The organism is Bacteroides muris (ex Afrizal et al. 2022) (assembly GCF_004793475.1).
GTDB classification, from domain to species: domain Bacteria; phylum Bacteroidota; class Bacteroidia; order Bacteroidales; family Bacteroidaceae; genus Bacteroides; species Bacteroides muris.
In genome coordinates, this window is record NZ_SRYZ01000003.1 from 115,343 (window position 1) to 173,013 (window position 57,671).

Sequence of the window (57,671 nt, forward strand, 5' to 3'; positions counted from 1 at the left end):
CATTGGGTGCCAAACCGCCTTCCATAATTTCATCCCACCCCAACAGTTTGCGGCCATGCTTGTTCAGAAATACCTCCATACGGTGAATGAGGTAACTTTGTAATTCATTCAGATTCTTTAATCCCTCATTCTTCATACGCTGTTGGCACTTAGGACAACTTTTCCAAGCCTGTTTGCCAGCTTCGTCACCGCCCACGTGGATATACTCGGAGGGGAAGAGTGCCATCACCTCTGTCAGCACATCTTGCAGAAAAGCAAATGTCTGTTCGTTGCCGACACAAAAATCCGCACTGGCATAAGGCTTTCCCTGACATGAAAGTTCGGGATAAGCCACCAAAGCTTCTTCCGAATGAGCCGGCATTTCAATTTCAGGTATAATGGTGATATGACGTTCTGCTGCATAACGCACCAGTTCACGAATATCCTCCTGGGTATAATAACCGCCATAAGCTTCAGGATCTGTTCCTTCGCAATATTTACGCCCATCGGGAGCATTCCACCACTTCTTCCAGATACTTTCAGGACGCCATGCGGCCAGTTCCGTAAGCCGGGGATATTTCTTGATTTCGATTCTCCACCCGGCGGCATCCGTCAGATGCAGATGCAAGCGATTGATTTTATAATATGCCAAAGCATCTATCTGCTTCATCAAGAACTCCTTGCTACGAAAATGCCGTGAGACATCAATCATCAAGCCACGATAGTCAAAACGGGGCGCATCTTCTATCCGGACGGCAGCCACTTGCCAAAGGTTCTCTCCGGCAGGTTCAGCCAACTGAAGCAAGGTCTGCAAGCCATAAAACAGTCCGGTATCCGTAGCTGAAGAGATAGTAATTCCCCCAATGTTCACATCCAGCACATACCCCTCTTCAGAAGAGACGCCTGACACCGGGCGTTTTTGGAGGAAAATCGTATTTCCTTCGGCGCGGTTCGCCACATATACTTTTCTGTTCAAAAAAGAAGGCTGGGAAGAGAGATAGGCTATCAGCCGTTCTCTCTCCTCTCCTTTCAGATTGGTATAAAATTTGGTGTCTTTGGTGATACAGAACATGCCGTTCTGTTGCTCCACTTGCCGCGGCACAGGAATGACTCTTTGCGCCGACAAACTTCCACAAAAAAGAAGAGCAGTCAACAGAAAGACACTAATTGTTGTTTTTGTAAAATACATATCAAACATGTTTAGCAAATTATACTATTCCGTCCCCCACTTTGTCGGTTGATTGGTCATCACCACTTGCAGGGTACCTCCCTCCATCAGTTGCTGATGGGTAAAATAAGGTTTCGACAACACCGTTCTGTTCAAAACGGCACTCTCAATATACTTGTTTTCCGCTGAGTTGTTTTGAACTACAATTTTAAACTCCTTACCCTGAGGCAAGCGGATTGTAATCGCATCAAACAAAGGACGACCGATGGAATATTCCGGATTACCAGGACAGAGTTGATAAAAACCCATGGCATTTAGCACATACCAAGCAGACATTTGTCCGCAATCTTCATTGCCGGAAAGTCCATTGGGATTGTTGAAATACTGGCTATGAAGCACACTATCCACCAAAGCTTGAGTTTTCCAAGGCTGCCCTACCTTATTATATAGATGCAGAATGTGATGGCTCGGCTCATTTCCATGAGCATACTGCCCTATCAATCCAGATATATCGGCAGAAGTCTGGTCACCTTCCAAAGTCGAGTCGGCAGTGAACAAGGAATCCAATTTGGCGATAAAGCCCTCACGCCCCCCCATTAGTTCTACCAGTCCTTCTACATCTTGCGGCACAAACCATGTCCATTGCCAAGCTGTACCTTCACAATAGTCATCTTCGCGGTGATTACTGGAACGGGGATTGAACGGAGTACGCCATTTTCCTTCCAGATCTTTTCCGCGCATAAAACGCACCCCCGAATCGAAATAATGACGATAGGAGCGACCGAATTCGGCATAACGATGCTGTGTAGCCGTATCGCCCAAGGCCTCTGCCAACCGGCTGATACACCAATCGTTGTACGCATATTCCAATCCTTTCGCCACCGATTCATTCTCTTTATCGCAAGGCACATACCCCAATGTATTCTTATAATATTTAGAAATAGGCATCAAAGCGGCATGTTTCAGGTAATCGGTGGTGGCGATGGGTGCCAGCGTATCATACTCGGCACTACGTAAACAAGCTTCCAAAGCCAACCGAGCATCAAATCCGCGGTCACCTTTCATATACGCATCTACAATAACCGGCACTGCATGGTAACCGATCATCGTACCAGTATAGTTACCAGCCAGTTCCCACATCGGCAAGATACCTCCATCCTGATACTGTTTCAACAAAGCATTGATGAAACGGACATTTTGCTCCGGCTCAATGATAGTGAGCAATGGATGCAGGGCACGGAATGTATCCCACAGGGAGAAAATGGTGTACATAGGCTTATCTGGCTCAGCAGTATGTATCTCACGATCCAAACCACGATACCGTCCGTCGATGTCGGTAAACAGACTTGGAGAAATACCTGTATGATAAAGTGCCGTATAGAACACGGTCTTCTGGTCAACATTCCCCCCCTCAATATCTATCTTACCCAAATACTCGTTCCAGTCACGACGGGCATCAGCCTTCACTCGCTCAAAGTCCCATCCCGGAATCTCTGCCAAATTTTTCTTTGCTCCTTCCCCATCTACCGAAGAAAGTGCCACCTTCACCAGCACCTGTTCATCCTTGTCTGTGGCGAAATGGAGCAATGCCTTCTTCACCGGCAAAACACGCTTTCCGTCCGGCTGAAGAATAGAATCGGTCAGAATATCGCACGTGAAAGGCTTCGAGAATACCGCTTCAAAATAAACATCGTGTCTCCATGCCCAACTGTTAGTATTCTTATACCCCCGCAACGTAGAATCATTCACCAATTCCAGAGAGAGAGCACGGTTGTACTGCCCTTGCAGGGAATAATCCAGGTCTAGAATAAAACCCGCCTCACTGCTTTCAGGAAAAGTATAGCGATGCAATGCTACCCTCGAAGTGGAAGTCAGTTCCGCTTTCACCCCGTATGTCTCCAAGAACACTGAATAGTAACCGGGAGCAGCCACCTCACTTTGATGACAAAACCGGGAAGCATAAGGTAATGTTTGGGCAGGAGAACCGCCCGTTGCGGCAAAAGAAACATCTGAAGAGACCACCTCTTCAGAAAGGACAGTTTGCTGCTTGCCTACAGTGGGCATCAATAGAATCTCACCATAATCGCCACACCCTGTTCCACTGAGATGAAGATGTGAAAAGCCATTGATTACAGTATCCGTATCATAATAGCCCGAACAAGCATCCCAACCGTAAATACGGGTATCAGGTCCCGGTTGTATCATTCCATTGGGAACAACAGCACCGGGGAACGTGTGTCCATGTCCTCCGGTGCCAATAAACGGATTGACGTAATCCGCATAATCCTTCTGTACGGCATTTGTGCCACAACTTGTAAGGAGTGCCCCGAAAGCCACTCCCCACAAGTATTTATCCACTAATTTCATCTTTCTGTTATCATTATTTCTTTTACTCGATTACAATCTCGTCAACAAACAAGAAACCGAAATTACCCTTTCCACCATGCCAAGCAGGAATAGAGCGTTCTGAAAGTCCCAAAACGTGTACATAACGGGTTTTTACGGGCGCAAAAGTCTGTTTATGCTCATACAATCCGTTACGATCTGTCTCCTTCATCTCCGGATACTCTTCAGAAAAGACTCTCGTAAAATTCTCCCCATCATCGGATACTTCAATAGTAATGCCACGCACATCAAACACCCAATCCCCCTTCTCTACACAAGTAGAGAAAGCCACACTGGATATTTCAGTAGGCTGCTGCAAGTCGATAGTCACATCCATATCATTGCGGTAGAAAGCAATCCAACGACCGGTCTTATAGTTACCATTACCTTTCAATCCGTCAGTTAAAGTAGATACGCCTTTAAACTCGTATTGTTTGTTCACCGGCTGGTTAGCCACGATGGATTTGCAAGTAGATTTGCTGAAAACCACTTTCTCTGAAAAGATGCGACTATTGCCCGAAGGGCGTACAGCTACTGCCTGGAGTATACAGTTTTCTTTGATGGAAAGCACACTATCGGCCACCGGAGAAGCGGAAGTGGGCTCCGTCCCGTCCAATGTATAATGAATGGGAGCATCATCAATCGTCTTCATACGTACCTCTACGACACCGGTCTCCGCATTAGCCTGGAAATCGGCAGTTACGTCGAACACATGCTTGGCATAGTTGTAACCCTCGGTCTGATACAGACTGATGAGTTGCGGCAAACGAGTCAGGAAGTTCTGGTAATCCTTCTTGTCAGCCTGGCTCCACTGTATTTCGCAGAGAGCTGCCCAGCGAGGCAATGCCATGTATTGCAACTGCGAGAATGTAGGAATGTATTCAGTCCAATGATTGGCTTGAACACCTACAATATATTTCTGTTCTTCCTGAGTGAGCGAACGAGGCATCGGCTCATAGCTGTAAACGCGTTCCAACGGCAGGTAACCACCAATGGCCATAGGCTCGTTCTCTGTATCCTTAGTCTGATAATAATCAAAGTAGAGATAAGTGTTCGGAGTCATAATCACATCATGATGTTGCTTGGCAGCTTCGATACCTCCACCTTCGCCACGCCAAGACATCACGGTGGCATTCGGCGCCAGACCACCTTCCAATGTTTCGTCCCAACCTATCATCTGGCGACCATGCGCATTCAGAAACTTTTCACCATGATTAATGATAAAGCTTTGCAGATACTCTTCCTTGCTATGCTTATCATCAGACTTGATGCCCAGAGCTTTGATACGCGCCTGGCACTTGGAACAAGATTTCCATTTCACCTTCGGGCATTCATCACCACCGATGTGTATATATTCCGAGGGAAATATATCTATTATTTCTGCCAAAACATCGTCAATGAAAGTCAGCACACTGTCATTTCCTGCGCAAAGCACGTTATCAGACACTCCCCAGATAGTCCACACGTCATACGGACCACCCGTACATCCCAGTTGCGGATAGGCAGCCAATGCAGCCTGCATGTGTCCTGGAAGGTCTATCTCAGGAACTACCGTAATATAACGTTCGGCAGCGTATGCCACAATTTCCCTTGCCTCCTCCTGCGTATAGAATCCTCCATAAGGCTTGCCGTCATATTCACCTGAATTATGGCCAATAACGGTTTCCTTTCGCTGAGAACCGATTTCAGTAAGCAACGGATATTTTTTAATCTCAATACGCCAGCCTTGGTCATCAGTGATGTGCCAATGCAAACGATTCATGTTGTGCAATGCCATCATATCAATGAAACTTTTCACCTCCTCCACTGTAAAGAAGTGACGGCTTACGTCAAAGTGAGCACCACGATAATCGAAACGGGGAGCATCACTAATTTCCACATAAGACAGCACAGGAGTACTGTTTTCCAATACGGGGATAGACTTACGCAACGTCTGAATACCGTAGAAGACACCCGCCTCGCTTGCACCCGAAATCACAACTCCTTCCGCATTTACTTTCAACTGATAAGCTTCCGGTTTTTCAACATCCGAAACCACCTGAAGCAAGATATTCCCCTTACCTTCAGTACCAGTTTCAATCTGATACACCTTACCAGTAGCCTTTTTCAGATAGCCAGCCAAATACTGAGCATTGCGCTGCATAGCCTCATTTCCTTCCGGATAAATAATTTTAACATTGTTATTCAATGCAAACTCACCATTGGCAGCCATCACTATTTCCTGAGGGATAGGAATCACTTGGTAATTCGCTGCTGTTTTCTCACCGGAACATGAACACAACCATCCGGTCATGGCAATCGCCGTTGCCATCTTCAATAGGTTTTTCATCTTGATATTTTTAAAAAATTAATAAGTTTCCCGTATATGCTTCACAAGAATTTCCGGATTTATACCTTTTTTTATTTCCGGAGAGGTAATCATAATTCGGTGTGTCTCTCCCGGCAATAAATCAAAGAAATTATCTGTAAAACGCGCACCTTGATAAGGTATTTGCACAAAAACGTCCTTCGCCAACTTTGAAGCAGACAGTGTCACTTCACACACACCGTCCTCTACGACCTTTATCTTACTTTTCACCATTGTTTGGGGTAAATCCAACTCTTTAGTGGGCGCAAAATAGTGAACATCACGCGCCACTTCCTTTCCATGCTTATCCTTCAAAGACAAGAGCAGATAGCACTCCTTACGCAGCTTTTCATCGGCCCATTCATCTAAATCCTTACCAAATACTTTCACAGAGCTATTGGCAGGAGCCTCCACTTTGACCGACTCCTGCTGTAGTTTCTTGCCGTTGAAATCCATCAACCGCATTTCTAAAGTCATACCTGCCGAATCTTCCAATTTATCAGAAAGCAGATAGACATTCAGATGCCCGTTCTCATGGACAGGATTAACTATCAACGGAGCAAACGCACGTTTCGCCTGGTAATGCAATGCTTTCCAATTACCATAATAATCAATGCCCGACCACGATACGACCGGCCAGCTATCATTCAGCTGCCAATAGAGCGTTCCCATGCAGTATGGGCGGTTGCGACGGTGCGCTTCAAAGCAATAGCGCATCCCTTGCCCTTGCAATACAAGACCGACATAAACAAAATCCTCAAATTTTTCGGGAACGATGAAATCACGTTCCATATAGGTACGTATCAAGTCATTGCCCAACGAACTCTTCTGATGGGCAGTCATTACTTCAGATTCTATCTCATAATCTTCGGGAGAAGCAAAAGTGGCGATGGTCTTCATTTCGGGGAACGACTCGAAACCGAACTCGCTCTGGAAACGTCCGATTTCCGTATCAGACGATTCAAAAGTTTTCTTGCCATACCAGATACCCCAGTTGTGGCTGTCACCGATATTCCAAGAATCAGGGCGTCCCCAATTGGAGAAATAAGGAGAAGTATGAACATAAGAGCGTCCCTCGTCCCACTCCTTCACTTTGGAAGGAAGCAGTTCGCGGAACAGTTTGTCATAGTTGCGGTAAAACTCCTCATATACCTCGGGAGTATAACGGGATTGCCATCCCCAATATTTCAATCCTTCCAATATTTCGTTGTTACCGCACCACATAGCCAAGCAAGCATGATTGCGCAGACGCTTGATATTGTAATCCACCTCCTCGGAAACGCGTTTCAAGAATACCGGATCAGCCGGATAAACGGTGCATCCGAACATGAAATCCTGCCATATCAAGATGCCGTTTTCATCTGCAAGGTCATAAAAGCGATTATCCTCGTAAGTGCCTCCTCCCCATACGCGGATAACATTCATATTAGCTTCTTTGATGTCACGGAACAGGGTAGCATAACGCTCGTCGGTCATGTTAGGCAGTAGAATGTCATTGGGAATAAAGTTGGCACCTTTGGCAAACATGGGGATACCATTCACTTCAAAGTAATAAGATTCACCATGTTCGTCCTTTTCATTCACCAGACGAATCGTACGGAGTCCGATACGATGATGTCCGGAAGCAACCGTCTTTCCCCGGCAGACCACTTGCGCCGTAAAATCATACAGCACTGGTTCTCCCCAGCCATTGGGCATCCAACGCACCGGATTCTTAATCTCTACAGGAATTTTCACATGGTTGATGCCAGGATTCAGCACTACCGACTGTTTGACGGTAAGGGGCTGTCCGTCCTTCAAAGAACAGGACACGATGATTTCGGCTTCCTCTTTTCCCGATGATATACTGTTTATCTCCAGCTCATTGGAAATCTCTGCCTGCCGGTCGGTCAGCGAAAGCTGTTTCACATGATAGTCATCAATAGTAGCCACATCATAGAAACACAACGTGACGGGACGCCAAATGCCGCTGGTTACCATACGGATTCCCCAGTCCCAGCCGTAGCTGTAAGGAGCCTTTCGGGTAAATACACTGAGCTTCTTATCTGAATGGTCATTGTCTGCCGGATAGTCAAATCCGTTCGACGCCCATTGCGGCAATGTCTCCTTGATAGGTGAACGGAAAAAGACATGCAGTTTGTTTTCTCCCTGACGGAGCACCTCTTTCACCGGAACGGAATAACCGACAAACATATTGTCCGACTTCAACAACAATGCACCGTTGAGATAAACGTCCGCATACGTGTCAAGCCCTTCAAAAGTCATCATGGCAGCTTCCCGCGAAAGCTGTTCTTCCGTCACGGTAAACGTAGTCTTGTATTCCCAGTCCTCATTCTCCACCCACTGAATATTCTTCTCATTCGTCCCGAAAAAAGGGTCGGGAAGCAATTGGTGATTCAGCAAATCTTGATGCACAGTTCCCGGTACAGTGGCCGACCTCCATTTATCGGTGCCCGCCTGAGAAAACATCCATCCCTGATTCAACATCAATACTTCGGAAGTATCATTAGCCTGAGCATTCCATAAGCTAAAACAAGCAATAAAAGTGTACAATAGTTTACTTTTCATATTATCGGATAAAAGATTTTACGCAAATATACTATTTATATATTTAAAAGCCACAGTCAATTAATATATTTTTTTAATTTACTTCTTGTATATAATAAAAACGCCACTTTAATCCAACATTTTCCTATCTTTGCTGAGGAAATATCAATCTTAAAGAAAATGCCATGAAAAAAATCATTCTCTATTCTTTGTTTACATTGCTCGCTTTGTATGCTCCGGCCCAGAAACGTATCAAAGTGGCATGTGTGGGAAACAGTATCACGTATGGCTACACACTGCCCGAACGTGAAACACAAGCTTACCCGTCACAATTACAACAAATGTTGGGTGATACCTATCAGGTAGGAAACTTCGGTAAATCAGGAGCTACCCTGCTTAACAAAGGACATCGCCCCTATATGCAGCAAGAAGAGTATCGACAAGCGATGGAATTTGCCGGCGACATTGTAGTAATTCATCTAGGCATCAACGATACCGACCCTCGTGACTGGCCCCATTATCAAGATGAATTTATCCGCGACTATCTAGCACTGATTGATAGTTTCCGCACCGTCCGTCCAGGCTGCAAAATCATCATTGCCAAACTGACCCCCATTGCTGACCGCCATCCACGGTTCGAATCCGGCACACGCGACTGGCACGGAGAAATCCAGCAGGCGATAGAAACCGTTGCTCGCGTAGCCGACGTACAACTGATGGATTTCGAGCAACCGCTCTACCCCTATCCTTTCCTCTTACCCGATGCCATCCATCCCAACCCCGAAGGTGCCAAGATTCTGGCACAAACCGTCTATTCTGCCATTACAGGCGACTATGGAGGTCTGCAAATGCCTATCACTTATACAAATGGAATGGTTCTGCAACGCGACCGTCCCTTGTTAATCAAAGGAAAAGCAAACGCCCATAGTAAAATAAAAGTAAAAATAGCCGGGCAGAAGAAAACAACCGAAACCAACAGCCAAGGATGCTGGCAGGTGACATTGGCTCCCCTAGCAGCCGGAGGGCCACACACCTTGAGCATCACAGACGGAAAAACCTCCTTATTATATAAGGACGTATTGGCAGGCGAAGTATGGCTTTGCTCAGGACAGTCCAATATGGAATTCATGCTGAAAGCCACCACTACTGCCGCAGAGGATGTCCCTGCCGCAACCGATGACCAGCTACGCCTATTCGACATGAAAGGCCGATGGCTGACATACGCCGTAGAATGGCCGGTGTCCGTACTCGACTCACTGAACCACCTGCAATACTACAAACATGCCCAATGGGAAAACGCCACTCCAGAAACAGCCCGTGACTTCTCTGCCATAGCCTTCTACTTCGGGAAAATGTTACGTGACAGCCTGCAAGTACCGGTCGGATTGATTTGCAATGCCGTAGGAGGTTCGCCCACCGAAGCATGGATAGAACGCAGCACGTTGGAATACCGGTTCCCTGCCATACTGAAACAATGGACTGGCAATGATTTTATCCAGGACTGGGTACGTGGCCGCGCTGCATTGAACATCAAAAAATCCAGCTACAAAGAGCAACGCCATCCCTACGAACCCTGCTACCTCTATGAGGCAGGCATCCGCCCCTTGGAAAGTTTCCCCATAAAAGGCGTCATCTGGTACCAAGGAGAGTCAAACGCACATAATTTCACCACACACGAAAAGCTGTTCCATCTACTTGTAGATAGTTGGCGCAAGAATTGGAACGACAAGCAACTACCTTTCTACTATGTACAACTTTCCAGCATAGACCGCCCTTCATGGCCATGGTTCCGCGATAGCCAGCGGAGAATGATGAATACCATCCCTGCAACAGGCATGGCTGTTTCCAGCGATCTCGGAGATTCGTTGGATGTGCATCCGCGCAACAAAAAGCCTATCGGTGACCGACTGGGACGCTGGGCATTGAACCGCACCTACAACCATACGCAAGTAGTGCCCTCAGGACCTATGTTCCGCAACGTGGAGTTCCGTAATGGTGCAGCATATCTGACATTCGACTATGGTGAAGGATTGCACAGTGCCGACGGTCAGCCTCTGCACACTTTTGAGGTGGCAGAAATTGACGGATTGTTTGAACCCGCCGTTGCCGAGGTAGAAGGAAACCACCTGAAGGTCTATAATAAAAACATCAAGAATCCACGCTACGTGCGCTATGGCTGGCAACCATTTACTCGCGCCAATCTGGTGAACGAAACAGGATTACCGGCTTCTACGTTCCGGACAGAATAGTATATTTATCCCTTTCCGCATCAATAAAGAAAAAGGCTACACTCTCCACACAAAAGGGGGTAGCCTTTTTTCTACCACTGGTATCAAACATTTATAAGCCATCAATTTTTGGGAACAAAAGAGACTCTCTGGCATATATCGACCTTGGTAAAAAGCAACAGGAAAAATATATGATTAACGTGAGTTCGAAATAATACTGGGTGATTCACCCGGCTGACCACTGGTGTCAACTACACGAAGCCCAGTAACTGAACCTTGTAAAGATTGTCCAACATTACTGAAAGCAGCATTTTCCAACACTTTGTTGCCCATTTTCGAGATAGCAGTTGTCAACGCAACACGTTTTTGCGAGTCCCCATAACCTACTACCACCACTTCCTCCAGTAATTCAGAATCCTCCTGCAAACTAATGTTAAGTAGTTTTTCATTCCAAACCTGTTCTACCGTTTTGTAACCCACAAATGAAATTTGGATAATGTCGCCTTCTTTCACACCGGACAAAGAGAAATTACCATCGATGTCGGTAATCACACCATTGGTACTTCCTTTTACTACTACCGAGGCACCGATAACAGGACCGAATGCATCATTTACCACACCTTTACAAACACTGCTCTGTCGCGTGGCATACACCCTGCTACATCAGGGTTTGCAGCATAAACCGCTCCTGTTGAGCCTCCCAACAAAAGCAGCATCATGCTGACTGTTCTGAATTGTCTAAACATAATAATGCAATTTAAGGTTCATAATAGGGTCTATAACCCGTTTTACCTATTCATTATTAACTCAGTTATTAATATTAAACCTAAGTACTTCCAGAACTAAAATCAACTTTACCACCAAGCTTTTCTTAGAGACAGAGTGAGAGGTTGATAATCTGGCAAATTATCAGTGTACTATAGGGTTAGCAAATTGTAGCGTCAATGTATTTGCGAAATATTCATTCAATAATTTAATAGGGAGCCGTCATTTTGTTAAAAACAGTACTTACATCATTATATTTAGAATAGTTTGAGGATTGTTTTCTTTTTGATAATAAAGATAAGATTACCAAACTATTTACTTAAAAAAATATTAACCTCTATTGCAATAGTCTTTTTTGTATAACGAGCAAGTTATTTCCCTCTAAAAACAAAAAAGCATATGGTTAATAAAAAATATTTTTATTAACTAAGCAGTGTTATTAAAATTGTTATTATATTTGCGGCAAATATCAAATACTTCTTTAAATATATAGTTCTGGAAGTACTATGCTTACTTTAATGATATGAATATTTGATATAAGGTCATTTGCAAACTGGTTATTTATATATAAACCTTAAATTACATTATTATGTTTAGACAATTCAGAACAGTCAGCATGATGCTGCTTTTGTTGGGAGGCTCAACAGGAGCGGTTTATGCTGCAAACCCTGATGTAGCAGGGATGTATGACACACAACAGAGCAGTGTTTGCAAAGGTGTGGTAAATGATGCATTCGGTCCTGTTATCGGTGCCTCGGTAGTAGTAAAAGGAAGTACCAATGGTGTGATTACCGACATCGATGGTAATTTCTCTTTGTCCGGTGTGAAAGAAGGCGACATTATCCAAATTTCATTTGTGGGTTACAAAACGGTAGAACAAGCCTGGAACGGAAAACCATTGAACATCACGATGAAGGAAGACGCAGAAATGCTGGAAGAGGTTGTTGTTACTGCCTATGGTGGAAAAACGCTCCGTTCCAAGGTTACCAATTCAATTTCCAAAGTAGATAAAGAAGTGCTAGCAAGCGGTCTCCACTCCAACCCTGCCCAAGCATTATCCGGTGCAGTATCGGGCTTGCAGGTTCGTCAGACTTCCGGTGACCCGAGTGCTACACCTACCTTGATTCTGCGTGGTGGTACAAGTCTGGACGGTTCGGGCTCTCCTTTGGTCATCATTGACGGTGCACAACGTGAGTTGAGTGACATCAACCCTTCTGACATCGAGTCCATGGAAGTAATGAAAGACGCAGGTGCTACCGCCATCTATGGTGCCCGTGCCGCCAACGGTGTGATTCTTGTAACCACCAAACGCGGTAAGGACGGTGTGAGCAACATCGGTGTGAAAGCTAAATTCGGTTTGAATTACTTCAACAACAACTACAACTTTTTAGGTGCAGAAGAGTACATCTATTGGATGCGTAAGTCATATCAGAATGCCTCCCAGATATATAAGAAGTCAGACGGTTCGTGGGCTGGCTGGACCAATCTGAGCAGTTTGAGCGGTGCGCAGCCTTACGGTACGGGTAACATCTATTTCAATGCTGACGGCACTGTAGCCGATGGCAACAAAGTAAGCAATGCCAACTGGAGTGTCATGAAATACAGTGATGACCTAGCATTCTTGCTCAACAAGGGTTGGAAAACCATGATAGACCCTGTGTATGGCGACAAACTTATCTTCAAGGAATTCATGCTGGAAGACACAAATGTCAACTCTCCGGCATTCAGCCAAGATTACACGGTTGATTTCACAGGAGGTAACGAGAAAGGTACGTACTATGCCTCGATAGGTTTCAACAATTCGGAAGGCAATGCTACCAACAACTGGTACAAGCGTTTCACCTTCACCTTCAATGCGGACTACAAAATCAAATCTTGGCTGACCTCCAATTCTTCATTGAACTATTCGCACAACACGTGGGACGGTCTGGTAGGCAATGCCGATGCAGCCAGCTATTTCAGCCGGGTGTTCTCTTTGCCTCCCACCTTCCGTGGCAAGAATGAGGACGGCGAATGGTTGATTGGTGTGCGCGGAACGGGCGATGCCAACGTGCTGGCCTACAAGGATGCCCTGCACAGAGACAACAATACCGACAAATACACCATGACACAAGCCTTTACGGCACATTTGATGAAAGATTTGGACTTGAAGTTCAGCGGAAGTTGGTACTACGAGGACCGCAAGTACGAATACTTCAACTCCGACTATATGACCGGTGTAAACAATTGGAATAGAGACCACTATACGTATGACGATTACAACCGGAAGTTGAACCAAACTTACAACGTCATCGCCACCTACAACCGGAACTTCAGAAAGCACGATGTCAATGCGATGCTCGGTTTCGAGTATTTCATCGCGCAGGAAAAGGGATTCAATGCATACGGTTACGGAGCACCTACAGGCGATTTTCAGGATTTGAACCTGACAGATCCCGAAAGACGCTACATGGATTCATGGCACTACGAAAACCGCATCATGTCGTTCTTCGGCAAAGTGGACTATTCTTTCAATGAAAAATATCTTATATCTGCCGTACTCCGCCGCGACGGTTACTCCCGTCTGAACAAGGATGCCCGCTGGGGTGTCTTCCCAGGTATTTCCGCCGGTTGGATTATCGGTAAAGAAAACTTTATGGAGGGGTTGCGGGACATCATCTCCTTCGCTAAAATCCGTGCAAGCTACGGATCAAACGGTAACGTGGATACCAAATATATCGGTGATTATACCGTGCAGGGTTCTTATGGAAGTGTCGGCAAATACAACGGTGGAGGTACTAACAGCCTGACCGGGCTGCCGAACCCAAACCTAACCTGGGAAAAATCTTATACCTTCGAAGTAGGTGCAGACCTCAGTTTCCTGAACAACCGCTACAACGCAAATGTCACGTTCTACAACCGCCGCACGAAAGACAAGCTGGCTTACATCACGTTGCCTTCGCACTCGGGTATCAGTAGCTACCTGACCAACAATGGCGAAATCCAGAACATTGGTGTCGAAATCGAGCTCAATGCCAAAGTGTTCGAAACGAAAGATTGGAAATGGAACATTGGCGCCAACATCGCCTATAACAAAAACAAGGTCATCTCCTTGCCCAACAACGGTCTGGACAGAAACATGCAGAATGCCTTTGAAGTATACACGGGAAAGAAATCGGCAAACGGCTCATGGGAAAAAATATGGGTAGGTGGCTATCAGGAAGGACAGGAACCGGGTGCCATTTATGGTTTCAAGGCAGAAGGCATTTACCAAAGCTACGATGATATACCAGGTAACTTGAAAGACATCTCTACCGGTAACAACGGTTCAAGCAACAAGACTCTCTACGGTCCCGAAGCATGGGCAAAGCTGAGCGATGCCGAAAAAGCGAACGGCCTACCTATCCAACCGGGCGACGTGAAGTGGAAAGACGTAAACGGAGACGGTGTGATAGACAATTATGACAAGGTGAAACTGGGCAATACCGTTCCTCACTGGACCGGTGGTATTAACACCAACGTGTCTTGGAAAGGACTGACCTTTACCGCACGATTCGACTTCGCGTTGGGTCATAAGATATTCGACTCGAAGACCCCGTGGATTATGGGTAACATGCAAGGTACTTACAATACCATCGACCTGGTGAGCAACACATGGTCTGAAGACAACAAGGGTGCCAGATATCCTACGTATGTATTTGCCGATCAAAATGGAAAACGCAACTATGCCCGCGACAACAACAGCCTGTTCGTTGATAACGCAAGCTACCTGTCTATCCGGGAACTCAGCCTGAGCTACAGCCTGCCGAAATCCTGGATACAGAAAGTGAAAATGGAAAGAGTAGATTTGAACATCACTGCCCAGAACTTAGGCTACATCACCGGAGCCAAATATGTGGCATCTCCTGAATATGGTGCAAACGGCTGGGGAGGATACCCGTTGCCAACAAATCTCGTGTTTGGCGTAAATGTAACATTCTAAACTATTAAAAAACAACAGAATTATGAAGAAATTTATATACGGCATCGCCGGTGCATTATTATTCGGCATGTACAGTTGCGATACCTTAGACTTGAGTCCGGAAGACTATGCGGCTGCCGGCAATTATTGGAAAAATCCAGAACAAGTAAGCACCTACATGAACGGCCTGCATGCTTACCTTAGAGATGATTATTCTTCACCGTTGGTGTTGGGTGAATTGAGAGGCGGAACCATGCGTGAAGGAACTTCTTCCATCAATACATCTTTGAATTCATCTTCCATCATCCGCAACGACTTGCGTACCACCAGCACAGGTATAAGCAATTGGAACAATTATTATGAAAATATTCTGCAAGTGAACCACTTCATCGAGCAAGTGAGAGACGAGTGCGCGTTCCTGAGTGAATCGGCACGCAATACTTTCTTGGGACAAGCTTATGGTATGCGCGCCTACTATTACTTCATGCTGTACAGAACGTATGGTGCCGTGCCCTTGGAAAAAGATATCAAGATATTAGATGGAAAGATTGACGCTGTAAGTTTGTACATGAAACGCTCTTCGGCTGAAGATGTGCTTGCGTTTATCAAGAAAGACATCAACGATTCTGAAACTGCTTTCGGATCAACAACTTCTTTCGACAAATATTATTGGTCGAAGTACGCCACTTTGTTCCTGAAAGCGCAGATTTATCTGTGGTCGGCAAAGGTGACTACCAATGATGACGAAAAACCTCATACAGCTACCGGAACATCGGATTTGGAGATAGCCCAAAAAGCTTTGAACGAAATCATCGGCAGCAACAAGTTTTCCTTGATGAAGAACTATGCCGATATCTTCGATTATGGCAAAAAAGCCAATAACACAGAGTCTATTTTATCCATGTATTTCGACCGTGGTGAAACGACTCACTGGGGAAGCAGCTTTTTATATACTCCGTCTATCGTAGTGGGTTCTTACTATAATCCCGATGGTACCGTCATGCAGGACGTACTTCAGTTGAACACTGCCGGTATCGTAAGATATGAGTGGAAATCTGCTTTCATCAAGTCGTTCGACCAGACTGACAGCCGCCGTGCCGCTACTTTCCTGGAATACTATCAGGACAAGGAACTGACAAAACACGGTTCAAGCATGCTGAAATTGGTGGGTCACGTAGCCGATGGCATCCGCTATTTCGACAATGACATTGTTATGATGAGATATGCAGATGTACTGCTGATGATGGCCGAAGTGGAAAACGGTCTTGGCAAACCGTGTGCTTCTTACATCAACGAGGTGCGCAAACGCGCCTATGGTGAGAACTATACGGAGGACGTGACCTACACAGACGGCACCTATGCCGAAAATGAATTGGCTATTTTGAAAGAACGCGACAAGGAGTTTGCCGGTGAAGGTACACGTTGGTTCGACTTGGTACGTATGCACGATGCTGCCAAGAAGCCTTTGGCATTCTCAGTTGCCGTGGCTTATCTGGAGCCCGGAGAAGAGGCTGCTGCAGTGTTAAGTAACACGGAAGAATATAAGTTACTGTGGCCTATTAATATTGGTGTCATGACAGCCGATCCGGAAATCAAACAGACCTGGGGATATAATCAAGCAGAGAATATCGAAGATTGACGATACTAGCCTTATTTATATATATATCAATCACTTTATGCCCGGGACTAAACACCCGGGCTATTGTGTTTTATATGGAGACGTAGCTTTATATCCATAAATTTGAAAAATTGTACAGAATATTAAGAAAAAGTCCTATCTTTGTTGTATCAATTTACCTAAAGAGTATATTGAAGTTCACCCATTTATTATACAAAAAACATCTATTTATGCCATGAAAAATGTATTTCCTTTTCTACTCAGCCTATTATATTGCCTGATATTTTCTCTTGCTATGCAAGCAGACAGCAGCCACCTGCTGCCCTATCCTCAGAAATTTGTACCTTCCGGAAAAGAATTCAATGCAAACATAGTGAGAATTTCGAGCCCTGTACTTCAAAACGAATGGGAAGCCTTCGTCAAAGAACGTGGTGGCAAAGTCAAAGAGCAAGCAAACACGCTCATCGAAGTGAAACTAGTTGCAGCAATTGAAAGTGCCGCCTTGAATCAAGAAGAGGCATACCGACTGATAGTGGCTCCGAACAAAATTACCGTAGAGGCAGTGACAGAACGGGGGGTATATTGGGCCATGCAGACGCTTGCGCAACTGCAACATTCAAGGAAAAAAGGACTTAGTTTTGAAGGATGCACCATTACCGACTGGCCCTCTTTCCGCATCCGGGGCTTTTTACACGACGTAGGACGGCGATACATGTCCATGCAGGAATTGAAGAAGGAGATTGCCCTTCTGTCGAAGTTCAAAATCAACGTATTCCACTGGCACCTGACGGAAAACCAGTCCTGGCGTCTGCAAAGCAGAATATTTCCGATGCTGAATGACAGTGTAAACACCACCCGCATGCCGGGACAATATTATACCTTGGAAGAAGCACGGGAACTGGTAGATTTCTGTAAAGCACATCAAGTGTTACTGCTTCCCGAAATCGATATGCCGGGACATAGCGAAGCTTTTGTACGCACCTTCCGCCACGACATGCAAAGTCCCGAAGGCATGAAGATATTAAAACTACTATTAGATGAAGTTTGCGAAACATTTGATGTTCCTTATTTGCATATTGGCACGGATGAGGTTCGATTCACCAATCCTCACTTTGTACCCGAAATGGTATCTTATGTTCGCTCTAAAGGAAAAAAAGTAATTTCCTGGAATCCGGGATGGAAGTATCAGCCGGGCGACATAGACATGACCCATCTGTGGAGCTACCGGGGCAAGGCACAGAAAGGCATTCCTGCCATCGATTCCCGCTTCCATTACCTGAACCATTTCGATACTTTCGGAGATGTCGTAGCCCTCTACAACAGCCGCATCTACAACGAAGAGCAGGGAAGCCATGATGTGGCCGGTGCCATCCTCGCCATCTGGAACGACCGTTATGTGGCCGACGAGCAGAATGTGATACTGGAAAACAATTTCTACCCCAACATGCTAGCGATGGCCGAACGAGCGTGGCGCGGAGGAGGCACAGAATATTTCGACAAGCATGGTACCATCCTTCCTCAAGAAGACTCGGAAGAATTCAAGGCATTTGCCGATTTTGAACGCAGGATGTTGTGGCACAAGGAATACACCTTTCAAAGCGAACCCTTCGCCTACGTCAGACAGACGAACGTAAAATGGAACATTACCGACGCTTTTCCAAACGAAGGCGATTTGACTCGTTCCTTCCCACCCGAACAGGAAGAGTGGAAAGATGCCTATCAGTACGAAGGCAAGACGTATGGTGTACGTCCGGCCACCGGTGCAGGCATCTATCTGCGTCATGTGTGGGGAACATTGGTCCCAACCTATTATAAGAATCCGCAGGAGAACCATACTGCATACGCCTACACTTGGGTCTACTCTCCACGCGAACAGCAAGTAGGATTATGGGCCGAAACCCAGAACTACTCGCGTTCGGAACCGGACCTACCGCCTCCCGCAGGCAAATGGGACTACCGGGAAAGCCGTATCTGGATAAACGGTGAGGAGATTGCTCCTCCTGTCTGGACGGCTACCCACCGGAAAAAAAGTAATGAAACGGTGCTGGGCAATGAAAATTGCGTATCGCGTCCACCCATCCCCGTGCACTTGCAGAAAGGCTGGAACAAGGTACTGTTGAAACTACCTGTCGGAAAATTCACTACCCCCGAAGTGCGACTGGTGAAATGGATGTTTACAGCGGTATTCGTGACTCCCGACGGAGAGAAAGCCGTAGAAGAACTCATTTATTCGCCTGAAAAGAAATTAACGAATAAGAAACTGTTTTAATTTCCCTTCAGTTTTCTCTTTCTTCTGAGGAAACTTGAAAAAAGAAAATCAAAACAGTTTCTAAATAAAACACTCAATCGATATGACCATGAAAAAAAGATATGCCCTATTGTTGCTTCTCCTTATAGGCAGTTTGCATACACAGGCTCAAATTAAATGGAGCAATCCTCTAGATCAGCCCTTTCCGGTCATTCGTGGCAGAGCATGGCATAATGAGCAACAAGGAACTTACGCCCGTCTACCCCTGAAAGCGAAAAACTTGGTAAACAAAGCGGTCTGGAACTTGTCCCAACAGAGTGCCGGTCTATCCATAGCTTTTTACAGCAATTCACCGGAAATAAAAATAAAATACACGGTAACTGGAGGACGAAGTATGGCCCACATGCCTGCTACAGGCGTTTCGGGCGTTGACCTTTATGCCACAGACAGAAACGGTGGAAGCCGCTGGTGTGCCGCCAAATACTCTTTGGGCGACACCCTCGTTTATACCTATGACGGACTTACTTACGAAGACGCTTCGAACAAGGGCTACGAATATACATTATTTCTACCTCTTTACAATTCGGTTTCTTTTCTTGAAATCGGAGTAAAAGACAACGCTTCCATCAGTTTCATTCCCGTCTCTGAAGAGAAGCCTTTAGTAGTATACGGCACATCCATCGCCCAAGGCGCTTGTGCCTCGCGCCCAGGCATGGCTTGGATAAACATCATAAACAGAACCATGGAACATCCAGTTGTCAATTTAGGCTTTTCTGGAAGTGGCAAACTCGAGAAAGAACTCTTCGAGCTATTGGCAGAAACGGATGCAAAGCTCTACATCATAGACTGTATGCCTAACATGATTTCTCCCGCTGATACTGCTGTTATCGCAGAACGCATCCTGACAGGAATAAAAACACTCCGTACCCGTAACCAAGCCCCTGTTTTGTTAGTAGAACACAGCGGCTACATGAATGAATATACATCAGACCGCGCAGAAGCATCCTACAGAGCGTCAAATCGCCAACTACGGAAAGCATACAACACGCTGATGCAGCAAGAACCCGACATCTACTACCTGACAAAGGAAGAAATCGGCCTGTCAATGGATGCCATGGTCGAAGGGGTACATCCCAGTGACCTGGGTATGCAACAATACGCTGATAGCTATGTAAAGAAAATCCGTGAAATTTTGAAAGAAGAAACAGGAACAGAATCGACCTGCATTCCTTGTAAACAGCAAAGAGACCCTTATGACTGGCAGGCAAGGCACGAACAGATTTTGAAATTAAACCGTACTGATTCTCCAGAAGCAGTCATTATCGGCAATTCGATAGTCCATTATTGGGCAGGCGAACCGCTTGCCCACCAGCAACGGGGCAAACATGCTTGGAGTCGTCTGTTCAAAGGAACGAAGGTGCATAACCTGGGCTTCGGTTGGGACAAGATTGAGAACGTGCTTTGGCGTATCTATCATGGAGAGTTGGATGGCTACGAGGCAAAAAATATTTTCATGCTGATAGGAACCAATAACTTGCAGTTCAATACAGACCACGAAATCATAGAAGGAATTGTATTCACCGCAAAAGCCATACGTGAAAGACAACCCTCTGCCAAGCTGCATGTGATTGGAATCCTGCCAAGAAAAGGGCAAGAGCAACGAATTGCCCACATCAATACCGAATTGCAGCAAGAATTGGTAAAAAGTAATGCTATTTATATAGACCTTACCCCTTTCCTTACTAAGAGAGACGGACGAATAGATGAATCTTTGTTTGGCGACGGACTGCATCCGAATGAAAAAGGGTATAAAAAAATAGCCGAAGCTCTTTTGAAAGAACGGATGTTATAGAATTACCTGTAGTATGCCTGGTAATGGCACATCAAGCAAATATGCAACAAGGCAGGCTATCCCATTTTTTATGAAAACAGCCTGCCTTGTTATGAAACAAAAAAACATCAAAGCTTTACTTTAGCAATCAGCTTACGTATCTTTCCCTCACCGATAACCGGAGCATGGGGATCCTCAGGATAGACAATCGCAAACTGCCCAGGAAGCAAATCAACGAAAGTGGTTGGTACATCCGAATAGAGTGCACAATCTCCCTCTTCCTCGTAAGGTTTGATTTCGGTTTCCAAATCCTCGATAGCCTTCCAGCCTATTCTCTCCTTGCCCTCGAGCAAGATATGCACATCAATATAAGCACGATGCAACTCAAGCACCTGCTTCTCGGCTGCTACACCTTCCGGATTCACATTGTTAATGAACAAATCATCCCCTTTTATCTCGATGCGACCTAATTCGGCATGCAACAAGTCGTGCGACTTGACATAATCGAAAAGAGTCTTGAACAACGGGTGGAGGGACTCCACCCGTTGACTGTTTTGCAAATTAGATACAATCATACCAGTTATTCCATTATTCCAAATTATCAGTTCTCGGGCGTAAGAAATAGAGCTGAAGAGCCAATGCTACCAATACAACTCCACTCAACATAGCAAATCCCATACCCAAATTACCACCATCGGTCCAGCGTCCCAACAAGTGGGTAACGGCAGCACCGGCAAACACACCCGTCATATTCATGATACCGTATGCCGTTCCGCGGTGTTTAGCCGAAACAAACTGGCAAAGTATAGGCATATTGTTGGCATCAAAGATACCATAACCCACACCGAACAGCAATCCGGCTCCTACTACACTCACAAAGCTGTGCCCCATACCGAGCAGCAACAGTGAAGGAACAGTCATTCCCAAGCCAATAGCACCTGTATAGACACGTCCGCGGATATTCTTCTGTACCCAACGGTCGGACATCACACCACCAACCAATACTCCCACAAAGGAAGAAACGGCAATAGTAATCGTAGAAATAGGTCCTGCTTCAGCCATTGGTATATTCAGGCTCTCTGCAAACAAAGTAGGCAACCAATTCTTGGTAGCCCATCCCGGAAGACTGGGAGCTGCAAAATAAAACAATATGACCCAAAATGCCCAATTAGATAACACTACAGACAAACCGCCCAACAACGAAGTCTTCTTTCCGTTCACAGCAGGTTGCAGCTTGGCAATCTTTATACGTTCAGGATTCTCATGCAAGAACAGCAACAATACAAAGGAATAGATTATTCCGATAATACCGAACCAATGAAACGCTGTATGCCAAGAAAAAGCAGCCGCCACCGTGGCACCGAAACCACCAATGGCCTGTCCTACATAAAGACCGGTCATGTGAATACCGATAGCCAAAGAGCGGGACTTATCCTGATGCCAATCGGCAATCAACGACAGAGCAGAAGGGATATAGAGCGCTTCGCTGATACCCATAAAAGCACGAAGCCAATACAATTCCTGAAAAGAATCGGCATAACCCATCATGTAGGTAACCGCCGACCAGACAAACAGACTGCCGACTACCAACCATTTACGGCTCACGCGATCGGCCACCATCCCTGCCACCGGACTCATAAATCCGTAAATCCACAAGAACACTGCCATCAATGCACCGAAAGCTTCTGCCTTACCCAATTCCACAATATCTACTTTCATAGCCTCCTGCATGGTGGAAAGCATCTGCCGATCCATATAGTTAAGCAGAGCCACCACCCACAAAAGAGCTACCACTATCCAAGGATAGCTTTTTGAATTTTTCATTGTACTATATTTTAATTAAGGTCTTATCATTTTGAAAGTAATTCATTACACAACATACAACCCTTTATCATCATACGGGGGATATGGAAAGGGCCTTTGAATATATTTCCTTTAGCAGGCTGTGCCACAGTACCGTCACGATGAAGATAACCATACCATTCACCGTACTCCTTGTCGGGGAAGCAGGCATACGTCCAGTCACTGATTTGCTTGTGCATCTCCAGATACTTTTCGTCTGCAGTAGCCTGATAAGCATAAAGGGTGGCAATGATGGCTTCGGTCTGCGGCCACCAGAATTTCATGTCCTGCGAATAATCCTGGCAGGGCAGGTTTCGGCAATCGCGGAAGTTAATGATTCCGCCAAATTCCTTATCCCATCCCCACTCCCACGACCAGTCAAGTATAGTGACGGCAAGCTCCACTAACTTTTTGTCCCAGTTGCGGTATTTTGCTTCTTCCAGAAGGAACCAAGAAGTCTCGATACAATGTCCCGGATTGATGGCACGACCGTTGCATGTATCGATAAACTCTCCATTCGGCCCTACCATTTCGAGCAAAGCTTTGAATTCGGGGTGAATGAAATACTTGCTTAATAGCATTATAGAATCATCTATCTGGCTGCTCAACACCGGATCATCAATAGCAACACGAATGCGCGAAGCCGTATTGATGAGAATCATCGTAATGGAATGCCCCTGTGCCTCCAGCGCTTTCAGGTACTTCGGTTCCAAGATGCCCGGGGTGGCAACAAAATGCCGTATGCGCTTGAAAAGAGCAAGTGCTTTTTCTGCATAGCTGCAATCACCGGATGCTATGGCATATTCCGACATAGCTATGGCAGCAAAGCATTCGGAAAAGACATAACGTCGCTTGCGAAGCGGAGTGCCGTCTTCCTTCACTTCAAAATACATACGACCATCTTCGTCGAAACAATATTTTTCGATAAAGTCTATGCAACTTTTGGAAGCCGCCAGCCATTCGGCATTCTTCTCGACATTATTATATGCAAAAGCAGCAATAAAGCCGAAACGCCCCTGAAACCAAACGGACTTAGTAGTATCAATCAGCGAACCATCCCGATTGATACACGTATAAACTCCACCATGTTTGCTGTCTAACCCATGTTTCAACCAAAAAGGCATAATATTACCTATCAGATCTTGCCGATAGGAATCAGCCCACATCTGCAAATAGTGTGTTGTCGAGTCCATAATTATCAGAATTTATTACAATGTTCAAAAAAGTGAATTGCTTCCAACTCGGCTTTCATACGCAATTCCTCTTCGTCAGTCATATTTTGGAACGGAGTACGATTCTTGCCCAAATCCAAGCCTATCAGTTTCATGATGCGCTTGCCACCCACGATATTGCCGCGGAAATGGCATATCACGTTAATGACTTCCTGAGAGAAGTTCTGCAGTTGGCGTGCTTTTTCCAAATCACCCGCTTTCCACGCATCAATGATGCCAACCAGGTTTACTCCATTATAATTGGTAGTACCGCCAATACCGCCTTGTGCTCCCCCCATGGCAAGGCAAGGAAGAATCGTTTCGTCTTGTCCATGCAGCATATCATACTTACCGTTCTTGTACAGACGGCATTGATTATATTCATACATGCTCTCAAAGGTGTATTTTATTCCGGCAAAATTGGGAATACGACCATCTACAGCTTCCAGAAATGCTACCATCGAAAGGAAAGCACCGTTGAATGCCGGAATATGATAATAATAGAAAGGAAGATTGGGAGCACCGCAAGCTATCTCTTCGCAATATTTCACCAACTCTTCTACACGACCTACTTTGGGGAAAGGAGGTGCCATAGCTCCAATGCCCCATGCACCAATCTTCTGTGCATGCTCGGCAAGCTTACGGCTGGACTTCACACAACAGCTACCTACATGTACGATTACCTTAAAGCCTTCCGGAGCCACTTCTACCCATCGTTCAGCCAATTTCATACGCTCCTCATCAGTAAGCATATAGCCTTCGCCAGAGGAACCATTGATAAATACACCTTTCAGTCCATTCTTCACCAACATCCGAGCATACGCCTCAATCGGTTCATAGTTTACTTCACCATTTTCATAGAACGGAGTGAACGGCGCATTGATTAATCCAATAATCTTTTCCATTTTCTATATTTTATTTAAGATTAGTATTTGGATGCAAATATAAACCAAATTTACAAACCACATCGCATTTAATAAAATATTTAACTAATAAAAGCAACATTTTTATAATAGCTTCCACACATACGACTAATAATCATTTGATAATGTGTAATAGTGTATTATAACATAAATTCACAAGCCAAAAGAGAAGTATATCAAAGACATTCCTTATTTTTGTAACAAATTAATAGCCAATAACATCTCTAAATTGACATGAAACCAATTTTGTTAGAAGAAATAAAAGCAGGGACTAAAAATGCCTTAGTCAAAAAGAAGATTATCACTTATTACATATATAATGGCCCATCGACCATTACCAGCCTATCCAAAGAACTAAATTTAAGTGTCCCTACCGTCACGAAATTCATCAATGAGATGTGCGAAGAAGGCTACATACACGAATATGGCAAACAAGGCACCAATAGCGGACGTCGCCCCAGCTTGTACGGACTGGATGCCGAATCTGGCTATTTCATCGGGGTGGATATCAAGCAATTTACCATCAATATAGGGCTGATGAACTTCAAGGGAGATATGGTGGACTTAAAGATGAGCATCCCTTATCACTGTAAAAACACTCCGGACAGCCTGGACGGACTATGCCAGCTGATAACCAGATTCATCAAAAGAGTAAATATCAAAAAAGAGAGAATACTCAATGTCAATATCAACATTTCCGGAAGAGTGAACCCTGAATCGGGCTACAGCTACAGCTGGTTCAACTTTGAAGAACGTCCCCTTACGGAAGTCATGGCTGAAAAACTAGGTTGCACGGTTACTATTGACAATGACACAAGAGCTATGACCTACGGTGAATTCCTGCAAGGAAACGTTGAGGGAAAAAAGAACATACTTTTCATCAACATGAGTTGGGGACTGGGAGTGGGCATCATCATCAACGGTGAAATCTATGCCGGAAAATCCGGTTTTTCCGGTGAATTAGGACACATGCCTGCATACAACAACGAAATAATATGCCATTGCGGGAAAAAGGGTTGCCTTGAAACGGAAACTTCCGGCTCAGCACTGCACCGTATTCTTCTGGAGCGCATCGCCCATGGCGAACAGTCCATACTATCCCATAGAACGCAAGATACAGAAAAACCGCTGACACTGGACGAAATAATAGATGCCATCAACAAAGAAGACCTCTTATGTATTGAGATTATAGAGGAAATCGGCCAGAAATTGGGTAAACAAATAGCAGGGCTGATAAACCTGTTCAATCCGGAATTGGTCATCATCGGAGGGACGATTTCCCAAACGGAGGATTACATATTACAGCCCATAAAGAGCGCCATTCGCAAATATTCACTCAATTTGGTAAATCAGGATTCCACCATTGCCCTTTCCAAACTAAAAAGCAAAGCCGGGGTCATCGGTGCATGTATGCTGGCGCGCAGCAAAACGTTTGAATGCTGACGGGCAGAAAGTTGCCCAATCTCCACGGTGACCGGCCGAAATGACTTCGGTCGCAATCTTTCTGCCAATATTATTGATGCCGACATGCCCCCAGTGCAGATTGTCTTTGTCGAAAGAACTTTCTCGGGCATCTATGACAGACACATTCGGAATGAAGTTTTCATCCTTCGGGTTGACGACAGCATCTTGCGCATCGCGCACCCCTTGCCCATATTGTACCGAAGCTTTGGGATTGCTCACACTCTCACCCGGTTTCACGATGTGACCGATATAAACATGAGCGTCCGGAAATCCAAGCCGGGTGCGACATTTCTCGATGAGCGATTTCAGCAAAGGCAAGTAATGTTCTTTGGAATCTATCCCGTTACCTTCGCCTTGCATCCACCAGATTCCGGCCAAACGCGGTTTTTTGCCTCTGTCCAACAAATCATTAATGGCTGGTTTATAAAGATTTTCATAGAAATAGTCCCAGTTATGGCTGTCGGAAGAAGAAGCCCAAGTTTCAATCCGTGAACCGGAACATCCTAATTTAATAATGTATAGCTCCATGTCCGGAAAAGCTTGCTGAAAGTGCATGCCGAACTCACCCTCCATACCCCGGCGACCAGCCGCACCGGCACTCCACGTACCATAGCCATGAATCATGTTCATCATGGTTTTGCCATTCAGGTTATCGTTCTTATAATAAAGATCAAGCCAGCCGGGAGCCACGTCTTCGGTAGTCCCATCGAAAACCCAGCGGGCACCATCGGTTTGGTTCACGATATGGCAACTGCGATACCATATCTTCATCAGCCCGGGATTGGTGTCCGGATTGTCATACCAGGCAGCCAACCTCCGGTCTTCTCCGGCATCGGCAAAAGCCGAACCATCGGCATTCGACTGTCCTATGGTTATAAATACCGGGACTTCATTTTCCTGAAAAAGAACAGAGTTTACTGCGCAATCCGACTGTTGCGCCATACAGAAAGGAGAAAAACAGAGTGCAATGATACCAACTGCCATCTTCACAATATTCTTCATAATCAGATTCTTTATTTGTTTCAGTTTTTACGAACTAATGGCAAATATATGAAATATTTCAGTTTTTCCTTTCTTACCGGAACTTTTTACCCTTTCCCCAAAAGCAACGGTCTGTATTTCTCCAAAGCTTGTTCAAAAACCTTACGGGCTTCTTCCATCGTTCCATAAAATTCACCACCGGAAGCATTCAGATGGCCACCGCCGCCAAAGAATTCGGCAGCCAGCCGGTTGCAGGGAAAAGTGCCTACCGAACGCAAGGAAATCTTTATCATCGGCTTCTCCGTATCTTCACGCAGGAAGCAGGAGAAAATCACCCCTTTGATGCTTAAAGGAATGTTCACAAAGCCTTCACTATCTCCCCGTATATAGTCGAACCGGCTTTGTTCGGCTTTAGTCAAGGAGATTAAGGCTGCATGATAGTCCGGATAGACCTTCATTTGCGACAAGACATATCCCATCAGGCGCAGACGGCTTTCGGAATAAGTATTGAACACCTTGCGGTAAATCGCATCCTTGTCGATGCCTTTCGACAGCAATTCGCTGATGATGAAATAGATTTCACGGTTGTTGGAGTTGTAGGTAAACCCGCCGGTATCCGTCATCATACCCGTATAGATGCACTCTGCTCCTTCCCTTGAAATGTCACTGAAATAGCCCATACGGCAAATCAGACGGAAAACCAGTTCCGAAGTGGAAGATATCTCCGGGTGGGAAATGACAATCCTGCAGAAATCCTCCGGATGGAGATGATGGTCTATCAATATTTTTCTTGCCGGAGATGCAAGAACGGCGTCACCCATGGCATCTATACGGTGGATGGCATTAAAGTCCAGACAGCAAATCACGTCTGCTTCAGCAATCAGCTTGTTGGCAAAGTCCTTGTAGCGGTCGTACAAAAGGACGTCCTTGCTCCCGGGCATCCATTTCAAGAAGTCGGGGAAAGCGTTCGGCACAATGACATTCGCTGTCTTTCCTTGCGAACTGAAAAAATGCCACAGGCCCAGAGAAGAACCGATGGCATCCCCGTCGGGACTCACATGTGAAACGATTACTATCTTGTCCGCACGGTCAAACCATTTGGTAAAATGATCTATCTTGGATTGTTCTATTACTTTAGTCAACATATATCTTTATTTACTATTCGTTTTACATCTACAACAAATTGAAGGGGCAAAAGTACGAAAAGTTTATGATTTATAACAATATACAGTAAGAACCTTTTTGAGAAAGAAGGAGATAAGCGATACCCAGGCGGACGCAATCATTGGCAATCTTATTCTGATAATAGTCTGAAAGAGAAGCGTCAATCACCACCATTCCTATGGAAAAGAGCGAAGTAAGTTCCTCTACCCCGCCTTGATAGCCTTTGGAGACATACAGATAATCAACCGAAAGGAGACGGGAAGACTTCTTATTCCGCCAACGATCATCGGAAAGCAGGCAGATACGCTTACCGGCATAAGAGACAATCTGGTTGCGCATAGACAAGCCGGGAGTGGTATAATCTCCGGCAATCAGTCGGGGAGCCTCCAGATGCAGGCGGTTCCAATGCGGAGAAAGGGCACGGCAGAGGTGCGACATATCCGGCAAGCTGTCGGTACATGCCAACCAAGAACGACGGTTGTCCGACATGCAATGAACAACGGGACAGCCTCTCACGCTATAAAAAGCAATCCCCTGCCGGGGAGCATTGGACATCATGGAGAAAGAATTCCAGGAGGCCACTGCCAACAACGCCAGCAACGAAAAACAGACGTTACGCACCGTAAAACGTAGAAAGCCATAATATGCCGTCCCCAAGAACAGATAGACGAGCAGAACACCCCATATATCCAGCCAGATGCCATCGACAGCAGCGCCGGGAAGATGCTCTATACAGCGGAGCACTTCATTCTGGACATGTACCAATGCCTCTACTATCCTTGCAAACAGATGTTGCACCAAAGGCAGCGGCGTAAGCATCAACAGAAATACCGCCGAATACAGAACGAGCGACACCATGGGAATGACCCAAAGATTAGTCAGCAGGAAATGAGTGGAAAAACGGGAAAAATAGAAAATGACCAAAGGAGCCGTACCCAGCTGAGCCGCCACAGACACCGTCATAAGCCCCCACAAATACCGCAGGAAACGATTGTCAACCTTCCAAAGGGCATATAACTTAGGTTGTACAAGTACAATAGCCACAACCGCTGAGAATGACAGCTGAAAACCGACATCAAACAACCAGACCGGCTTACACAGCAGCATCAGAAAAGCAGTTGCCGCCACCGTGTTCAGCGTCAGCGGCTTTTCCGGCTGCAAACCGGCAAACGCCAACAAAGAGAACATGACGACCGACCGCACCACCGAAGAGGACAGTCCCGTGAAAAAAGCAAAACTCGCCAGGAAAAGGACAAGACACAAAAGCAACAAAGGTTTCAACCATCGCCATCGCCTCCACAAGGGACGAAGCACAAACAAGAGCAAAGCATACAGAAACCCTACATGCAATCCCGAAAGTGCCAGTACATGGCTGGCTCCCGAGACGGAGTAGGTCTCTACAATATCATCGCTCAGTTCTTCTTTATCACCTACCGTCAACGCAGAAATCACCGCCAACTCATCTGCTTCAAAACCCAAGCTCCGGTATAAGCCAACCACTTTCTCCCTATAATCCAGTGCCACCTGGCTGACAGTGCGGGAAGCATCATGCCCCGTCTTCCGCCAATGTCCGCCAGCCACGTAGGTCGTGCCGCTATAACCTTTCCGCCTCAGGTGGCGGGCATAGTCAAACTCGTCGGGATTACCATTGTTCGCCGGAGGAGCAAGCCGGGCGGATATCAGCAACTCATCACCACGGCGCAAAGTGGCCGTAGCAGAATCTTTAGGCAGATAAGCCAGAAAAAGATGATTCCGGAGACAATCCGTGGCAGTATCCTGCTCTACCTCTCCCAACAGGGCAACCCTGCACAATATGCTGCGTTCCCTCTCTTCCGGATGCTCGCGGATAGAAACCCTATAAACAGCAGTTTTGCCCGAAAAGGGAAATACCGTCTTTCCCTGCTGCCAACTCATCAAGCAGAACCCCGTACTACCCAAGAAAAGGTATACCGCCGCTCCATACACCCATCCGGCATGTTTGTATCTACCTATAATAAAAAGAAAAAGCAGAAAACCTGCCACATACTCCCATACAGAAAACACGTGAGGAAATGTATCTCCACATAAAATTCCAACTACCAACGGCATCAACAGTCGAAGGAAAGGATACCGTTGCCAGCTGTCAATTATCAATCCAGAAGACGGATTACAGGTTCCTTAATGCACGGATAGCCTCTTTCGGGTCGGGAGCCGAGAAAACGGCATTGCCTGCCACCAGTACATCTGCTCCAGCCTCTACCAGACGCGCACCGGTTTCCAAGTTTACGCCACCGTCCACTTCTATCAAGGCCTGCGAACCGGTAACCGTGATCAATTCGCGCAACTCGCGTACTTTGTCAAGAGAATGCTCTATGAACTTTTGTCCGCCAAATCCCGGATTCACACTCATTATCAGCACCATATACACGTCATTGATAATATCCTTCAGCAAGGACACGGGAGTTGCCGGATTAATCGTTACCGCCGGCTGCATCCCCGCTTCACGGATTTGCTGCACCACACGGTGCAGATGCGGACAAGCCTCGTAGTGCACATTCATGACGTGTGCTCCCAGAGCCTTTACCTCCGGAATAAACTTCTCCGGCTGTACAATCATCAGATGTACGTCCAAGGGTTTCTGCGACAGTTTCGCCGCATACTTCAGTACCGGGAATCCGAAAGAAATATTAGGGACAAACACACCGTCCATGATGTCGATATGTACCCATTCCGCCTCACTTTGGTTAATCATTTCAATGTCTCGTGCCAGATAACCGAAATCGGCAGAGAGAATGGAAGGGGATATGATTGGTTTCATAATGTTATATTCTAAAGTTTACGAACTTTGTCATGTACAAATATACGGAAAAGATTTAAATCGGCCTAACATTGAAAGCCAAAACTCTCGCTGCAAACTCACTGCATACCTTTTGCAGCGTCACTGCAAACGTGTTGCAGTAGTACTGCAAAGCAGTTGCAGTCACACTGCATACCAGTTGCAGCAACACTGCAAAGCTGTTTGCAGTGACACTGCAAAATAAGTGCAGTAGTTTTGCAGTAAAAAGCTATTGAATTACAATCAGTTACTTCATCACACATTCTTCTGTCAACCGGAAGCCGCGCAGCAGTTCATCCGTTTTCAGTCTCTTCTTGCCCGGAAGCTGAAGGGAACGGATGCCGACAAAGCCATCTTCGGCAGCCACGCGGATATAGGTCTTCCCGTCTGTCCGCAAGGTTCCGGGAACCAGTTGATGGGATTCCCCGATCTTTTCCGTCTCGAAGATTTTTACCACAACAGATTCTCCACCGGGTTGGAGCAGCTCCGTCCAAGCAGCAGGATAGGGAGAAAGACCGCGTACAAAATCATAAATACGCTTCACAGGGAGGTTCCAGTCAATACGACAAGTGTCTTTGAATATTTTCGGTGCCGGACGCAGTTCACCCACTACGGCCATTTCTTCTTGAGGAATACTTTTCACCGTACCGGCAAGAATGGCATCAACGGTCTCTACCACCAGGCGACCGCCCAACAGCATCAGTTTATCGTGGATGATACCCACATCGTCCGTATCGGCAATGGGCACCCGCACCTGCTGAATAACCTCACCGGTGTCAATCTCATGTTTCAGGAAGAAAGTGGTGATGCCCGTTTCCGTATCACCATTGATTACCGCCCAGTTGATGGGAGCAGCGCCACGATACTGCGGCAGCAGGGAAGCATGCAGGTTGAAGGTGCCCAATCGCGGCATGTTCCATACCACCTCAGGCAACATGCGGAAGGCAACGACTATCTGCAAATCGGCCTTCCATGCACGCAACGCCTCCACAAAAGCCTCATCCTTCAGCTTCTCCGGCTGAAGAAGCGGAAGATTGTTCTCCAGCGCATACTGCTTCACCGGAGAGAACTGGAGCTTATGCCCCCGTCCGGCAGGCTTGTCGGGCATCGTAATGACACCCACCACATTGTAACCTCCTTCTACCAGACAACGAAGAGCCTCCACCGCAAAATCGGGAGTACCCATATATACAATCCTCAAATCTTTCTTTTCCACCATTTCATTTACAATTTACCATTTACAATGTACAATTTGCGAGGCAGCTCATTTGCAATCTACAATTTACCATTTACAATGTACAATTTGCCGTTCGGAATGGCGTGTACATTGCAAATGGTAAATTGTAAATGTCCTCAATCTTCTGAAAAATGCACCAATACTTCACGGTACGAGTTGAATATCTTCGACTTGGACACGAAGCCCAGGTATTTGTTTTCCGCATCCACCACCGGCAGATTCCATGCTTTCGTGTCATCAAAAGTACGCATCACCTGTTCCATGCTGTCCGTATTGTACAAGCGTGCCGGAGCCGAAGTCATGAATTTGCCTACCGTAAAACGATGGTACAACTCCTGACGGAACATAATGTTCCGGATATCGTCCAGTAAGACAACGCCTATCAACACCCCCTCCTTGTCCGTCACGGGAAAGATATTGCGATGCGAGGCGGAAATGGCCTTGACCAGTTCGCCCAAATCCATTTCGGGACGCACGGTCACAAAGTCCTTTTCCACCACATTCTCCATTTTCATCAAGGTAAGGACAGCCTTGTCCTTATGGTGCGTCAGCAGTTCTCCTTTCTTTGCCAAACGCATGGAGTAGATACTATGAGGCTCGAACATGATGATGGTAAGATAGGAACTGACGGAAACAATCATCAGTGGCAGGAACAAGTCGTATCCTCCCGTAAGTTCGGCTATGAGGAACACGCCGGTCAGCGGAGCGTGCATGACCCCACTCATGACCCCCGCCATTCCCATCAAGGCAAAGTTCTTCTCGGGTAGATAAGCCGTCATCTCTATTTCATTGCTGAAATGTGAAAAGACAAAACCGGCAATACACCCCAGATACAATGAAGGCGCGAAAATACCGCCGCAACCGCCACCGCCATTCGTGGCACTCGAAGCAAAAACCTTGAACAGAATAATCAGTATGAGGTATATCAGCAACAGATTGCCGTGCCCGTAGAAGAAGGAATTGTTCATCACCGTATCCCATTCGGCATTGCTCATCCCATTCAGCAACAATTCTATCGTATCGTAACCTTCGCCATACAACGGAGGGAAAAGGAATATCAGGATACTCAGCATGGCACCGCCCATTATCAGCTTCTTATAGGGAGTTCTCAACCTTCCGAACACGCCTTCCACAGAGTTCATGGCCCGAGTGAAATAAAGGGAAACCAATCCGCAGAAGATGCCCAGCATAATAACATACGGAATACGTTCCAGCTCGAAAGCTTGGTCCAGATGAAATTTAAACATAGCGTCCGTGCCCGTCACGATATAGGAAACAGTCGCAGCCGTCACCGCAGATATCAGCAACGGCAACAAGGAGGACATTGTCAAATCTATCATCAGCACCTCCAGCGTAAATACCAGACCGGCAATCGGCGCCTTGAAGATGCCGGCAACCGCACCGGCAGCACCACATCCCACCAACAGCATCAGCGTGCGGTGTTCCATCTTGAATATATTTCCCAGGTTAGAACCGATAGCCGAACCCGTCAACACAATAGGCGCCTCCGCCCCGACCGAACCACCGAAACCGATGGTAATGGAACTGGCTATGATGGACGACCAAGTGTTATGTCGTTTGATACGCCCCTGCCGCCGCGAGATGGCGTATAGGATTCTGGTGACTCCATGACTGATGTCGTCCTTCACCACATAGCGAACAAACAACCCGGTCAGGAAGATACCTACTACCGGATAGACCAGATAAAGGTAGTTGGCCTCCGTCGCATTGAAATTGTCCGTCAGGAAGTTCTGTATCCAGTGTATGATGACTTTCAGTATCAGTGCGGCAAATGCTGTAAAGATACCTACAAGAAAACTGAGAATCAGTATGAACCTCTTCTCCTTAATATTCTTTTCGCGCCATAGGATAAAGCGCTGCAACAAACTTCTCTTGTCCTCTGCCATTTTCCTCTTTATTCGCGAATAATTCTGATGACTCCGCCCTTGCCCAACTTGATGATGCCGGACGGTTTCGGGCACACCGTTTCCTCCTGACGATATCCTACTATATAATCCACTGCTGATTTGATTTCTTCACTTATCTCCCCGAAGTTGCCGGGCGACGGTTGCCCGCTGACATTGGCAGAAGTAGAGACTATCGCTTTGCGGAACTGCTGGCAAAGCCGCTTTGAAAACACCTCACTGGTGACGCGGATACCCACACTGCCATCTTCGGCAAGCAGATTAGGAGCCAGATTACGGGCTCCGGAATAAATAATGGTAAGAGGCTTGTCGGCCAGTTCTATCAAATCCCAGGCAACTTCCGGAACATCCTGCACATAGAAATCCACCTTTACCGGGGAATCTACCAATACCAGCATTGCCTTACTGTCAGAGCGTTGCTTGATTTCATATACACGACGCACCGCTTCTTCATTGGTAGCGTCACAACCTATGCCCCAAATCGTATCTGTCGGATACAGAATTACCCCGCCTTCGCTCATCACTTGGCAGGCTTTTTTAATGTCTTCTATCATTTCCTGATATATAAGGATTAATGCGCAAAAGTAGTATATTTGTTCGAAAGTGAAAAATTTTGTCTTGGATATTCTCAAATGGCTATATATTAATTACCACTATTATTGATCAGAATGCCAAATAAGACCATCCAGTTGTCAAGTTTCACGTATTTCTACCACTTTCGTTGCTACAGCATATTCATCCGGAAAAATTTTGCTCCCCATTTCATTGGCCCATGCTTTAGTAAACTCCGCACCTGCATAGACTATAATAGCAGAATAATAAATCCATGTAATAAAAACAATCATGAATGCCGCTGCACCATAAATAGTCCCTACATTCGCAATCCCGATATAGAAAGATATTCCCCATTGCCCTACCAACAATAATATAGTTGTCACTACAGCTCCAATAAAAACATCCTTACTTTTTATTTTCGCATCAGGAAGAGCTTTGAAAATCAATACAAAAATAATAACCGTAACACCTATATTTAACACTAATCCCACAGCTTTCACAATAACCTCTGCGACATCCGGATAGCTGGCCATAAACTTATTACTCAAATCTCCAATAATATTGGTAATACTAAATGTAACCAGAAGCACGAAAGCAAATACCAAAATTATCGAGAATGAAAGTAGCCGATTCTGGATATATTTCAGCCAGCCCTTTTTGGGCACGGCCTTTATTCCCCAAATCGTATTTAAGGAACTTTGTATCTCTGCAAAAATGGTAGTAGCACCAAATATGGAAATTCCCAAACTAACAATAGCCGCTGGTGTGGAAGAGTCCGTTCTTTCTGCATTTTCTATAATCAAACGAAGTTCACCAACTACCTCTGCTCCTACTATCGGTTTCAACTGCATATACAACTGATCAGCCAAATCTATATGCAAAGCTACCCCAATAGTAACTAAAAGAGAAAGAAAAGGGATGATTGAAAATAGTGTCGCGTAAGCCAACGATCCGCTTAACCTGGTGACACTATCGTCAATAAAACCTTGTCCGGTATCCTTTATAATCTTTATTAATAAGGACAAGCTTAATTTTTTCTTGCCTATCGATTGTTTCGCCATATTATTTTTACCACTGTATGCTATTTCCCTAAACACATCGTTTTACTTCCCGCTTCATCATTCGAAATTAAAAAATCTGAATGTACCACTTCGCTTTCGAACATCATCAAATCCAATCCCGGAAAAATGATAATGATTCAACACAACATCCAGATATACAAATTACTCCATTTACCATAACTTTTTAATTTAACATTGATGAATAAGTGAACAAAGTAAATAACGGGATGGTTTCCACTATCAATGCAAATTATAGTTTAGTAAGAAAAAACAGCATACATCATCACATTAAACATTATAGATACCCTGCCCAATTAAATGGCAAGGCCAAATGTCTTTGGTAACAAGAGAATTACTACCTTTGTGGTGTCCTATAAGTACGAGAAGGGATTTTTCGCATTTAGACACTTGATTTCCAACACATAAATCAAATAATATTTTTGCAGCGATTATAAACAAATTTTAATAGAAAACAATGGAAGAAATTCAATTTAACCACACCCTGCCCATACAACTACGCTTCAATGACGTCGACAAATTCGGCCATGTAAACAACACTGTTTACTTCTCTTTTTATGATTTAGGAAAAACGGAATATTTCGCTTCCGTATGCCCGGATGTAGATTGGGAAAAGGATGGTATCGTTGTCGTCCATATTGAAGCAAATTTCCTTGCGCAGATTTATGGTTCGGACCATATTGCCGTGCAAACTGCCGTTACTGAAATAGGAACCAAGAGTTTCCATCTGGCACAGCGTGTCATCGATACGGAAACCTTAGAAGTAAAATGCGTTTGTACTTCCATCATGGTAGCCTTCGACCTCTCCAAACACGAATCCAAGCCACTGGAAGAAGAATGGATTGAAGCAATCTGCAAATATGAGGGGAAAGATTTGAAAAAAAAGAAATAAAATCCTATATTTGTCAATTAAGCCAACAATTGTATAAGTAACAATCAGTTACATTTACTCTACTGCTATGATTCGATTGATATTATTGACCGATTTTACAGAGTCCTTTTCGTACAATCTGCTAAAGGGAGTATTGGCCTATTCCAAAAGCCATGAGCCATGGGTAGTATGCCGTATGCCACCCTCCTACAAAAATAATCATGGCATAGAAGGAGTCTTGAAATGGGCAAAGACATGGCATGCAGATGCAATTATCGGCAGATTTGACAACGCTGACAATGTAGAGCTATTCCGTGAAAACGGAATTATCGCGTTGGCCCAAGATTATAAATCAAGGTTCAGCAATATTCCAAACATCACCGGCGATTACCGCAAGACCGGCAGAATAGCAGCAGAGTTTTTTCTGAGTAAAGGCTTTCAGAACTTTGCATTCTATGGTTATCGCGATACGGTATGGTCGCAAGAACGTTGTGAAGGTTTTTACGAATGTATAGCTGCCCAAGGGTTTGGCAATAACTTCTACGCCTATCAGGACCAATCCCTTGACGACTTATGGTTTTATGAAGCCCCGCCCCTGCTCAGTTGGTTAAAGTCATTGCCACAACCTACAGCACTCATGGCCTGCGATGACAATCAAGGCAACCGCATTACGGAAATCTGTAAAGTCAACAATATCAGAGTGCCCGACAAGATAGCAATATTAGGAGTCGACAATGATGAGATTATATGCAATCTTTCAGACCCTCCCCTATCCAGTATCAGCCAAAACATTGTAAGAGGCGGATTTGAGGCAGCCGCCCTCATAGAACAGCTATTGAATGATGAAAAGGCTACCTATCAGGATGTAGTAATCCAACCAGTCAATATCATCAACAGGCTTTCGACAGACTTCTATTCCACCACCGATGCCCATATCCAGACAGCCCTGAAATATATCCATCAGAATATAGCTGCTGATATCACTGTATCGGATATAGTGAAGCAAGTACCATTATCACGTCGTTTATTGGAGATTCGTTTCAAACAAGTCACCCAGCAGTCCATCCACAAATATATCTTCAATCTTAGGATGGAACGCTTTGCCCAATTGCTACTGGCCAGTGATGCTCCGATTGCAGATGTGGCGGAACAAGTCGGAATCAATAACCTGAAAAACTTGTCCCGCCAATTCAAAGCTTTGAAGAAAGTCTCCCCAAATGAATATCGGAAAGAGTACCACACAAAGAGTTACCAGCGCTGATTTTAATCCGGCACAAACAACATGGTATCAGGCAACACGGTTTCCAGAATATTCCGTCCCGAATACCCGACTTCCAATTCCTGGCCCATGTAATCTTCAAAATACAGCAGGTGCAGTTCATGGCATCCTGCTTCGAGAGCGACTTTCCCTTCGGCACGGCGTCCGCTGTGGCCGCCGTCGTTATCAACAATCAACTTACCATTTATGTATAATTTAGACCCATCATCGGAAAAAGTATAGAATCGGTAGACTCCCCTTTCAGGAATTTTCACCAACGTACGGAAATCATAAGCAAAATGATCCGAGACGGTTGCTTCCCCAATCGAGAAGTTCTTCATCACCCCTTCCTTCACTTTATTGCAGGCTGCAATATCAGCAACACGCTTACATTTGCCTTCATAATAGGCATATGCCACGCCCTGCTTCTTGGGAGAAGTTCCCGTAGCCGGCAAATAAGCCATGCTCTGCTCCTCATCTGAATTCAAGCCGGAAGGATAATAGTAGGCAGCCTCCCTTCCCGAAGGAGTAGAAATCCACGTATCAAATTTGAACTGCTCTTCGTACAGCTCGATAATACGCGCCCCCCGTTTCAAATCGCCATACGCATCCGCACCGGTCACCCGTCCGTATCCCAATGCAATACCTTTATCTATTCCTATAAAATCGTTATCATGGTCGTGTCCTACAAATACTCCCATTACATCCTTCATGTCAAGGAAGGAAGCAAACATACCGGAATTGATATTAGCAGAGGCAACTCCACCTTCTTTGTCATTTCCATAAGTTTTCCCGTCACCCCTGATTTCATTGTATTCAATCAGCGGAATATGGAAAAAGGCCAAAGCAGGAACAGGATTACCCCCATTCTTCTCTGCAAAGTGTTTACTTTGCTTTCTATACCATTCTACTTGATTGAAATGAATCCAATCATAAGCACCGTAGATTTTATCAGGTTGATAATCATTAGAGTCCATACAATAGAGCAATGCCTCTACCCGATTCCTCTTTTCCGAACTATAAACCGGAATGACACAATTACCACATCCCATGATATCCTCCGGACCTTTCGTACCTACATAGTATGGAGACTTTAGGAGAAAATCATAGATATCATCACGCGTCAAATATTCGGCATCATGATTTCCCATAGTTACCACAAAGGGAACCTTTGCCTCATTAAAAATATCCACAACACTTTCCCATCCCTTGATAGCCGGGTCATCGGTCACCACATCACCACTCAGTATGGCAATGTCCGGATGTTCAGCCGCCAAGACAGCACGGATAGTAGCTGTAGTCTCGGCACATTTTGCAGAACCCGGCATCCAGTGCAAATCTGTAAACTGTGCTACTACAAACTTGCCATCCTTAAAAAAGAATTGCTTCTGCGCAAAAGCCGTTACCGGCATACAGCCCAACAGTACAACTAAAAGAACAACTATTTTCTTCATAATTTCTTGAGATTAATATATTTCTATTTCATCTATTGCCAACTCACTCTGCAACCCTTCATGAAAATATCCTTTCGGGCACAAGCCACCACTCAATAATTCCAAGCGGACAAATGCAGCTTCCGTTTCGGCAAATGAAAGAGATGCCGGGAAACGGGTGCCTTCCGTCAAAGTAAAATCATAGGTCAGCTGTTTAGTGCCCACCGGAATAAAAGTCTGACCATCCATTGAGACAGAAACACTCATCGCTCTTGCCGGCCATATCTCATTTACTGGTCTCCATAAAGAAGAAAAGGCAACTTCCTTGACTTTCTGAGGTTTCTTCAGTTCCACTACAATCTGCACACTATCCTGGTAAAAGCTTATCCAGCGACGCATATCACGGGCATAGCCACGTCGTCCATCAGTCAGCCCAAAGCCTTTATTCAAGTGTTCCCATCCTGCTTCAGGATTACAAGTATAGTCACATCCGGTTGCCTTGTTTACAGCAAAACTCTTGCGAGTCACTTTCCCTAGCGGCTTACCGCTTCTGTAAACTGCCGAATAAATAGTTGCATCCTCGTCCAACGGTATCGGAGTCTCATAAAGAGAAGATGAAGTGTTGACTATCGAATCATTTACCGCATAGTAAATATCGGCATCCGGACAGAAGGTGTTCAAAGTCACCTCATAAGTCTGCCGCGACTTGTTCCACGCACCTGTCTGATTGACTTCATAGAAGTTGCGGCAAGCATTCACTCCGCAATAATCCAATCGTTCAAACTCCTTATCCAGCCTACAGGCAAACGACTCGAAGTCCTTATGTTCAGGCTGTGTCCATTGCACCTCTGACATAGCCAGCAAACGGGGGAAAGCCATATATTCAAAATACTCGGGAGTCTGTATGTACTCTCCCCAGATATTGGCTTGTACACCTATTATATAAGCTTGTTCTTCCGGAGTCAGTTCAGCAGGAAGCGGATTATAATTGTACACCGTATCCAATGGAAGGAAACCGCCGATAGCCAACGGAGCGAATTCCGGACTTTCCTGGTAGTAATCCAAATAACACTTCTTACCGGGTGTCATAATAACCTTGTGCTGCTGACGGGCAGCTTCAATACCTCCCTTCTCACCACGCCACGACATGACTGTAGCATTGGGAGCAAGTCCTCCTTCCAATATTTCGTCCCATCCGATGATGTCACGCCCTTTACTGTTCACAAACTGCTCTATCCGATGAATAAACCAACTCTGCAAAGCTTCTTCATCAGGCAAGCCTTTCCTCTTCATCAAATTCTGGCAATGGGCACACTTCTTCCACGCTTTCTTGGGGCACTCATCCCCACCTATGTGGATATAATGGCTGGGGAAGAGTTCCATAACTTCTGTCAGTACATCTTCCAGGAATTCAAATGTATGCTCTTTGGGACAATAAACCTCATCAAAAACATCAAAATAATCACGTACCACATAAGTCTTTCCCAGTCCGCAAGAAAGTTCCGGATAGGAAGCCAGTGCAGCGGATGCATGTCCCGGCATTTCAATTTCGGGAATGACCGTAATGAAACGGTCGGATGCGTACTTCACAATTTCCTTTATTTCTTCTTGCGTATAATAACCTCTCGTTTCTTTTCCATCATAACGCCGTGGAAAATAATAATCAGAGTGTCCTACCTGAGTCTGTTTACGGTAAGAACCTATTTCAGTCAGTTTCGGATACTTCTTTATCTCTATTCTCCATCCTTGGTCATCCGTCAGATGAAAATGGAATTTATTCAATTTATAGAATGCCATCAAATCAAGAAACTTCAGCACTTCCTCTTTTGGCAGAAAATTACGTCCGACATCCATCATAGCCCCACGATGAGGGAAACGGGGAGCATCTGCAATGCTGACGGCCGGAATCCTAATCCTTCCTTCGTATTTCCGGTCACCATCATAAATGGCTGCTGGCATGAGCTGCAACAAAGACTGAACACCATAAAAAAATCCGGTAGCAGTTTCATTGGAAGATATATTTATCCTATCGGAAGAAACCTCCAATGTATAAGCCTCATCGGGTAAGGAATTATCTATAGATAAACAAATATCAGCCTTTCCCGTTTCCGAAATCCCCTTCAGTGTCACAGAAGTGTTTTTCAACGCATCCTCCAAATAATGAAAAACTTTCATCGCGGTTTCCCCGGAAGGAACAGCCACTGTTTTTTCCCCTTGCAAGACATACACTCCCTGCATTGGAGCTAGTTTATTGGGCATGGGTATAATACCATAGTTTGCCGCTACATCATCAGTCACTCTCCCACAAGAGAGAAAAATGAATGACATAGCCAGTAACCAATATCTTATCTTCATAGCATTTGGGATAACAAGTTGGGATATTCCTTGATTGTCTTAAGTATCAGTTCACCGAACAAAGTATTTGTCCAGGCAAACCAAGAACGAGTAAAGTCTGCAGCATCCTCCGAATGGAAAGATTCATGCATAAAGCCCGTCCCTCCGTCCGTATCACGAAGTTGCTTCAGACAAGCACGTATTTCTTCGGAATCATCCGTTGTAAAAGCCTTCATAATGATGCTCATCGGCCAGATATAATTCAATCCCACATGAGGACCTCCTACCCCTTCACCAGCTTTTCCTTTAAAGAAATAAGGATTATTGCCGCTCCATATCATTTTACGGGTATTCTGATAAATCGCATCTTTAAAAGAACAATAACCCAGATAAGGCGCAGCCAGCAAACTGGGTACATTGGCATCGTCCATACAAAGCGCGTTACCAAAACCGTCGACCTCAAAAGCATAAATACGTCCACAAACCGGATGATTGAAAGTACCATACCTGCGGATAGCTGCATCCACTTCATCTGCCAGTGCTATACATTTGCCAGAGAAGTCCTTGTTTCCATAAACTTTATCCTCTATCTCAGCCAATTGGCGCAATGACACAACCGCAAACATATTAGAAGGAATCAGAAAACCGTATTGTGTAGCATCATCTGACGGACGGAAAGAAGAAACGATTAAGCCGACCGGCTTTACCGGTGCTCCCCATCCGTTGTTAATCTGCGAATCTGTAGGGCGGTCGCAATCGCGCGTAAAGCTATAAGGCCCCAAGCCTTGTTTCCTCTGTTGCTCTTTAAAGGTATTAACCACCAACAGCATAGCTTTATGCCAATTTTCATCGAACACAGACGTGTCTTCCGTGTATTGCCAATAATGATAGGCCAAACGAATGGGATAGCACAAAGAATCTATCTCCCATTTGCGTTCATGCAATTCCTTCACCATATGTTGTGTATGGTCGGTTTCCCAATAGCTACCTAACGGTCCGTCGTTAAAGGCATTGGCATATGGGTCTATCAAGATACATTCAGTCTGTCTGTTGACAAGTCCTGCCACCATCCGCTGCAATTCCTTATCTTTCTTCATCAACGGCAGATAGGGCCAAACTTGTGCAGAAGAGTCGCGCAGCCACATGGCATCTATATCTCCCGTAATGACGAAAGTATCCGGTCTGCCATTCTTCACTCTATATCTGACGGTAGTATCAAGCGTATTGGGAAAACAGTTCTCGAACATCCAGCGCAATTTTTCGTCCTTTATTTTAGGCTTCGCTTCTTCAATGGCGGCATCCACCGCCTTCGAAACAAAGCACCTTTTGCCTACAGCAGGACGTAAAGAAACATATCTCTGGTTCAAAGTCACTGATGAAGATAATACTGAAGCGGGCTGAAAAGTCATAGCAGCCAAAGCAAGTCCGCCAGTCTTCAGAAATTGGCGTCTTGACATATTGTTTTTCATAATCGATGTCTTCTTTAATAGGTATGCTTACCGGATGTCACATGTATCTTTTTCTCTTTTCCACCATAGAGTACACACAGTTCAAAATCGATGTTAGAATCTACTGTAATACGAGGCTCATCACTTGCCGAACGGCGTGCCTCAGCTTTTAAGGAGATAAGCCCTTCGGGACCAAAAGGATAGCGTTCTATACCATTAGTCTCCGTCAAATTCATATCCCAGACAATCTGCTTTTTGGCATAATCTCCCCGAATACCGATAATAAACTCTATCAATTCGGCAATAGGAGGAAGTCCTGCCCAACCCACAAAATTATCCCTTGCCATAAATCCCGGCTCAGCACTTTCCGGAGCGTAATATTCCCAAAAAGTTCCAGTTTTCTTATAGACCTCAAATACTTGGGCATAATGATTCAAACAAATCTCCCGTGCCAGTTTACCGTAACCTTTCTGCACAAGACCCTGCATCACCATGTAATTGGTTCCCGGCCATACACCACCTTGCCAATAACGGCCATTCTCCTTATACTTGGGATTATCGGCAGACAAAGAAGGAATACGGTACTTCCGGTTGAATGTAGCAGAATTATCCAATTCTTTCACCATGCGATCCAATTGTACAGCATCCAATACATCAGTAAACAGAGCCCAATAGGCACCTATTCCCTTAGTTGTACAGAGCGTACCATCAGCATACTGGTCATAAAGGAAACCCGTTTTTTCATCCCAAAGATTGTCATGGATATATTTTCCCAGCATTTTGGCTTCGTCTTCAAACTCTTCTATTTCTTGCCAACGTTCCAGATAGAATCCCATCTCAAGCAGCAAATTAGCCGTAAACAATTGTTGCAAGTTTGTATCCAGCCAAATCATGTGTCCGTGACTATAGATAGGGCTGTATTCCGACAAAACACGGGGCATGTTATCCATGCCAGTTCCCCATCCGCTTGACCAATAGGTTCCATTTCGCCAAGTATGGTTCAACTTCAACCATTTATAATAAGCACAAAGTACCGGAAATATCTTATGCAGACGCTCTGTATCACCAAACTGATGAAAATAGACCATCTCGCACCAAGGCATCAGATTCGGTCCGGTACTCACCGGGTCATAGCGTTCGAAGCAATCGGCACCATCTGCCTTTATCTCACGGCAAATGAAACCGTCGGGATGCTGCTTGGCGTAAAAGTTGTTCAGCGTATTCTGGAAAGGGAAAAAACGGGTGCCATAACGGGCAAACATCAGAATGAAAGAGGAATCCCACATAAAGATATTACCATTATAAGCTGTATCCAAATAGCTTGATACAAAACCCGAGCCCGCCTGAGGAGCCCGAATATTACCAATAGCTATTTCCCATGCCTTCCAATACATTTCAAGTTCCTTGTCATGTCCGTTCCAAATGGGACTAGGAAGAATCTGCCGGGCTTCCTCGAAACTTTTCGGCTCAATGGTTTCCGGTTTGGCCACGCGATATTCGTTCTCCGTAACCAAAGGTTCTTTGACATACGTATTCTTATAAGGCAAATGATACTTCTCGTCATTGCCACAACTCTGAGCTCTCAGCAACGAACCGGCCGAAAGAGACAACAAACCTAGCAGTAAAATATGTTTCAACATGGGAAATAGTTATTTGATTATAATTTTAGCAATTTCTTTATTTTGTCGAAAATAGCCGTATTCTCGTAAATTCCGGTAAATTCCTCCGCTCCGGGTCCAAAAGCATATACAGGCACCATCACACCACTATGGCTACCGGTAGAAAACTTGCATACAATCTTACCTTGTTTCAAGTCACCGTCCACCAGCGTAAGTCCTCCGGTTTCGTGGTCGGCAGTCACCACTACCAACGTTTCCCCATCCTTGGCTGCCCATTCATAGATAGCACCGATAGTCCTATCGAAATCGTGCGTTTCCTGCATCAGCAAATCCAAGTCATTGAAGTGTCCGTAATCATCCAGCTGCGAACCTTCTATCATCATAAAGAATCCTTTCTTGTTCTGGTTCAGTAATTCGATACCTTTCAAGGATGCACGTGCCAGCAAGTCACCCCGCTCTGCCGGAAGAGGCGTATCTTTCGGATAGGGCACTGCAAATACCTTTCCGCTCCCGATAGCAGCCAGTTCATCCCATGTACGGGGTGTCTGGAATCCTTTTTCACGCAATTCTTCAAACAAGTTGCGTCCGTCTTTGCGGTTCTCGAAGAATTGTGCACCTCCACCAAACACATAATCAGCTTTGCAATCCACATATCCTGTCACCACATCTTCCTCTGCATCCCGATCTTTGTTGTGACAGCAAAAGTCAGCAGGAGTGGCATCCCAAAGACGGCAGGTCACTGCAAGTCCGGTCGACTTACCTTTAGCGGAAGCCAAGTCGACTAAAGACTGCAAAGGACGTCCTTCCGGGTCTACCCCTACATAGTGATAGTTGGTTTTCTGCCCGGTAGCAATAGCCGTTCCACCAGCCCCGGAATCAGTAATCAATTTATTGGCACAGTAGGTCTTCGACAATCCCACTGTCTGGCAATTATCCAGAAAAAGTTTTCCCCGATTGGCAGTCCATGCTGAATATACATGCATTAGACTCATACCATCGCCAATCATCAGGACAACATTCTTTATCTTTTTCCCCTGCGGAGATACTATTCGAGTCACCTCATACGGTTGTTCCAACACATAAGTCTGTTCTTTGTCACGACGGCTTTGTGCCGATGTACTGACAGGCAACAGTACAGTTGCCAAAAGTACCCATATACTTATCTTTGCTATTCTTTTCATTGCAATCTTTCTTTTTCTTATTCCACTTATTCCACTGTCACCAGTACCGGTGCATGATCCGACAAGAAAGCTTCATTTTCCGTCTCGGCCAACACTCCATACTTCAAAACCTTCACTCCGTTGCCCACAAACACATAATCTATCAGCGGACGATGTTCGTAGGGAATACTACCGAAATCATGGAAACTCCATGCCGGTCCATAAACCACGGGCGATACCGTACGTGCATCTGTCAGATGTTCCGGACCTTCCGGATTAGTGATATGGTTGATGACATCCGACTCTGGTGTAGAGTTAAAATCCCCGGTAACAACCACCGGCATCCCGTTGCCCAGTTCTTTCACCTTATCCAAAATAAGGCTGATTCCCTCACGACGTGCCACAACACCTACATGATCCAGATGTGTATTCAATGCCAAGCACTCTTTGCCCGAAATCTTATCTTTCAGTTTCGCCCACGAAGCCACACGTTCACAGGCGCCATCCCAGCCTTTGGAACCGGGCACCTCAGGTGTCTCGCTCAACCAGAATGTACCGGAATCAAGTACCTCGAAGCGTTCCTTCTTATACCAAAGTGCACTATATTCTCCTTTTTCCTTACCGTCTTCGCGCCCTACGCCTATCACCCCATATTCCGGAAGACGTTGCTGCAAATCCTGCAACTGATTGTGTAGTACTTCTTGCGTACCTACAATATCCGCATCATAAAAACGGATGGCATTGGCTGCACGGTCTTTACGGTACTGCCAGTTGTTCAGACTGTCTTCCGGATTGTCGTAACGTATATTGAAAGACATCACATTCATAGGTTCCAGCACGGCAGTTGCCGTCTGGTTCCCCTGCCCACACGATGCAAGCAAAATAGGGAAAAGTAATAAAGCTATTTTTTTCATGGTAATCGTAATTTATTATTTCACATACAATACAGAAGCAGGAATCGGCGACAAATCTTGCGCCGAAGGAAGTTTCCATGCCCAACTCAGTTCCTCCCCTTCATAATCTTCAAAGTAATACAGTTTATAAGTATGAAATCCCTTCTGCAAGGCAACAGCCCCAGTAGCTGGAATAGCAGCATGAGAACCATCATTATTCACCACCACCTCATCACCGATATACAATACACTGCCATCGTCCGAACGGGTCATGAAAGTATAGATTCCATCTTCAGGCACTTCTATTAAACCGGAGAAGATATATCCGAAATGGTCTTCTTGTTTAGCCTCCTTGATGGAAGGTTCCGGCATGATTCCGGCATCCACCATAGGAGTCCTTTCTATATCCGCCACTTTCCGATACGTGCCTTCAAAATATTTATAAGAAGTACCATTCTGCACGGGATGCACGGCAAGCGCCGGTTTCATCTCTGCCTTGGTAGCCACGATAGAGAGTGTATTGCTTGAACGGAATCCCTCCTTAAACGCTTTTGCTTTAACAGGCATTGTCCTATCCAGCTCCAACGGCTTCTCATAGAGCAAAGACAGCTCTGTCGGTTCGCTTCCATCCAGTGTATATCTGATTTCTGCTCCTGCAGTTGCCGTAGCCAATGCTACCGTAACCTTATCCATAAACAGATTCAAGTCTCTGTCTACATAAGGTATAGACACCACTTTTTCCTTCGTATAAGAATAAGGCGCCGACTCTTCCGAAACTCCTCGTGTCATATCGGGTTTGTCAGTCAGCGTAAAGCGAAGTTCCCCTCCTTCCATCAATTGATTGTAGGTGATAAAGTTACCTTCTATCAGTTTTCCATTCAGCTCTACTTTGCTGATATAAACATTCTTCTGCGGATTATTGGCAAGCACGGACAGTGTCTTTCCGTTTGTCAGTTTCATCACCGCTTTTTCAAACAGCGGAGTGGTCAATGCAAACTCATTACTACCGGGACATACGGAATAGAATCCCAAACTTGAAAGGATATACCAGGCAGACATCTGTCCGCAATCTTCGTTACCGATGATACCTTCGGGAGTCGGCGCATACATTTCACGAAGCAACCGACGTGTCATCTCCTGAGTCTTCCAAGGCTGCCCAACGTAGTCATACAAATAAGTAATGTGATGACTGGGCTCATTGCCATGTACATACTGACCTATCAAACCTGTGATGTCCGAAAGTTCTCCCTCCAATTTCAAGTCCGAAGAAAATATAGAGTCGAGTGCCACAACAAACTCCTCTTTGCCACCAAACAGTTGCATCATACCGTTTACATCGTGCGGCACAAAGAAACGGTATTGCCAAGCGGTAGCCTCCGTGTAAGCGCGTCCCACCGCCAACGGTCTGAACGGCGTTTCCCAGTTGCCATCCATTCGTTTGGGACGGAAGAACTTGGTAGCTCCGTCAAACACATTCACATAATTCTGCGAACGTGCAATAAATGTTTCATAAATATCTTCTTTTCCCATTTCTTTTGCCATACGAGCTATGCACCAATCATCATATGCAAATTCCAACAAGCAAGAAACTGACTCTCTTTTGATATTTGAAGGAATAAAGCCGTTCCGCACATAGTAATCTGCTCCTTTTTCGTTCTTTTCAGCAGAAACTATCATAGCAGCCAATGCTTTTTCGGCATCAAATCCACGAATGCCTTTCATATAAGCATCCGCAATGGCTGAAACGGCATGATAGCCAATCATCGTTCCCGTCTCCCCGGCCGAAAGGGGCCAGATGGGAAGTTCGCCCGAAGCATCATAAATATCAAGGTAGGAGTTAATCATATCATTCACCAGTTCGGCATTCACCAGTGTCATCAACGGGTTCCATGCCCGGAAAGTATCCCATAAGGAGAAAGTGGAATAGTGTTTCCTGCCTTCCGGCATCCGCCCTATGGTCATATCGTGTCGGCGATACTCACCATTGACATCACTCACCACATTCGGCACCACCATCGCATGATACAAAGCTGTATAAAAATTCCGCAAATCATCCGTATTGCCGCCTTCTACCGTAATGGCAGAGAGGGCTTGTTCCCAAGCGGAACGGGCAGCAGTACGCACGGCATCGAAATCAAACCCCTTCACCTCTGTTTCCAGATTTTTACGGGCATTTTCTTCGCTCACCACAGACAATCCTATCTTAGCTACCACCGGTTCATTGTCATCACCGGCAAATGTAACCACAGCCTGCAAATCGGTACCGGTCAGTCCGGCATCTGCCGGCACTATTTTTCTATCCTGTATAAAGTCTACACTCTTGAAAGGTTTTGAGAATTGTGCTACAAAATAAACATACTGATTATCTGTCCATCCTCTTGTTCTACGCATACCGGCAACTTCATGGTCTGTTGTTTGCTTCAGTGTAGCCTCATAGATATGTTCGTTATCAAGCAAGTGTGCCAAGTCTATGATGACAGATGCTTCCTTTCCTACCGGAAACGTATAGCGGTGCACACCGACATGCGCTGTAGCTGTCAACTCTGCTTTTATGCCTTCTTCCTTCAGGATTACGGAATAATATCCTGCGGATGCCTCTTCCTCTTTATGACTGAAAGTAGCAGGTTGGCAAATTGTTTCAGCCGATAAATCCAGTTGCTGTGTAGTGGGACGGAACAAGACATCCCCCAAGTCGATACAGCCCGTACCGCTGAGGTGGGTATGCGAAAATCCCTTCAATGTAGTATCATCATAATGATAGCCAGCACAAGCATCCCAATTTCCGGCACGCGTATCAGGACTTAGTTGCACTGCCCCAAAAGGCACTGTCGCTCCCGGATAGGTATGCCCATGAAAACCAGTACCAATCAGCGGATTTACATAATCCACCGGCAATAATTGTTTGTCGGAAGTGCATCCCCCGCACATCATACATGCCAAAGTTGCATATAACAGTTTTTTCAGTTTCATCAAGGCAGATTTTAATTATCTCTTTGTTTTTACTCTTTTTGTCCGCAAATATAAAAAAATTCTGCAAGAGCCGATATGCCACGCACACCAACCCTTGCAGATTAGACCAATGGCAATGAGGTCTGTTCTATTTATTATTCTACACCGGCTTCTATCGACAATCGATAAGCATTTAAGTCGCCACTTACCAAAGCATCCGTTGTTTCACGTAATACCCAAGACTTTCTACCCATCATAAAAACAACATAATCAGCAGCCGGATTCTTTGCCACTTCTGTGAAAGCACAACCTTCCAATCCTTCTGCCACATTCTTCAAATCTTCCACCAAATCTTTTTTTACAGTTCCAACCATAATAAAAGCATGCTGATTATCATTCAATGTGGTAAACGCTGTAGAAGCAGCTGCAATCTGCTCTTTGTTACTGAAACGTACTGTACTGAAAGGCACGAGAATATCAATCGGATTTTCGGTAGTAGTCTTAGTCATTACATTGATATACTTAATATAGCAATCATTCGTAATCTTAAAACCTTCTTCTGAATTAATCTTATGATTGAACAACAAAAGTGAACCTTGTGTAGCTATATCTGTTCCATTCATATACACTTTATTCAACGCATAACTGGAGAAACGTGATGTCTTGAAAGCAATTTCGGTAGCAATATTATTGTTGCCCAATACATCCACACGGTCTATTACCCCTAAAGAACAAGCGTTACCCAAACCATTGAAATAATCAATAACCCCCGGAACAGCTCCCATGACTGCATCAGACAAATTAGTAAGGTAATAAATTTCAATGGTTTTATTTTTGTTCCATCCTTCACCACCTTGCATTTCCTGTTTGATATTACCAACACCTAAATTTTCCTCAAGACATGAAGTAGTAAGCATAGAACCAATCCCCAACACTACAATAGTATATAACAAATACTTTTTCATATTCCGATAACTTTATTTTTTTATTAATTCAATCTCTGAAATCATCGCATTATGGTCAGATAAGTTGCCAGATTGTTTCACATATTCACTAATTTTTTTCCAATCGCCCTTAGAAGCAAAAATATAATCAACCCAAGTATTTGAAATAATATCAAACTTAGTTTTCACTGTTTCCATAGCAGAACTGGAAGGACTCGAATTCATGTCACCAGCCAAGATAGTAGGCACATTGTCATTGATTACTTTATCAGAAATCAACAATTGTGCTTGTTCGTCTTGTCCCCCAATATGATCCAAATGGGTGGCTACCACTCTTATCATTTCTCCTGTAGGCATTACCACTTCTGTAACCAATACTCCACGTTGGTCTGCAGATCCTGTCGGCCGAGGTAATTGCATGGCTTGAGAACTCAGAATAGGATACTTACTTAGAATGGCATTACCATATAATTCGTTCATACAATAAGTATAATTCTCCTCCGGATTATCGCCTGTTTTATTACCTAAATTATAAGCGTATCCAAAAATACCGAACATGCCTAACTTTTCAGCCAATTCCTGCACCACATCTCTGTATTTTCCATCTCTTTGCTGACGTGAGCTTCTATTCTCCATTTCGTTCAGAATGATAAAATCAGCATTTTCATCTCTCAGGAAATCAGCAAACGGAGTAACGTCAAAAAGCACTTGGTTACTCATATCCACCATCTCGAAAGATTTAACATTGAAAGTAATGACTTTCAAGCGAGTGTTCTGTGCATTGGCATTAGAGAAACTTCCTCCTAACAATACGGCAAGGAATGCCAACACGATATAAGGACAAATATATGTTTTCATATTATGAGTTTATTAATTAATAGATATTTTGCTTCAAGTTTTTGCTACTTGCCACTTCCTTTGCAGGAATAGGGAACACATGATTTACTTTGGGGTTAAAAGTACGTGCCGGCCATATCTCCACCTCTTCAACGGTATACGTACCATCAGCATGAGTAGTGGTTTTTACCCCATGAAGCGGCTTAGCATACACTTCTTGTGCATCTCCCCATCTCACCAAGTCAATGTGACGACTAGGCTGGAATTCAAATGCCAATTCACAACGACGTTCATTTTTCAACTGAGCTTTGGTAGCCTTACTATCTTCCGGCAAGCCAGCGCGTTTACGAATTTTATTCAGCAATTTTACGGCTTCCGCATCACCTTCGCCCTTGCTCCAAATCAGTGCCTCTGCCTTCATCAACAGCACATCGGCAAAACGTATCAATACAGTACCCAATACATTACTTGCATTATTTCCATTGGTATTTACCTTCTTACCAATACAATCAGCATCTTCCCAAGGAGACATAAACTTGCTCCAAGTCAGACCGGAATCACTCGTTGTACCCCAACGACCTACCGCCCAAGTTACATCCTGCCCCACAAACTGGATGTGATTGCCCGGATAAAGGATAGTAGCTTCGCGTCTCATGTCACCATTCTCATAGGCTTTCCAAAGTTCCAAAGTAGGTTGGAAATATCCCCAGGTATTATAGAGTCCCCACCCGCCATTTTGGAAAGACATTCCATGAAATTTCGGGCCTTCAGTAGCATTACCAAGCAGAGAGAAAAGATATTCAGAACAGAAATTATTTTCCTCACGGAAAAGTTTGGTAAAATCAGGGAACAAATCACGTTTGTCACTACCAGACAAATTAATGACTTTGTCACAGAACTCGATAACAGTATTGTAATATTTAGCATCGTATTGAGCTGCATACAAAGCTGCGCGTGCAGCAAACGCCCATGCGGCAGCCTTATGCGGACGGCCGTAATCCTCACTCTTCAATTCAGAGAGATAAGGTAACAATTCACCAGCCTTACGCATATCGTTTATAATTTGGTCGTAATTTTCCAATACCGATGCTGGACGCGGACTATCCATCTCAGCGCTCGGTGTTTTTTCCGTAATAATAGGCAGACCACCGTTGGGACCATTGTCACCATAGAACGGACAAATCCACAAATAAGCAAATCCACGATAAAAATAGCCCTGACCAATCGCATTATTTTTTACCTCCTGAGAAACAGACATATCAGGTACATTACGCAACACATCATTAGCTTTGGCATTAAGCTGGAACATGGCAGGCCATGTGTCCTTTTGATCGCGACCGTTATCCGGAGTCATCTGAAAATTCTTGATGGATTGCGCTTCTCCTTGGCTACGTCCAGTCACCATATTGTCACTACAATTCTCAAGCCACATGAACCCACGTCCGGTCACGCCCTCATTATAAGTAAATTCATGAAAAGCATTCAATGCTTTTTGTACGTCTTCTTCCGTTTTCCAAAAGTTGGTACTGCCCTCCAATCCATAAGGGTCGAATTCCAAGAAGTCACTGCAACTTACAGTAGAAAATGCCAAGAGGCAAGACAATGCTATACCTTTATATTTTTTCATCATATTCCTGTTGTTTTAAAGTTAGAAACTAAAATTGAATCCTAAGCTGAATGATCGAGCTACCGGATAGGTACCTCCATCCAAACCGAAGTTACCTACTTCGGGATCGATACCACTGTAATCTGTCGCAGTAAAAAGGTTCTCACCATTCAGATAGAAACGTAATGTACTGCCAGGCAAGCCAATGGTTCGCATGGCATTCTTCGGCAAGGTATAACCCAAAGTAACGTTTTTTAAACGGAGATAGCTACCATTCTCCAAAAAGAAATCGTTAAGATTACTATAGTTGTTATTTCCGTCTTCAATCAAAGCCAAATGAGGAATACCGGATGTTTTATTGTAATCCCAAGAATTAAGAACATCAGCAAGCATATTACCACCTTGTCCTCTACCGGTGTAACCCATCTGTTTGAATCCGTTATAAATGGTCGACTTACCTACTCCCTGAAATTGGAAGCTAAAATCAATACCTTTGTATTGCAAGTTACCACCAAATCCAAAAGTAATCTTTGGCATATAGCTGCCTAAATATTGTTTATCGTCATCAGTAATCTGACCATCGTTATTAAAGTCCACATATCTGAAATCACCCGGCTTTGCATTAGGCTGAATAAGCTTTGTCATACCAGTTTCAGGATCTCTCCAAGTAAAATTCTTTACTTCTTCTTCGCTTTGGAAAATACCATCAGTCTTCAATACATAATAAGAATACCAAGGATTACCAACAGATGAACGCAATGGAGTCAAACTGTTCAACACAATATTGTGTTGCATATATCCCATAGCTCCCAAATCAAGAACTTCATTATGTACAGTAGATATATTGGCATTCAAACCAAAAGTAACATCACCGATTGTCTTATTGTAGCTGGCACCTAATTCCCAACCACGATTCACCACATCTCCCACATTTCCGTAAGGGTCTACCTTCACACCAGCCACAGAAGGCATCGGCACTACCTCAATCAGGTCTTTCGTACGTTTGTTGAAATAATCTACCGTCAGGTTCAAACTGTTATCGAACAAGCCCATATCTAAACCTATACCATATTGTTCTGTAGTTTCCCACTTCAAATTTTTGGTACCGATAGAACCGGCATACACACCGTTCTGAACCATGTGATTCAAATTCTGACCATAGATAATAGGCCATTCGACTTCATTCAAAGGAACGTTCCAAGAATAACGAGGCACCAAAGCCACATTACCGACTTGTCCCCAACTACCACGCAACTTTAGCATGCTGACAACCGACTTCAAGGGTTCAAAGAAGGATTCCGAGGATATTTTCCAAGATGCCGATACAGCAGGGAATATACCTGAATTATTATCCTTATACAATTTTGAAGTGGCATCTCTACGCAAACTTCCTGTCAAAAAATAACGGTCGCCATAAGAATAACCGATACGAGCAAAAGCAGAAATCATAGATTCTTCCCAAATGCTTTCTTCCGGCTTGTATTTGCTCCAATTACCGGCCTGTCCATTCGTAATGGAATGTCTATCTTCCAAATTGTATCCGCTGGTATAGTAACGATCCCATTTATATTTTTCATATTTCATAGAATAACCAACCATAGCGCTGACGTGATGTACATCGTTAAATACCTTCGCCCAAGTGGCGATAGTTTCCCATAGGATATTACTATTCCAAGTATTAGACATCTCACGAGTGTTGTCCAAATCCGGACGCCCCACTTCGAGCACCCTTGGTGAGAATATGTCTTCATGTCTTACATCCAAACCTGCCGTAAAATCACTCTTGATTGTCAAAGAAGAGAGAGGCTTCAATTCCAAAGAAGTAGTAGAATAGATTCTTGTAGAAGGTCTTTCCTGATTAAGACGTTGCAATGTAGCCACCGGATTTCTCATTTCACCATAAGGACTACTGATACCTTCGTCAATAGCCCAGCGAGGAACCGTTCCGTGATAAAGCGGCTTACCTTGATCATCAGTCATCAAGTTACCGGATTTATCATAATCATACACTGTTGCCGAACGAGGGAAAAAGACAGCCTGATTCAATACACCTTCATGTCCTGTACCGATATTACCTTGGCCATTTTTATATTCATAAGTAACACGTTCACTCAATTTCAGCCATTTGGCTATTTGGAAATCCATGTTCCCCTTAGCAGAGAATTTGCGTGAATATGTGTTCAGCATAATACCTTTATCATTGTCGTAAGCAAAAGATGCAAAACCTTTCATAACCTCACTACCTCCGGATAAAGACAAAGCATAGTGTTCCAACGAACCTGTACGGAAAATAGCATCCATCCAATCTGTGCGTGTCACATTACCATAAGCAAACACATTGGGATTTCTTGATGGATTAGCTATACCGCCATACGTTTTCACCGCATCTGCCCATACCTGATTATATTGTTCAGCTGTCAGGGTTTCGGGCAAATTCATCGCATTTTTAAAACTCTTGGAAATATTGATATTCACCTTCACCTTACCGACAGCAGCTTGCTTAGTAGTTACCACCACTACACCACCAGAACCTACACTTGCTCCATAGATAGCAGCTGAAGCAGCATCCTTCAATACGGTAATGGTTTCTACATCTTCCATGCTGAAAGGTGCACCGGGTACGCCATCCACTACATAAAGCACACCATCACCACTATTGTAGTTATCGTCCGTACCACGAGAACCGCGACCACGGATAGACAAAGAAACATCAGACATCGGGTCTCCACCATTAGACTGAATCATAACACCGGGCATTTGTCCTTGCAGATAAGACCCCAAATTAGCCGGGCGGCTTTTCAATTTATCATCTATTTTAACGGTAGAAACTGCCGTAGACAAGTCTTCCTTTCGACTAGTCCCATAACCTATAACAACGACTTCATCAAGCAGTTCCGTATCTTCCTGCAAAATAGCAGCAATCGGTTCTGACGAAGCCTTTACTTCCAATGTTTTATATCCCATGAAACTTATTTGCAAAATATCTTTTTCCATAGTTTGCAGCACAAATTTCCCATCAACGTCCGTAATCACTCCATTCGTCGTTCCTTTTACCAACACATTAGCACCAATCACAGGTTCACCAGTCTGATCTTTTACTGTTCCTTTCACAGAAATCTGCTGTGCATAAGCACCTGCCGACAAGAACAGCCCTAACAGTAGGGTCAGAATCGTTCGATAGATTCTAAGATTTACTTGTTTCATCCAATTAAAATTTAAAGTTTATAATATAGAAAATTATAATTCCGCCACAAAGGTCAGAAAGCAGAATTACATAGTTATTACAAAAGAAGCAATTCTCTAACAGTCCTTATTTATGCGCAAAATAATACAACTGTAAACATTTATTATCTTTCAATCAAACCGTATAGGGATTATTACTCAAGAAGAGCGGCAGCACCCAATAAACTGGAATCCTTTTGATGCGAAGCCACCACACTCACATTATCCGATATAATCTTGTAGGGAAAACTTTGCATTGTTTGTTCCATAGCATTTTTAAAGAAAGGAAAAGCCGACACAATACCGCCTCCTAAAACTATAGCCTGCGGCGCATAAGTATAAAGGACTGCTTTCATAAGATTCCCCAGATGCTTGCCAAATTCTTTCCAAAGCTCCAGAGCGGTTTGCTCTCCTTGCGCTGCTTTTTCGGCAGCCAGCAGACCGGTAGTATCATAACGCTTAAAGAAAAAACTGCTGCAATAATGTTCAAAATCACTGTCCAGATAAGGAAGCGAGCCTATTTCTCCCGCACCTACATATTGCCCGCAATACAAACGACGGCCTACAATCACACCAGCTCCGATACCCGTCCCGATAGTAATACCCACCATGTGGGAAAATGAGCGTCCCTCGCCAAACAAGCATTCACCCAGAGCGAAACAGTTGGAGTCGTTATTAACAGCAACTGCCACTTTGAACTCTTCCTCCAGCACCTCCTTCAAGTGTATCTCTTTCCAGGAAGATATGTTCGCAACATTATATACAATCCCCTTTTGGGGGTCAACGATTGAGGGAACTCCGATACCAATTCCATCCACTTCTTCAGTCATCACACTACGAATGAG

General features: G+C 44.7%; 35 protein-coding genes and 2 pseudogenes (2 of these 37 running past the window's edge). 8 read left to right on the forward strand and 29 right to left on the reverse strand.

What is annotated here, in order from left to right:
- The 4 genes and pseudogenes from E5355_RS19775 to E5355_RS02550 all read right to left on the reverse strand — a co-directional run.
- Nucleotides 1–1,177: pseudogene (locus E5355_RS19775) on the reverse strand (beta-N-acetylhexosaminidase) (its annotated part extends 311 nt beyond the left edge of the window); the annotation flags it as partial.
- Between the two features lie 15 nt (nt 1,178–1,192).
- A complete protein-coding gene (locus E5355_RS02540) occupies nt 1,193–3,514 on the reverse strand; it encodes a GH92 family glycosyl hydrolase (RefSeq protein WP_136009052.1) in 2,322 nt (773 codons plus the stop codon).
- Nucleotides 3,515–3,536: 22 nt separating this feature from the next.
- Nucleotides 3,537–5,861 (reverse strand): glycoside hydrolase family 20 protein, encoded by a 2,325-nt coding sequence (locus E5355_RS02545; protein ID WP_136009053.1) that lies wholly within the window; start codon nt 5,859–5,861, stop codon nt 3,537–3,539.
- Between the two features lie 18 nt (nt 5,862–5,879).
- Nucleotides 5,880–8,447 (reverse strand): beta-mannosidase, encoded by a 2,568-nt coding sequence (locus E5355_RS02550; protein WP_136009054.1) that lies wholly within the window; start codon nt 8,445–8,447, stop codon nt 5,880–5,882.
- A gap of 164 nt (nt 8,448–8,611) precedes the next feature.
- On the opposite strand from E5355_RS02550, the gene E5355_RS02555 reads away from it, so the two are divergent.
- Nucleotides 8,612–10,675 carry a GDSL-type esterase/lipase family protein gene (locus tag E5355_RS02555; RefSeq protein ID WP_136009055.1) on the forward strand — a complete coding sequence of 688 codons (2,064 nt, stop codon included), beginning with the start codon at nt 8,612–8,614 and terminating at the stop codon, nt 10,673–10,675.
- A gap of 192 nt (nt 10,676–10,867) precedes the next feature.
- Here the strand turns inward: E5355_RS02555 and E5355_RS02560 are convergent.
- Nucleotides 10,868–11,400, reverse strand: a pseudogene (locus tag E5355_RS02560) (carboxypeptidase-like regulatory domain-containing protein); the annotation flags it as partial.
- A gap of 701 nt (nt 11,401–12,101) precedes the next feature.
- Here E5355_RS02560 and E5355_RS02565 point away from each other — a divergent pair.
- The 4 genes from E5355_RS02565 to E5355_RS02580 all read left to right on the forward strand — a co-directional run bounded on the left by E5355_RS02565 (nt 12,102) and on the right by E5355_RS02580 (nt 21,077).
- Complete coding sequence (locus tag E5355_RS02565) at nt 12,102–15,380, forward strand: SusC/RagA family TonB-linked outer membrane protein (protein ID WP_288838404.1); 3,279 nt, start codon at nt 12,102–12,104, stop codon at nt 15,378–15,380.
- Between the two features lie 22 nt (nt 15,381–15,402).
- Complete coding sequence (locus E5355_RS02570; protein ID WP_136009056.1) at nt 15,403–16,998, forward strand: RagB/SusD family nutrient uptake outer membrane protein; 1,596 nt, start codon at nt 15,403–15,405, stop codon at nt 16,996–16,998.
- A gap of 214 nt (nt 16,999–17,212) precedes the next feature.
- Nucleotides 17,213–19,246, forward strand: a complete 2,034-nt coding sequence (locus E5355_RS02575; protein ID WP_136009057.1) for a family 20 glycosylhydrolase — start codon at nt 17,213–17,215, stop codon at nt 19,244–19,246.
- Nucleotides 19,247–19,334: 88 nt separating this feature from the next.
- A complete protein-coding gene (locus E5355_RS02580; protein ID WP_136009058.1) occupies nt 19,335–21,077 on the forward strand; it encodes an SGNH/GDSL hydrolase family protein in 1,743 nt (580 codons plus the stop codon).
- A 107-nt stretch (nt 21,078–21,184) separates the two neighbouring features.
- Here E5355_RS02580 and E5355_RS02585 read toward each other — a convergent pair whose 3' ends face one another.
- The 4 genes from E5355_RS02585 to E5355_RS02600 are packed head-to-tail and all read right to left on the reverse strand — an operon-like array spanning nt 21,185 to nt 25,014.
- Nucleotides 21,185–21,631, reverse strand: a complete 447-nt coding sequence (locus E5355_RS02585; RefSeq protein WP_136009059.1) for a YhcH/YjgK/YiaL family protein — start codon at nt 21,629–21,631, stop codon at nt 21,185–21,187.
- A 13-nt stretch (nt 21,632–21,644) separates the two neighbouring features.
- Nucleotides 21,645–22,880 (reverse strand): MFS transporter, encoded by a 1,236-nt coding sequence (locus E5355_RS02590; RefSeq protein ID WP_136009060.1) that lies wholly within the window; start codon nt 22,878–22,880, stop codon nt 21,645–21,647.
- Nucleotides 22,881–22,906: 26 nt separating this feature from the next.
- The gene (locus tag E5355_RS02595) at nt 22,907–24,091 is read right to left on the reverse strand and encodes an AGE family epimerase/isomerase (RefSeq protein ID WP_136009061.1); all 1,185 of its coding nucleotides are present in this window, start codon (nt 24,089–24,091) and stop codon (nt 22,907–22,909) included.
- 5 nt (nt 24,092–24,096) lie between these two features.
- Complete coding sequence (locus E5355_RS02600; protein WP_136009062.1) at nt 24,097–25,014, reverse strand: dihydrodipicolinate synthase family protein; 918 nt, start codon at nt 25,012–25,014, stop codon at nt 24,097–24,099.
- A 252-nt stretch (nt 25,015–25,266) separates the two neighbouring features.
- Between E5355_RS02600 and E5355_RS02605 the strand changes: the two genes are divergently transcribed.
- Nucleotides 25,267–26,475: an ROK family transcriptional regulator gene (locus E5355_RS02605; RefSeq protein WP_136009063.1), complete on the forward strand. Its 1,209-nt coding sequence runs from the start codon at nt 25,267–25,269 to the stop codon at nt 26,473–26,475.
- On the opposite strand, the gene E5355_RS02610 is transcribed toward E5355_RS02605, so the two are convergent.
- From E5355_RS02610 to E5355_RS02650, 8 genes are all read right to left on the reverse strand, one after another.
- Complete coding sequence (locus tag E5355_RS02610) at nt 26,410–27,498, reverse strand: sialate O-acetylesterase (RefSeq protein WP_136009064.1); 1,089 nt, start codon at nt 27,496–27,498, stop codon at nt 26,410–26,412. The two genes, E5355_RS02605 and E5355_RS02610, sit on opposite strands and share 66 nt — an antisense overlap.
- 86 nt (nt 27,499–27,584) lie before the next feature.
- Nucleotides 27,585–28,622, reverse strand: a complete 1,038-nt coding sequence (locus tag E5355_RS02615; protein WP_136009065.1) for a DHH family phosphoesterase — start codon at nt 28,620–28,622, stop codon at nt 27,585–27,587.
- Nucleotides 28,623–28,692: 70 nt separating this feature from the next.
- Nucleotides 28,693–30,729: a ComEC/Rec2 family competence protein gene (locus tag E5355_RS02620; protein ID WP_136009114.1), complete on the reverse strand. Its 2,037-nt coding sequence runs from the start codon at nt 30,727–30,729 to the stop codon at nt 28,693–28,695.
- Nucleotides 30,730–30,787: 58 nt separating this feature from the next.
- A complete protein-coding gene (gene rpe / locus E5355_RS02625) occupies nt 30,788–31,438 on the reverse strand; it encodes a ribulose-phosphate 3-epimerase (RefSeq protein WP_136009066.1) in 651 nt (216 codons plus the stop codon).
- Between the two features lie 265 nt (nt 31,439–31,703).
- Nucleotides 31,704–32,675 carry a methionyl-tRNA formyltransferase gene (gene fmt / locus E5355_RS02635; RefSeq protein WP_136009068.1) on the reverse strand — a complete coding sequence of 324 codons (972 nt, stop codon included), beginning with the start codon at nt 32,673–32,675 and terminating at the stop codon, nt 31,704–31,706.
- A 134-nt stretch (nt 32,676–32,809) separates the two neighbouring features.
- On the reverse strand, nt 32,810–34,600 hold the full coding sequence (locus E5355_RS02640; RefSeq protein WP_136009069.1) for a chloride channel protein: 1,791 nt from the start codon (nt 34,598–34,600) through the stop codon (nt 32,810–32,812).
- A gap of 8 nt (nt 34,601–34,608) precedes the next feature.
- Entirely contained in the window at nt 34,609–35,172 is a 564-nt protein-coding gene (locus E5355_RS02645) for an L-threonylcarbamoyladenylate synthase (protein ID WP_136009070.1), read from the reverse strand.
- Between the two features lie 138 nt (nt 35,173–35,310).
- Nucleotides 35,311–36,234, reverse strand: a complete 924-nt coding sequence (locus E5355_RS02650) for a YihY/virulence factor BrkB family protein (protein WP_136009071.1) — start codon at nt 36,232–36,234, stop codon at nt 35,311–35,313.
- Nucleotides 36,235–36,709: 475 nt separating this feature from the next.
- On the opposite strand from E5355_RS02650, the gene E5355_RS02655 reads away from it, so the two are divergent.
- Nucleotides 36,710–37,144, forward strand: a complete 435-nt coding sequence (locus E5355_RS02655; RefSeq protein WP_136009072.1) for an acyl-CoA thioesterase — start codon at nt 36,710–36,712, stop codon at nt 37,142–37,144.
- Between the two features lie 67 nt (nt 37,145–37,211).
- Nucleotides 37,212–38,384: a xylose operon transcription regulator XylR gene (locus E5355_RS02660; protein ID WP_136009073.1), complete on the forward strand. Its 1,173-nt coding sequence runs from the start codon at nt 37,212–37,214 to the stop codon at nt 38,382–38,384.
- 2 nt (nt 38,385–38,386) lie between these two features.
- Here E5355_RS02660 and E5355_RS02665 read toward each other — a convergent pair whose 3' ends face one another.
- The 12 genes from E5355_RS02665 to E5355_RS02720 form a co-directional block, all read right to left on the reverse strand.
- Nucleotides 38,387–39,835, reverse strand: coding sequence for a PA14 domain-containing protein (locus E5355_RS02665; protein ID WP_136009074.1), 1,449 nt, complete (start codon nt 39,833–39,835; stop codon nt 38,387–38,389).
- A gap of 12 nt (nt 39,836–39,847) precedes the next feature.
- Nucleotides 39,848–42,169 (reverse strand): glycoside hydrolase family 20 protein, encoded by a 2,322-nt coding sequence (locus tag E5355_RS02670; protein WP_136009075.1) that lies wholly within the window; start codon nt 42,167–42,169, stop codon nt 39,848–39,850.
- A complete protein-coding gene (locus E5355_RS02675) occupies nt 42,166–43,617 on the reverse strand; it encodes a glycoside hydrolase family 125 protein (RefSeq protein ID WP_136009076.1) in 1,452 nt (483 codons plus the stop codon). Before E5355_RS02675 ends, E5355_RS02670 begins: the two co-directional genes overlap by 4 nt.
- A gap of 14 nt (nt 43,618–43,631) precedes the next feature.
- Nucleotides 43,632–45,236 (reverse strand): MGH1-like glycoside hydrolase domain-containing protein, encoded by a 1,605-nt coding sequence (locus tag E5355_RS02680; RefSeq protein ID WP_136009077.1) that lies wholly within the window; start codon nt 45,234–45,236, stop codon nt 43,632–43,634.
- Between the two features lie 17 nt (nt 45,237–45,253).
- Entirely contained in the window at nt 45,254–46,396 is a 1,143-nt protein-coding gene (locus tag E5355_RS02685; protein WP_136009078.1) for an alkaline phosphatase, read from the reverse strand.
- Nucleotides 46,397–46,422: 26 nt separating this feature from the next.
- Nucleotides 46,423–47,289 carry an endonuclease/exonuclease/phosphatase family protein gene (locus E5355_RS02690; RefSeq protein WP_136009079.1) on the reverse strand — a complete coding sequence of 289 codons (867 nt, stop codon included), beginning with the start codon at nt 47,287–47,289 and terminating at the stop codon, nt 46,423–46,425.
- A 15-nt stretch (nt 47,290–47,304) separates the two neighbouring features.
- The gene (locus tag E5355_RS02695; RefSeq protein ID WP_136009080.1) at nt 47,305–50,238 is read right to left on the reverse strand and encodes a GH92 family glycosyl hydrolase; all 2,934 of its coding nucleotides are present in this window, start codon (nt 50,236–50,238) and stop codon (nt 47,305–47,307) included.
- 134 nt (nt 50,239–50,372) lie between these two features.
- Nucleotides 50,373–51,182 (reverse strand): hypothetical protein, encoded by an 810-nt coding sequence (locus E5355_RS02700; RefSeq protein WP_136009081.1) that lies wholly within the window; start codon nt 51,180–51,182, stop codon nt 50,373–50,375.
- 12 nt (nt 51,183–51,194) lie between these two features.
- Complete coding sequence (locus tag E5355_RS02705; protein WP_136009082.1) at nt 51,195–52,019, reverse strand: endonuclease/exonuclease/phosphatase family protein; 825 nt, start codon at nt 52,017–52,019, stop codon at nt 51,195–51,197.
- Nucleotides 52,020–52,035: 16 nt separating this feature from the next.
- On the reverse strand, nt 52,036–53,625 hold the full coding sequence (locus E5355_RS02710; RefSeq protein ID WP_136009115.1) for a RagB/SusD family nutrient uptake outer membrane protein: 1,590 nt from the start codon (nt 53,623–53,625) through the stop codon (nt 52,036–52,038).
- A gap of 21 nt (nt 53,626–53,646) precedes the next feature.
- On the reverse strand, nt 53,647–56,808 hold the full coding sequence (locus tag E5355_RS02715) for a SusC/RagA family TonB-linked outer membrane protein (RefSeq protein WP_136009083.1): 3,162 nt from the start codon (nt 56,806–56,808) through the stop codon (nt 53,647–53,649).
- A 173-nt stretch (nt 56,809–56,981) separates the two neighbouring features.
- Nucleotides 56,982–57,671 carry the 3' portion of an ROK family protein gene (locus E5355_RS02720; protein ID WP_136009084.1) on the reverse strand. 135 nt of this gene lie beyond the right edge of the window, so the window shows 690 of its 825 coding nt (coding positions 136–825); its start codon lies beyond the right edge, outside the window; it ends in the stop codon at nt 56,982–56,984.

Excerpts from the sequence above, each read along its gene's own strand:
- E5355_RS02540 (WP_136009052.1), bottom strand. The coding sequence starts at position 3,514 with ATGAAATTAGTGGATAAATACTTGTGGGGAGTGGCTTTCGGGGCACTC.
- E5355_RS02545 (WP_136009053.1), bottom strand. The coding sequence starts at position 5,861 with ATGAAAAACCTATTGAAGATGGCAACGGCGATTGCCATGACCGGATGG.
- E5355_RS02550 (WP_136009054.1), bottom strand. The coding sequence starts at position 8,447 with ATGAAAAGTAAACTATTGTACACTTTTATTGCTTGTTTTAGCTTATGG.
- E5355_RS02555 (WP_136009055.1), top strand. The coding sequence starts at position 8,612 with ATGAAAAAAATCATTCTCTATTCTTTGTTTACATTGCTCGCTTTGTAT.
- E5355_RS02565 (WP_288838404.1), top strand. The coding sequence starts at position 12,102 with ATGTATGACACACAACAGAGCAGTGTTTGCAAAGGTGTGGTAAATGAT.
- E5355_RS02570 (WP_136009056.1), top strand. The coding sequence starts at position 15,403 with ATGAAGAAATTTATATACGGCATCGCCGGTGCATTATTATTCGGCATG.
- E5355_RS02575 (WP_136009057.1), top strand. The coding sequence starts at position 17,213 with ATGAAAAATGTATTTCCTTTTCTACTCAGCCTATTATATTGCCTGATA.
- E5355_RS02580 (WP_136009058.1), top strand. The coding sequence starts at position 19,335 with ATGAAAAAAAGATATGCCCTATTGTTGCTTCTCCTTATAGGCAGTTTG.
- E5355_RS02585 (WP_136009059.1), bottom strand. The coding sequence starts at position 21,631 with ATGATTGTATCTAATTTGCAAAACAGTCAACGGGTGGAGTCCCTCCAC.
- E5355_RS02590 (WP_136009060.1), bottom strand. The coding sequence starts at position 22,880 with ATGAAAAATTCAAAAAGCTATCCTTGGATAGTGGTAGCTCTTTTGTGG.
- E5355_RS02595 (WP_136009061.1), bottom strand. The coding sequence starts at position 24,091 with ATGGACTCGACAACACACTATTTGCAGATGTGGGCTGATTCCTATCGG.
- E5355_RS02600 (WP_136009062.1), bottom strand. The coding sequence starts at position 25,014 with ATGGAAAAGATTATTGGATTAATCAATGCGCCGTTCACTCCGTTCTAT.
- E5355_RS02605 (WP_136009063.1), top strand. The coding sequence starts at position 25,267 with ATGAAACCAATTTTGTTAGAAGAAATAAAAGCAGGGACTAAAAATGCC.
- E5355_RS02610 (WP_136009064.1), bottom strand. The coding sequence starts at position 27,498 with ATGAAGAATATTGTGAAGATGGCAGTTGGTATCATTGCACTCTGTTTT.
- E5355_RS02615 (WP_136009065.1), bottom strand. The coding sequence starts at position 28,622 with ATGTTGACTAAAGTAATAGAACAATCCAAGATAGATCATTTTACCAAA.
- E5355_RS02620 (WP_136009114.1), bottom strand. The coding sequence starts at position 30,729 with ATGCCGTTGGTAGTTGGAATTTTATGTGGAGATACATTTCCTCACGTG.
- rpe (WP_136009066.1), bottom strand. The coding sequence starts at position 31,438 with ATGAAACCAATCATATCCCCTTCCATTCTCTCTGCCGATTTCGGTTAT.
- fmt (WP_136009068.1), bottom strand. The coding sequence starts at position 32,675 with ATGGTGGAAAAGAAAGATTTGAGGATTGTATATATGGGTACTCCCGAT.
- E5355_RS02640 (WP_136009069.1), bottom strand. The coding sequence starts at position 34,600 with ATGGCAGAGGACAAGAGAAGTTTGTTGCAGCGCTTTATCCTATGGCGC.
- E5355_RS02645 (WP_136009070.1), bottom strand. The coding sequence starts at position 35,172 with ATGATAGAAGACATTAAAAAAGCCTGCCAAGTGATGAGCGAAGGCGGG.
- E5355_RS02650 (WP_136009071.1), bottom strand. The coding sequence starts at position 36,234 with ATGGCGAAACAATCGATAGGCAAGAAAAAATTAAGCTTGTCCTTATTA.
- E5355_RS02655 (WP_136009072.1), top strand. The coding sequence starts at position 36,710 with ATGGAAGAAATTCAATTTAACCACACCCTGCCCATACAACTACGCTTC.
- E5355_RS02660 (WP_136009073.1), top strand. The coding sequence starts at position 37,212 with ATGATTCGATTGATATTATTGACCGATTTTACAGAGTCCTTTTCGTAC.
- E5355_RS02665 (WP_136009074.1), bottom strand. The coding sequence starts at position 39,835 with ATGAAGAAAATAGTTGTTCTTTTAGTTGTACTGTTGGGCTGTATGCCG.
- E5355_RS02670 (WP_136009075.1), bottom strand. The coding sequence starts at position 42,169 with ATGAAGATAAGATATTGGTTACTGGCTATGTCATTCATTTTTCTCTCT.
- E5355_RS02675 (WP_136009076.1), bottom strand. The coding sequence starts at position 43,617 with ATGAAAAACAATATGTCAAGACGCCAATTTCTGAAGACTGGCGGACTT.
- E5355_RS02680 (WP_136009077.1), bottom strand. The coding sequence starts at position 45,236 with ATGTTGAAACATATTTTACTGCTAGGTTTGTTGTCTCTTTCGGCCGGT.
- E5355_RS02685 (WP_136009078.1), bottom strand. The coding sequence starts at position 46,396 with ATGAAAAGAATAGCAAAGATAAGTATATGGGTACTTTTGGCAACTGTA.
- E5355_RS02690 (WP_136009079.1), bottom strand. The coding sequence starts at position 47,289 with ATGAAAAAAATAGCTTTATTACTTTTCCCTATTTTGCTTGCATCGTGT.
- E5355_RS02695 (WP_136009080.1), bottom strand. The coding sequence starts at position 50,238 with ATGAAACTGAAAAAACTGTTATATGCAACTTTGGCATGTATGATGTGC.
- E5355_RS02700 (WP_136009081.1), bottom strand. The coding sequence starts at position 51,182 with ATGAAAAAGTATTTGTTATATACTATTGTAGTGTTGGGGATTGGTTCT.
- E5355_RS02705 (WP_136009082.1), bottom strand. The coding sequence starts at position 52,019 with ATGAAAACATATATTTGTCCTTATATCGTGTTGGCATTCCTTGCCGTA.
- E5355_RS02710 (WP_136009115.1), bottom strand. The coding sequence starts at position 53,625 with ATGAAAAAATATAAAGGTATAGCATTGTCTTGCCTCTTGGCATTTTCT.
- E5355_RS02715 (WP_136009083.1), bottom strand. The coding sequence starts at position 56,808 with ATGAAACAAGTAAATCTTAGAATCTATCGAACGATTCTGACCCTACTG.